This window comes from Loigolactobacillus coryniformis subsp. coryniformis KCTC 3167 = DSM 20001, from assembly GCF_002706425.1.
GTDB lineage: Bacteria > Bacillota > Bacilli > Lactobacillales > Lactobacillaceae > Loigolactobacillus > Loigolactobacillus coryniformis.
The window spans coordinates 2,709,503-2,767,173 of the sequence record NZ_CP017713.1; the positions used below are offsets into that span (position 1 = coordinate 2,709,503).

Genomic DNA, 57,671 nt, shown 5'->3' on the forward strand with positions numbered 1-57,671 from the left:
CATTTACCGGATCCAAGCCACTAAACGGTTCATCCAAAATCAATAACTTCGGTTGGTGGATCAACGTACAGATCAATTGAATCTTTTGTTGATTGCCTTTAGATAGGTCTTTGATCTTATCGCTGCGTTTACCTTTGACCGCAAATTTAGCTAACCAATCGTCAATTTGTGGCCGAATCTCTTTAGCGGATTTGTTTTTCAAGCGTGCTAAATAAATGATCTGTTGCTCAACGGTCAGCTTAGGCATCAAACTGCGTTCTTCCGGCAAATAACCGATCTCATCGAAGACATTTTCCGTGATTGGCTGATTGTTCCAAGTAATCGTGCCATCATATTCGCGCGTTTTATAATCAAGTTAGCCAATTAGATCCAGCTAATTGAAAAAATAAAAAACACCAAGACAAATCTCTGTTATCATTGATGTTCCAACACAAAAATGAAAGAGGTTATTGTCTTGATGCAAGAACAGAATACCACAGTCCGAGAAAAAGGTCACCACCTAACTTCATTTGAGCGCGGCAGAATCGCCACGCTACACAGCCAAGGATACTCTAACCGCGCAATTGCTAGAGTTATCGGCGTTTGTCATCAAACAATCAGTAATGAACTACGCCGTGGTGAGATCGACCAAGTTAAAAAAGTGAACGGTCAACGGCAATATCACCGCGAATACTCGCCAGAAGCGGCACAGGCCAAATACGAAGCTAACCGAATGTCCTGTCATCGACCTTTGAAACTCGCTGGTGTCGCTGACTTTATCCACTACTTTACGGCCCATTTGCACCAAGACGGTTGGTCGCCTGATGCCGCGGTGGGCCGTGCTAAACTTGAAGGCTTATATCAACCTGAGGAGATGGTTTCGACCAAGACGTTATACCACTATATCGATGCGCAACTACTTGAAGTCCGTAATCTTGATCTGCTCGAAAAAAACCGGCGCCGCACCAAACACCACCATTCACCCAAGCATAAGCGTCTGGCCGGACGAAGTATCGAAGAGCGACCTAAAAGTATTGATCAGCGCCAAGAGTTCGGTCACTTTGAGTTGGATACCGTAGTCGGTAAACGTAACGGCCAAGAAAGTGTTATTCTAACGCTGATCGAGCGCCAATCTCGCTGTCAGATCCTGCGTTTGATTGATGGCCGTGACACCGATTCAGTCAACTACGAACTGGCTAAGATCTGCCAAGAATACGGGCACATCATGAAGTCCGTTACCGCTGACAACGGGGCAGAGTTCGCAGCGGCGGGGACGGTGCTTGACGGCGTTGCCGACCTTTATTATGCCCACCCTTACCGCTCTTCAGAACGAGGCACAAATGAGGCGCATAATCGAATGATCCGTCGTGATGTGCCTAAGGGCCTGTCCATGGATACTTTAGGCCCTAGTGATATCCAAGCAGTGGAAGCCAAGCTAAACAACTTACCACGCCGGCAGTCAGGTTACCAAACCCCAAAAGAGCTTTTCTCCGCTGCCGCTGGCTAAAGATTGAATCTTTAAAATATGAATATCAATGAAAATACTGTCTTGCCGGGATTTATTGCGTGGCTAATTTGTTCTTGCAATTTGGGGTGCCATCATATTTTAAAAAACCTAAAATACTGTGAAATGTAGTTGATTTACCGGCACCATTTTGGCCGATCAAACCCATGATCTCACCTGCTTTGACGTCAAAACTAACGTCCGTCAAGGCTTGTAATGAGCCGAATCGTTTCGATAAATGTTGAATCGCTAACATAAAATACCTCCCTCATCATAACGTATACCCATTCCCGATTATACCGGATTCCATGTAAAAAGTGCTATCAATTCCAGTACTTACTTGAGTAAACTAAATTTCTTAGTCAAGGCCCGTACCGCCTCAGCTTCACCAGAAATGGCGATGCCAACTGGCTGTAGATCAGCCATTTTTTAGTGGTGATCAACGCAGCATATTCCGCAAATCGATCGTTTAACGCTTGTCCAGTTGCCGTGAAAACCACACTGTACATTTCCGGATGCACCACCAATGCCGTGGCTAAATTGGTGATCTGGCCTGCGCCACCTTTTAAAATTACTGTGCTGTATTTGATTCCTGCATGACGGACTTGATCCTGATCGATTACCGGTTTGGTGGCAAATAGTTTTGGCGTGATCTGTGCCAATTGCCCCATTAAAATTGCCGCTACATTGCCAACTTAGCCAATCGAGAGCTTTTTGTCTAAGACCAAAACATTTCGTTGCATTCTGTCATCACCTTTCACTTTGGCTTTAAGCATAGCATATGTAGCTTCCAACTTGAATGCGTTTTCTTGTGTTGCTCATTTGGATGCGTTATATTTTAGTTGCAAAAGTACTGACTTACGAATCGAGGTCGAACGCGATGCAAGACACAAAATATTCCTTACTCGATATGTTTAAATTTGTTTTTAGTGAAGTGCTGAAAAAGCGCTGGCTATTAGTACTGAACGTGGCCGCACTGACTGTGATCACGTTGCTACAATTTGTGATTCCGCAGATCGAGCAATTTATTATCGATAAAGTGATCCCGCAACACAACTATAGTTGGCTATTTGCTGTGATCGGCTTATTGCTTGGTGTCACGTTGTTTCTCGGTATCGCCAATTATTTATCTACCTATTATATGACCATCATGAGTCAAAACGCGATCACCGAGTTACGCAATAATCTATATCAGTACATTGTGCGCTTGGATACGGCCTTTTTTGAATCCAGCAAAACCGGTGACTTAATGACCCGCCTGACCAGCGATATCAACAACCTACAAAATTTGATCTCCGCCAACATGCTATCGATGATCGGCAATCTCTTCACTTTAATTGGCGTGCTCGGTTTGATTTTTTACATTAACTGGCAAATGGCCTTGGCGGTCAGCCTAACCTTTCCCTTAATGTTCCTCATTTATCGCGTTTTTCGTAACCGTATCCAAGAAGCATTCCGCAAAGCACGGCTCTCCCAAGCGCAAATGTCGAACCAGATGCAGCAAATGTTGACCCAGATCGACTTGATCAAAGGCTACACTAGCGAAGAGCTTGAATCGCAACGCTTCGATCGCTTAGCCCAAAATTATCGTCAAGATATGATCAACGCCGGTAAAAATCAAGCAATTTTTTCACCACTGATCGATAGCATTAATTACTTGGGCATCGGAATTATCATGAGTTTAGGCGCTTACTTCGTGATCCACCGCCAGATCACTGTCGGGGCACTAGTGGCGTACTTAAGCTATGTGGCAATGATTCAAAGTCCGATTCGCTCGTTCACTCGGCTCCTGAATCAGCTGCAACAATCGCTGGTTTCCTATGGCCGCATCCAATCGATTTTAGCGATCAAACCACAAGTCAGTGACGGTCCGGACCCGCAACCATTTCCACAATTGCAGCACGGCATCACATTACGCGACGTCAGTTTTAATTATCACCGAGATACGGCTGAAGAAAATCGTGCCGCCACGATCAAACAGGTTAGTTTTCAGATTCCCTTTGGTAAAACCACAGCACTAGTCGGCCATTCTGGTTCTGGTAAAACCACGCTGACGCGGCTGATCACCCGCTTGTACGATCTCGACGGTGGCGATATTTTATTTGATGATCACTCGATCAAAAGTATCGGCCTACAATCACTACGCCAAAACATCGCTATTGTGACCCAAGACGTTTTCATCATTGACGGCACGATCCGCGATAATATTGTCTACGGCCGGCCCGATGCCAGTGATGCTGATATTTGGCGTGTCGTCGCTTTAGCCGACTTGACTGATTTTATCCACCAGTTGCCCGAACAATTAGCTACCCAGGTCGGTGAACGTGGCGTCAAACTTTCCGGCGGTCAAAAGCAGCGCCTGGCCATCGCTCGAGGGCTACTCAAGGATGCGCCGGTGATCATTCTAGATGAAGCAACGGCTAGTTTAGATAACGAATCGGAAAAAGCGATCCAGCACGCGTTAGATAATTTACTGAAGTCGCGCACAGCTTTGGTCATCGCCCACCGCTTATCGACGATCCATAATGCCGATCAAATCGTTGTCCTCGATCACGGTACCGTGGTCGAACAAGGGACTCACGACCAGTTGATGCAACAAGCCGGCGCCTACGCCCACCTCTACAACGCTCAATTCGAATAAAAATGAGCACTAACTGGTGACTGACTGCCATCGTTAGTGCTCATTTTTTAATTTAAATTACCGAATGACCAACACCGAGATCGGCGCGTATTTGGCCATATAGGCGGCTTGACTACCGAAATGCTGGGCCAAACCCTTCTTCGCCTCAGAACCAACGATCAACAGATCAGGTTCAACGTGAGGAATAATATCTTTGACGATCACTTCACCAGGCTCACCTTCAGAAACGATCGTACGTACAGTTTCAACACCAGCTTCACGCGCCTGGCGCTGATAACTTAACACATGCTGCTCTAATTCAGCACGTTCACCATGCACATAATCCTTACTTAGTGCCTCGTAGACATTCATTTCTTCATTTTCTAAGATCGATACAATGATCAGTTCAGCCTGATCTTGCTTGGCCTGATCAACTGCATATTTAAACGCCAACAAAGCATCCTGCGAATCATCGACGCCGACTAAAATCTTAGTAAATTTCATTTACGCTCACTCCTCGTCTTAGCCAGCATTGTTGGCTAGCTTAGTGACATATTTCTTATTGCTGCGGTACAGGTCAACAATCGTCCATGCTAATAAAGCTAAAACCGCAACGATCAAGATGTAGGCAATATTGTCAGCCAGCAATAATTCACCTTTGGTCGCACCATCACCGAAGAAACCTTCGATCTGGCCGGGCAAGCCGATCAAATTTAAATACGTTAAACCGATCACAGATAGCCAGCCTAGCACTTTGACCCATAAAGAATTTTTAAACCGTTGCCCCATCTCGACCGCACTATTGGTCATCATCAATAAGGGTAGCATGGAAAACGGCAAGGCAAAGGCCAAGAAGACTTGCGAATTATTCATTAGCGTGTTTAACGCCGTATGCTCAGCAAGCGCACTTTTACCGCTGGTCATCATGACACAGATCAAAACAGGGATCACGGAGATCAACCGGGTAACCAAGCGCCGTAACCACAACGGCATCCGCATATGGACAAAGCCCTCCATGATCACTTGCCCCGTCAAGGTTCCCGTGATCGTTGAATTTTGGCCAGAAGCTAACAACGCCACAGCAAACAAAACAGATAAGATTCCCGAACGAGCAACCGTGATCAGTACACCATTACTTAACGTCGACGTATCGGACAAAGCTTGGAATAAGCCGAAGAATGAAGGGTCTTTAACGGCCCCCGTTTTGAAAACAGCAACACCCATGATCAATAGCAACGCATTAACAAAAAAGGCCATCGTTAACTGGATATTCGAATCCCAAGCTGAGAAACGAACTGTCCGCGCCACGTCTTCTTCATCATTGTGATCAATTTTCCGCGTTTGTGAGATTGCGGAATGGAGGTACAAGTTATGCGGCATAACCGTAGCACCAATAATGCCTAAAGCGCCAGTCAACGGCGTCTGCCCACCGATTTTATGAGCACTAGAGAAAGTCGCTGTAGTCGGCAACAACCCTTTAACAACACCAGCCCAATCTGGATCAGATAAGGCAACTTGATAAACAAAGACTAAAAAGATCACTAAAATCAAACAAACAACAATGGCCTCGATCTTACGGAAACCAACTTTAGTCAATAATAGCAGTAACAAAACATCAAATACCGTGATGAAAACAGCGATCACTAATGGTATATGGAATAACAAATATAAGGCAATGGCCGCACCGATAACTTCAGCGATATCCGTCGCCATGATCGCTAATTCTGTCAAGATCCATAAAACGATACCCAAAGCCTTACTCGTCCGCGCCCGAATCGCTTGAGCAAGATCCATCTGACTCACGATGCCAAGTTTAGCCGCCATGTATTGCAGTAACATCGCGATCAAACTTGACATCAAGATAACAGACATCAATAAGTACTGAAAATTTTGCCCACCAGTGATCGACGTCGACCAATTCCCGGGATCCATATAACCAACTGCCACCAACGCCCCCGGCCCAGAATACATAAACAAAGTTCGCAGAAACCCTTTGCCTTTAGGCACCTCGACCGAGCCATTGATCTCCTCTAATGAAGGCCCATTCGCGTATTGAATCAGTTTATGCTTACGCGGTGTTGTTTCGTTTTTTCCCATACTACTACACACCTTTCTGGCCATCGATTCATTCGGCCAACACCATTATACAACACAAATTAGATAATTTGAATACTTTTTTAGGTATGCCAAACAAATTATATTAAAAATCGTATTTATTGATACGGTATACCGATAAAAATAAAACAGTATTAGTAGCTATACTAAAAAAGTCGACAATCAAGAAGTAATTGTCGGCTTGCACAATATTTATACTCAAATTAATTTATACCATAGTGTCAAAATGCTTTACCGTTATTCGGCTTACACTAAAAAAACCGACAATAACAATGTTATTGTCGGTTTTTGAAAATTTTATGCCGTCTGCAGGAGTCGAACCTGTGACCCTCGGTTTACGATACCGATGCTCTACCAACTGAGCTAAGACGGCATTGAACCATGACCGGTACGGGATTTGAACCCATGTTACCGCCGTGAAAGGGCGGTGTCTTAACCACTTGACCAACGGGCCATAACAACATTAATAATTATACAGGATTCTATAGTTTTGTAAAGTCATTTAGGATTAAAAATATCTAATTTAACGTGCACTACATATAAAAAAATGGCCCTAAAAAGACAAACATATCTGTCTTTTTAGGGCCATTTAATTAGTCAAAAACGCCAATTTTCTGTTTGCTCATTAGCCCGTAGATCGCGATTCCAAAGAAAAGTAATCCAAAAGCAGCTAGTACTGCTAAATTGAGTAGAATTGCGGTAAAATCAGCCCGCGCTTGTAATTGGCGAATGGCATCCAATACCCAAAATTGTGGCGTCAGGCGAGCAATTTTAGTCATAAATTCTGGCATTATTTCACTGGGGATCAAGGCGCCAGATAGTAACGATGTGATCGTAAATAAAATATTTTGTATCCCACTGGCAACTAATGTGCTAGGCGAATTTACACCGATCGCAATTGACCAGGCTACACCGACCAACCCAAAACTGGCTAACAAGCCACTAAGCTGAAGTGCTGCTAAACCAATGTCGATGTGAAACACTACTGTCATCAGAACCACTGTAAAGATTACTTCAAATAGCATCGCTAAAAAAGCAAATATCGCGGTACCAGCAAAATAAGCACCCCGCGGTACCGGTGTCGTCAGCATACGCTGATAAATTTTGTTACGGCGCTCATTTTGAATTGAATTAGCGCCAAAATTACCGGACTGATATAGTAACATCATCAGCATAAAGCCTAAAATTTGAATACTCATCGCTTTGCTCGCATCATCCGTCGCAAACCGTTTAAATTCTAGTGGTGTCGTAGTTTTAACATAGTCGAACGCTACTTTTTCATTACTATTGCGCGCAAATTTTGCTACCGCTAAAACTTCATTATACGTATTTTTTGCCGTATCCTTAATGCCATCGATTGCTTCACCTTGTTGAAAACTGCGTAAGGTCAAAGGTGCCAATTCGCCGGCCCGAATTTTTGTGGCAAAATCTTCCGGAATTACAATATTAGCGGTAATCTCCTGATCAGCTAGTGCTTCATCAGCTGCCTTAACACTGGTCATTTTTTTTACAGTCATACGTTTATCGAAATTAGCAACAAATTGCTGACTATACGCCGACTGATCACGATCAACGATTCCCACCGTTAACGTGTTGGCCGCACCACTATTATTGTAAATAAATAAGTACATCACAATACTTAGCACCGGCACGCCAAGCAGAAAAAGCACCTGCAATGGATGATGCCGCCAAATGACGAAGCGCTCACGGATGATCCATAGAATAGCTTTCATTTAGAATTCCTCCCTGCGGTTCAGCACTAGCGACATGCCACAATACAAAATAACCGTGATCAACAAGCACAAGAATACGCCACGCCACTGTAAAGGATTATTAGTCCACAATGCCTCCCGCAGCGGGCCCATGATCCAGCCCAGCGGTGAAAAGTTCATCATTGTTTCACTAACCGGAAAATAACCACCACCTAAAAATGCCGCTACTTGGATGATAATCTGCATAATGCCCATGCCCACCCCTTTACCGATCGTCTCTAAGAAAACCCCCAGTGTCAGGAATAACAACATCAAAGCTGATAAACTTATAAAGGCAAAACCGAACTGCTGCTGCCACGGAACTTTAAACAACACTTGTGTGATCAGCATCTGGACCAACACCACGCAAAAACCTAATAGCGCATGACCAGCAAAAGTGGAATTGATCAATTTTTGCCGGCCAAGCGGACTGATCAATTCGCGCTGCAACGTTTTCCGGCGCCGACCTTTACTAAACATTTCCAGACCATTTTCTGCCATATATAAAATAAACAGCGCAATCATCGCGACCGCATAATATTGATACGAAGTCGCTGGCTTCTTTAGATTCGTTTGATCTACTTTCAACGCATCATTTAACTCTGCTGGTAATGTAAATAATTCCGCCGGTGGCACATTAAAACGTTGCGCGCCAGCCATTAATCGAATCGATTGGAACATTTCCACTAAATAACTTTTCAACAGCGTCAATTGTACATCGGATAGTTGGTTGGTGCGCACAACAATCTTATCACCAATATTAAAATAGGCATCCGCTTTCCCAGCACGCAGCGCTCGCACCGCACTAGCACGATCCGCGCTTTGATTAAACTTGATTTTAGTTGATGAAAGCTCGCGGACAGCCATTTTGAACTGTCCTCCTAACGCTTGATCTTCAACCACATACTGGACCGTAATTGGTTCAACCTTTTCTTCAACTGCTGAACCAGCAAAAACCCCTTGCAAAATCGACCCTAAAACCAGCATCAAGGTCAGTGGGAAAAGTAAAAAATAAATGTATGTGCCTTTATCACGTAATTGCTGTACAAACGTACGAATGATGATGGGTAGATTCATATTTTCACCTACTTATCGCGCAAATTGCGGCCAGTCAGATTTAAAAAGACCGTTTCTAGGTCGATCTGTTGCTGATCGACACTGTTGACGACCACACTCTGCTGGATCAAGGTCAGCAATAATTGATTCAGATCATTACTTTCCACTGTGACTGTGATCAACAGCTGCGTCGCAGTCAAGCTCGCTTTGATCACCCCAGGCTGCTGCTTAATATCAGCCAGTATCACGGCTTGCGGGTTTGCAACGGTGATCAGAATATTTTTTTGTGCCGTCACTAAATTAACTAATTCCGGCTCAGTACCAGTCGCAATGACTTTACCCTGATCAATGATCACGATTGTATCGGCTAATCGTTCCACTTCTTCCATATAGTGACTGGTGTAGATCAAAGTTTTACCGTCCCGACGCATTTGCTCAATTGTTTCCATAATATAATTACGTGACTGTGGATCAATGCCTACCGTTGGTTCATCCATGATCACAAACTCCGGTTGGTGCACAATTCCCATTGCAATATTCAAGCGGCGCTGCATACCGCCAGAAAAGGTTGCCGGCTTATCCTTTTTACGTTCCCACAAACCAACTAACTTAAGCGCATCTTCAGTAGCACTTTTCAAAGCTTTACCGCGCAAGCCATATAAGCCACCGAAATAGCGAACATTTTCTTCCGCACTTAAATCATAATACAATGCCAATTCTTGCGGGACCATACCAATCCTTTTTCGCAATTCCTGGTTGCCTTCCGCTACTTGACCGAACAACCTGACTTCACCGGCGGTTTTCCGTAACAAACCCACAATCATATTGATAACCGTAGACTTACCAGCCCCATTTGGTCCCAATAATCCTAAAATTGTCCCTGGTTGTACTACAAAGGAAACATCATCTACCACTACACGCGATCCGAATTTTTTGGTCAGGTGTTCGATCTCAACAATTGGCGCCATCCGACTTCCTCCAAACATGCTTTTATTTAAGCATACGGTAAAAAGCCAACAGACACCAGTTTAAGCCGTTATTTAATGAGTATTGTAGAAAAAAAGGCAGCAGGCAGCTACTAGTACAGAATAATGAATTAAAAGGACGTAGGTCTATTTTATTTATGCGCCTTGAATTGTCAAATTAAGTGCAATTTTTGATTATGATAGATCTCATATGGTGTTTTCCAATTTAAACATTTCCGTGGCCTTTTATTCAGCCGATCAACGAATTCTAAAATGACGGTATCCGAAATTGGATCCATATCTTGATTTTTAGGCAGGTACTCGCGGATTAAGCCATTTGTATTTTCATTTGACCCACGTTGCCATGGGGCATGAGGATTTGGAAAGTAAAACTCAATACCAAATTCTTCAGTTAGTTGATGATGTTTAGCGAATTCCTTGCCACGGTCGGGCGTAATCGTACCCAAGTGTTCTGGTGGCAGATCTTTTAGTAGTCTTCGAATAGTAGTGGTCACACTGGCTGAGTTTTTCTTAGCTGCTTTATGCATTATTAAGTATCTTGAACAACGGTCAACCATTGTGACCACACAAGATCTGCCAGTTTTGCCAGCTACAGTATCGAGCTCCCAGTGGCCAATCTGAGTCCGCTTATTGGCAGACTCAGGTCGTTCTTGGAGTGTATGCGATATAGGAATCTTCCCGCGACGTTCCTCATAACCTTTTTTATGGCGCGATTTACCATGATGTCTAAGCTTTCTGATCACCCCTCTGGCACCTCGTGATGAAAGCTTCTGATCAAATAAACCGGAGTAGATGCCACGATAAATCGTGGTATAGCTGATCTGAAATGATGAGGTCTCTAATTTTAAGCGTGCGGCAATTTCTTCTGGTGACCATTGTAGATCCAAGAATAAATGCCGGATTAATTGAAGCAATTGGTGATCAGAAAGTAGCGACCGGCGTCCACAATGAGATTTTTGAGCTTCGTAGCGCTCTTGAGCAATAGAAGGTGAATATGCCGATCTATTTCGCGATAACTCACGGCTAACTGTCGACGTTGCTCGACCAATTGTTTGGGCAATTGAAGTCAGTGAAGCCTGATTATTATGCATCAGGAATATCGTTTCGCGTTCACTCATGGTAAGATGTTTGTATGGGCTCATGATTATGTGCTCCCTTCGATGGTTGTCTTCGCAAACACCATTTTACAGGGATTCATATCATGAGTCTCTTTTGTTGCACTTAAAGTATAAATTCAAGGCACAAAAAAACAGCCAAGCCATTACTGACTTGACTGCCTTTTTAAAAGTGCGTGGCAACGTCCTACCCTCGCAGGGGGTGCTCCCCCAACTACTCTCGGCGCTAAGAAGCTTAACTTCTGTGTTCGACATGGGAACAGGTGTATCCTTCTTGCTATCGCCACCACACCACTTTCTGAGAACGTTGCGCTCTCAAAACTGGATATTCATTTCTTTGCCCTTAAACTAACACTACGTACATGCTACTTGGTTAAGTCCTCGACCGATTAGTATTGGTCCGCTCCATGCCTCACGGCACGTCCACTTCCAACCTATCTACCTGATCATCTCTCAGGGGTCTTACTTCCATAAAGGAATGGGAAATCTCATCTTGTGGGGGGCTTCACACTTAGATGCTTTCAGCGTTTATCCCGGCCATACTTAGCTACCCAGCGATGCGCCTGGCGGCACAACTGGTACACCAGCGGTATGTCCATTCCGGTCCTCTCGTACTAGGAACAGCTCCACTCAAATTTCCTACGCCCGCGACGGATAGGGACCGAACTGTCTCACGACGTTCTGAACCCAGCTCGCGTACCACTTTAATGGGCGAACAGCCCAACCCTTGGGACCAACTACAGCCCCAGGATGTGATGAGCCGACATCGAGGTGCCAAACCTCCCCGTCGATGTGGACTCTTGGGGGAGATAAGCCTGTTATCCCCAGGGTAGCTTTTATCCGTTGAGCGATGGCCCTTCCATACGGAACCACCGGATCACTAAGCCCGACTTTCGTCCCTGCTCGACCTGTAAGTCTCGCAGTCAAGCTCCCTTATGCCTTTACACGCTATGAATGATTTCCAACCATTCTGAGGGAACCTTTGGGCGCCTCCGTTACTTTTTAGGAGGCGACCGCCCCAGTCAAACTGCCCACCTGACACTGTCTCCCGCCACGCTAAGTGGCGCGGGTTAGAGGGTTCATACAGCAAGGGTAGTATCCCACCAATGCCTCCACCGAAACTAGCGTTCCGGCTTCAACGGCTCCTACCTATCCTGTACAAGCGGTACAAACACTCAATATCAAGCTACAGTAAAGCTCCATGGGGTCTTTCCGTCCTGTCGCGGGTAACCCGCATCTTCACGGGTATTATAATTTCACCGAGTCTCTCGTCGAGACAGTGCCCAGATCGTTACGCCTTTCGTGCGGGTCGGAACTTACCCGACAAGGAATTTCGCTACCTTAGGACCGTTATAGTTACGGCCGCCGTTTACTGGGGCTTCATTTCTGGGCTTCGTACCGAAGTACTAACTCATCCACTTAACCTTCCAGCACCGGGCAGGCGTCAGCCCCTATACGTCATCTTACGATTTAGCAGAGACCTGTGTTTTTGATAAACAGTCGCCTGGGCCTATTCACTGCGGCTGATCGTTAGATCAGCACCCCTTCTTCCGAAGTTACGGGGTCATTTTGCCGAGTTCCTTAACGAGAGTTCTCTCGCACACCTGAGGATACTCTCCTCGACTACCTGTGTCGGTTTGCGGTACGGGTAGTTTATTTCTCACTAGAAGCTTTTCTCGGCAGTGTGACATCAAGGACTTCGCTACTTAAATTCGCTCCCCATCACAACTTGTCCGTACAGGTGCAAGCATTTGACTCACACCAAGACTGATTGCTTGGCCGCACATTTCCAATCGTGCGGATCCTTTAGCCTCCTGCGTCCCTCCATCGTTCAAACAAAATAAACTAGTACAGGAATCTCAACCTGTTGGCCATCGCTTACGCCTTGCGGCCTCAGCTTAGGTCCCGACTAACCCTGGGAGGACGAGCCTTCCCCAGGAAACCTTAGTCATACGGTGGACAGGATTCTCACCTGTCTTTCGCTACTCATACCGGCATTCTCACTTCTAAGCGCTCCAGTTGTCCTCACGATCAACCTTCAACGCCCTTAGAACGCTCTCCTACCATGACCACATAAGTGGTCATCCACAGTTTCGGTATTATGTTTAGCCCCGGTACATTTTCGGCGCAGGGTCACTCGACTAGTGAGCTATTACGCACTCTTTAAATGATGGCTGCTTCTGAGCCAACATCCTAGTTGTCTATGCAACCCCACATCCTTTTCCACTTAACATAAATTTGGGGACCTTAACTGGTGGTCTGGGCTGTTTCCCTTTCGACAATGGATCTTATCACTCACTGTCTGACTCCCGGATAATTCATCAATGGCATTCGGAGTTTATCTGAATTCAGTAACCCAAGACGGGCCCCTAGTCCAAACAGTGCTCTACCTCCATGATGGTCAATTCCGAGGCTAGCCCTAAAGCTATTTCGAAGAGAACCAGCTATCTCCAAGTTCGTTTGGAATTTCACCGCTACCCACACCTCATCCCAGCATTTTTCAACATACACGGGTTCGGTCCTCCAGTGTGTTTTACCACACCTTCAACCTGGACATGGGTAGGTCACTTGGTTTCGGGTCTACGTCTACATACTAAACGCCCTATTCAGACTCGCTTTCGCTATGGCTCCGCCTTATCAGCTTAACCTCGCATGCAAACGTAACTCGCCGGTTCATTCTACAAAAGGCACGCTATCACCCATTAACGGGCTCTAACTAATTGTAGGCACACGGTTTCAGGAACTGTTTCACTCCCCTTCCGGGGTTCTTTTCACCTTTCCCTCACGGTACTGGTCCACTATCGGTCACTAGGTAGTATTTAGCCTTGGGAGATGGTCCTCCCAGATTCCGACGGAATTTCACGTGTTCCGCCGTACTCAGGATCCTGAACGAAGAGCCGTTGATTTGACCTACGGGACTTTCACCCTGTTTTGTTCAGCATTCCAACTGACTCAGTTATCAACGACTTTGGTAACTCCAAAGTTCAGTCCTACAACCCCACAATGCAAGCATCATGGTTTGGGCTGTTCCCCGTTCGCTCGCCGCTACTTAGGGAATCGAATTTTCTTTCTGTTCCTGCAGGTACTGAGATGTTTCAGTTCCCCACGTTTACCTCTCATAAGCTATGTATTCACTTATGAGTAACCAACGACTAAGTTGGCTGGGTTCCCCCATTCGGAAATCTCCGGATCAAAGCTTACGTACAGCTCCCCGAAGCATATCGGTGTTAGTACCGTCCTTCATCGGCTCCTAGTGCCAAGGCATCCACCGTGCGCCCTTCTTAACTTAACCTATTTGATACCTAACGGTATCACGGTTAGAGTTTAGCGATTAAGAAATACTTTCTTAAAAAACTCTTTAAAACGCAGTGTTAATTCTCGGTTTATATATTACAAAGAAATTGAATATCCAGTTTTCAAAGTACAACGTTTGAGAGTAAGCCTCTCAAAACTAAACAAAGTTTCAAAACAAATCGTGTAGGTTTCCGTAATTATTCCTTAGAAAGGAGGTGATCCAGCCGCAGGTTCTCCTACGGCTACCTTGTTACGACTTCACCCCAATCATCTGTCCCACCTTAGGCGGCTAGTTCCCTAAAAGGGTTACCCCACCGACTTCGGGTGTTACAAACTCTCATGGTGTGACGGGCGGTGTGTACAAGGCCCGGGAACGTATTCACCGCGGCGTGCTGATCCGCGATTACTAGCGATTCCGGCTTCATGTAGGCGAGTTGCAGCCTACAATCCGAACTGAGATCGGCTTTAAGAGATTAGCTTACCCTCGCGGGTTCGCAACTCGTTGTACCGACCATTGTAGCACGTGTGTAGCCCAGGTCATAAGGGGCATGCTGATTTGACGTCATCCCCACCTTCCTCCGGTTTGTCACCGGCAGTCTTACTAGAGTGCCCAACTAAATGCTGGCAACTAGTCATAAGGGTTGCGCTCGTTGCGGGACTTAACCCAACATCTCACGACACGAGCTGACGACAACCATGCACCACCTGTCACTTTGTCCCCGAAGGGAAAGCTGTATCTCTACAGTGGTCAAAGGATGTCAAGACCTGGTAAGGTTCTTCGCGTTGCTTCGAATTAAACCACATGCTCCACCGCTTGTGCGGGCCCCCGTCAATTCCTTTGAGTTTCAACCTTGCGGTCGTACTCCCCAGGCGGAATGCTTAATGCGTTAGCTGCAGCACTGAAGGGCGGAAACCCTCCAACACTTAGCATTCATCGTTTACGGTATGGACTACCAGGGTATCTAATCCTGTTCGCTCCCCATACTTTCGAGCCTCAGCGTCAGTTACAGACCAGACAGCCGCCTTCGCCACTGGTGTTCTTCCATATATCTACGCATTTCACCGCTACACATGGAGTTCCACTGTCCTCTTCTGCACTCAAGTTTTCCAGTTTCTAATGCACTTCTTCGGTTAAGCCGAAGGCTTTCACATCAGACTTAAAAAACCGCCTGCGCTCGCTTTACGCCCAATAAATCCGGACAACGCTTGCCACCTACGTATTACCGCGGCTGCTGGCACGTAGTTAGCCGTGGCTTTCTGGTTGGATACCGTCAAAGGACTAACAGTTACTCTAGTCCCTGTTCTTCTCCAACAACAGAGTTTTACGATCCTAAAACCTTCTTCACTCACGCGGCGTTGCTCCATCAGACTTTCGTCCATTGTGGAAGATTCCCTACTGCTGCCTCCCGTAGGAGTTTGGGCCGTGTCTCAGTCCCAATGTGGCCGATTACCCTCTCAGGTCGGCTACGTATCATTGTCTTGGTAAGCCGTTACCTTACCAACTAACTAATACGCCGCGGGTCCGTCCAAAAGTGACAGCCAAAGGCCGTCTTTTACATTCAGACCATGTGGTCTGAATGGTTATGCGGTATTAGCATCTGTTTCCAAATGTTATCCCCCACTTAAGGGTAGGTTACCCACGTGTTACTCACCCGTCCGCCACTCACGTCAATCAACGTCCACTGCAAGCAGCTTCGGTCGACGTCAGTGCGTTCGACTTGCATGTATTAGGCACGCCGCCAGCGTTCGTCCTGAGCCAGGATCAAACTCTCATATAAAATGAAAATTGATTGCTCAATTGATTTTGTTGCTAGCGAGTTATAATTCAAATTGAATTGACTTCGCAAATGTTTGCTTTATCTCGAACCGGTCCGAAGGCCGGTAAAAAATAAAGACCCTACACATTTGATTTGTCGAAACTTTGTTCAGTTTTCAAAGGTCTACCTTGTCGCTCAACACGACTTAATTAGTTTAACATGTCTCATATAATCTGTCAAGAACTTTTTTGAATAAGTTTTGAATATTTATTCAAGTTTTTGAATCAGTAACGTGTGACACGCAACTTTTATACTATACCAAGTTTAAATGTTTCTGTCAACAACTTTTTTTAAATGATTTAAAATCATTTAAATGGATTGCTTTGAACACTTAAATTTGACAACTTAAATAATATACTACGGTTTTAAATCAGCGTCAAGCATTAATTCATAAAAATTTACAATTCGCATGAACATTCACTCTGTAGTTGCTTGGCGCAAGGTACGATCCAATGCACTACCATAAGTTTCGCCAAATAAGTTAAGGTGTGCCATTAAGTAATAAGTCTGATACCACGCCACCCGTTGCTCATAGTTTGGACGTAGTGGATACACTTCATTATAGGCTTGGTAGAAAGCAGCCGAAAAACCACCAAATAATTGAGTCATTGCTAAATCCATTTCCCGATCGCCGTAAAATACATCTGGATCTAGTAGCACTGGAGTACCGTCTTGTAAAAAGTTCACATTACCAGCCCATAAATCGCCATGCAATAAACTAGGCGTCACCGGCACCGTAGCAAAATATGCGCGTATCCGCTGACACAGTTGTTGGAGCTTTTGTTGGCGGGAATCATTCCAATAATGATTCCGACGCGCTAAATCGGCTAATACCATTAAACGCTGCTCAATATAAAAGTCTGCCCAACTATTTTGCCAGTGATTGTACTTAGGTAACTTCCCGGCTATAAAATCATGCGCTAGGCCAAATTGCGCTGCATGCTGTTGGTGTACTCGCGCAACTGCACGACCTAAATCGGCGTCATCCCCTTGGCCTAAATCTAACCACTCTAATAGTAAATAAGCATCACCGGCAATTTCTCCGCTAGCAATAATCTGCGGCACACGGACTGCTGGCGCTAAAAGTTTGAGGCCTTCCTGCTCATGTTCAAAGAAAGCTGATTGCTGCTGGGCCTGCACCTTTAAAAAATAATGCTGCTGTACTGTATCGATCCGATAGGCTTGGTTGATATCGCCGCCACTGACTGCTGCTACCCGTTTGATTTCAGATAGTGGCAACTGCGCTAACCATGACTTTGTTAACATTTTACTTCCTCGATTCTCCAATAAAACTGCTAAGTTACACGCATATCCTGTACTGGCTTCTTCTATAATAAAGCAAAAGCCACCCGTAAATTGGGTGGCTTCAAATACTATTTAGAACCAAGTACACTGGCATTCAATGAAATCTGGCTAGTCTCAATGACCTTTTCGTAATCACTTTGTTGTAATAAGAAGAGATTACGCACACCGGCCTTGCCAGTCAGGATATTATTCGCCAAAGTCGATTGCTTTTCTAAATCAGCGATCACTGGTAATAAATCAACTTGTTCTGGCTTATTTTCAACTAAGTAATCATAGAAATCGCTGGCCGTGTTGATCAGCAATTGACTGTGATTATTCGTGAAGACCATATTCTTCAACCACCAAATGATCAATTCATTTTCAGTTGAAAAGACTTCTAATAAGACGCCTGCTTCATTTAGCAGTTGAATCGTCTCTTTATCGTTCTCGTTATATTCCTTAACCAATACTAAGCTACCATTAGTCCGATAAAAGTTCTCACTGACAACCCGGTTAGCGTTATTTTGGTCAAGATATTGTGTGGCTGAAAGCTGGCCTTCTAGGTCAAAGACGTCCCGTTTGATGACTTTACCTTGACTATAGTAAAGCACATACCACAAGGTGTCGTCATCCCGCCGCTTCAACTGCATCACCGGTTGGTTATTTTGATCGCGCACTAATTCAGAATGTGTGGCTTCATCCTTGGTGTACTGCCAGTCATCATTTTGTGGAATAATGTTATCCGCTGCCGCTTGTGGTTGATCACTGTCTTGCAATGACTGATACAAATTCAATAATTGGGCATTTGGAGCCAGCAAGCCTTGTTGCTGATAATCGTGCCAAGTTGTCTGTAAGTAGTCGTTATAATCGACAGTAATATAGGTTGGCGCCACCTGTGCCTGCTTAAAGGTTGCTGCCGTCGCCTGCAAGGCTGCTTTTTGTTCAGCGCTAGGTGTCCGTTCCAAATTACGTTCAAAGACAAAATAACGGGCTTCCTGATCCAGTACAACCTCATTTACACTTTCAGTCACTTGGAAATAATGCTCCAACTTTTTCTTCGTATTTTCCAATTGTGTTGTGTACTGCTGATGCCGATTCTGAGCGTTATCCAAGGCACTTTGAGTCGAAGTTAAACGCCGTTCTGCTGCTTGCCGCGCTTTTTCTCGATCCGCTTGCTTAGCATCGATCTCTTTTTGTAGCTTATCTAACTGTTCATCCAAAACATTTTGCTTGGACTTAATGTTGTCGACTTCTTTAGGTAATTCAGCCTGCCGCGTCTGCGCATTGTTCAGCTTAACTTCAACAACTTCGATCTGACGCTTGATGTCGTCTTTTTTCGCGTTCAAAACTTGAACGTGACTCTTTTGTTGTTCAGCCAAAGAGATCATCGTTGCCAAGTCAGTCTCTTGCTTGATCTTCTCGACCATGTCAGCTTCTTCTTGCTCGTAGCCCGCTAATTCTTCCTTAGCACCGTCAGCTTGCTTTTCATATTCGGCAATTGACTTGGCCACGTCTGCCTGCTGCTGCTCTACATTGGTCAACTGTTCCTGTGCCCGCTGTTTTTGCCGCTTAGTGTTGGCAAACTGGACCGTTGTCTCGTCCTCAACATCACCTTGCAAATCAGCAACTGACTGCTGATCCTTCTGCTCGTCTTCCTTGAGCGCTTCGATCTGAGGCACAATCTTATTGATCTGGTTCAGCAACATTTTCCGCTCGGTAAAGAGTTGGTCGCGTAACTCATCTTTAACAGCTTTGAGTTGACTTTCCAAATCAGCTAACTGATTTTCAGTGGCTGAACGTGTGTTGACGATATCCGTAAGCGTGACATCGCTGGCCGTGCTTGCTGTATCTGTTGATTTACTCGTTGTCTCCATCTCCATCTCATGATTATTATTCAAGTCACCTTGAAAAACCCACTTTTGCGAGCGTTCGCCGTTCACATCAATCGCTTACAAAAATAAGCTGTTTAGCCTAATTCTAATGCATTCGGCCGGTGGCATCAACTCAAGACACCAAATTTTGCTAAATTGTTAAATAAATGACCCGAAAATGAGACAAAAGCGGAGGCCTGCCGCAATTATCTCTACTTTTTGACTTAAAAATTGGCCTAACCCGCAAAATCTAGTCATTTGCCGCTAAACAGCATTATATTATTAAAACTAATAAAATTAGTGTATTGGTAAATCAAGCAAACAGCTAGCTTGCGGTTACTAGGCAACTAACTGTTTGATCAATTGCGCCGCTTGCCACTTCGTGTATTGTTGTGCTTGCAATTGATTAGTCCGTCCAACTAATCTGACCATTAAGTGTCAATATTAGCCAATTTTTGCGCGCACCTGCAACGCTATTTTGAATTGTATACTTATACTTTACTCCATATATATTCACGCAAAGTGTTGCCAGTAACACTGTTGTATATAACTGAATGAAAAAAGCAGCGCTAGACTACGCCGCTTACAAAAACTATTCAAAATCACGATCTTGCCCAAAAATGCGCATCTTCATTTTGATGCCAGTTGGGGTTGCGGCCAAACCACCGCGGCCCGTTTCCCGCAGTGATTGTGGCATCTCTTCGCCAATCTTCTTCATCGCACCTACGACTTCGTCAGCCGGAATTTTATTAGTCAAACCTGCCAATGCCATATCTGCGGCTACCAACGCATTGGTCGCGCCGATCGCATTACGCTTGACGCAGGGCAATTCGACTAAGCCAGCGATTGGGTCGCAGACTAAGCCTAACAAATTACTCAACGCCATCGCTAGAGCTTCCGCTGATTGTTCCGGTGTGCCGCCAGCAATTTCTACTGCCGCCGCTGCCGCCATTCCTGACGCACTGCCAACTTCTGCTTGACAACCACCCGTCGCACCAGCAATCATCGCATTATTGGCAATAATCATACCAAAGGCCCCAGCTGTAAATAAGAAACGAACCATTTGCTCATGAGACATATTTAGACGTTCCTGCAGCATAAACAGTACACCCGGCAAAGTCCCCGAGGAGCCGGCAGTTGGTGTGGCGCAGACAACACCCATTGCTGCATTGACTTCGTTGGTGGCGATCGCATTTTGCACCGCAGCTAACATAACATCCCCAGATAAGCTTTGATGAGTTGCCCGATAATTTTTCAATTTGATTGCTTCGCCGCCCGTTAAACCAGTTTTGGAAAAAGCGCCGGCACCGGTACTGCCGCGTTTAACCGCCGCAGCCATCGCGGCTAAGTTATGTTCCATCGCCGCCCAGACTTCGGCGCGGCTATTACCGCTATTGCGCACTTCTTGGTCGATCATCAATTCTGAAAGTGGTACGCCAGCCGTTGTTGCGGCCGCCACCAGTTCAGCAATCGTTGTATAAAGCTGCATTTTACCTTCCCCTTTTTCCTATAGATAAACTAAATCAGCAGCACTTTGCTGCAAACTGGCGACTTCATGCTGTTGCAGATTGCGTTCTAAATCAAACTCGATCAGCTGTTTAGCTGCGTGTGTGTAGCGCTGCTGATGTAGGATTTTCGTCATTTTAGCTAATTTAGTCTGAATGAGCTGATCATTATCAGCCGCACCCCAAACTAGTAAGATCGGCAGCGGTCCCCGTGGTGTCAGCTCAAAACCATCTACGGTAATGCGCCGGATCTCAATCGTTCCGCCACCGATCGAACAGCCAGCAACTGTGATCGTTTTTTTAGCATTGCGCAAGGTCAAGATAGCTGTGTTAGGGTGACCGATTGGGCTTTCCCCAGTCATTTCAATGAATTTAACTGTTAGTCCTTGCTGGTGCGCTAACGCTAAAGCATTTGGCACCCGCGCGTCAGCTGGCGCTAAGCCTAAAATGCCTGCCACCAACGCATAATCAGTCCCGTGGCCGCGATGTGTTTCCGCAAAGGATTCATAGTAGCTCACCGTTAAACCAGTCGCTGGTGCCCGAAAAATTTTCCGTGCCGCATGGCCGATCGCCACTGCACCAGCTGTATGCGAGCTGGAAGGGCCGATCATCACCGGCCCAATAATATCAAAAACACTTTTATAATTTGCGGTCATAAGCAGCCACCTTCCAGTCAATAATCTCTTTAGAGTCATCATACCGAGTATCGATTAAGCGCGCATGAATTTTACTCGTAAAATTCTAAGAATTACAAAAAAATAACCAACGCATTGAGTGGCGTTGGCTAGTTTCATTGAGTTTAGTTATGGTGTGCAATACCTAACTTGATTGAAACGTGTTTAAAAAGCAGGTCACTGCACCTAACTACGTTTAGCTAATGAGCCACTCTGTGTCTCTTATAGCTAAACTAGGTTAGGCTCCGTGACCTAAGCGCTTTTTTAAACACTCTGCAGTTTTTCTATATCAATAACGCGGTCGATCCAGCCGTCGTAGAAGCCGGGTTCGTGGGTCACTAGTAAAACACTGCCTTCAAAATCGCGAACCGCGTTGGCCAGTGCTTTTTTAGTGCCGTCGTCCAAATGGTTGGTTGGTTCGTCCAGTACTAATAAATTAGCTGGGAACAACATTAATAGGCAAAGTTTGACCTTAGTCTGCTCGCCACCACTTAGCATTTTGATCGGTTTTTCCACGTTATCTTTTTCGATCCCGGCACGTGACAATGCTTGGCGCACTTTGCGTTGGGTCATGCTTGGTGCTGCCGCCTGCACGATTTGTAACGGTGTTTGCTTCGGATCATCCCAGATCAATTCTTGACGGAAATAACCCACTTTGGTCGTCGCTGAAAAAGCAAAATCGCCGCCTAAAGCTGGAATAATGCCCAACAACGTCTTGATCAGCGTTGATTTACCAATACCGTTAAACCCAGTCAGTGCCACCTTTTCCGGTTGCGTGATTGAGAAATTAAATGGTGCCAATAACGGTTTTTCGTAACCAACCTTTAGATCACTAACTTCCAGCAACATCCGCACGGCACTCGGTTGGTACGGAAAGGCAAAATGCGACTCCAATAAATTGCCTGGTGGCGTCAAAATATCCATGTGCGCCAACTGCTTTTCCCGACTTTTAGCCATAGTTGAGCGGCTGCCGGCTTTATATTTACGGATATACGCCTTAGTTTTCTCAATTTTCTTCTGCTGCGTCGCATAAGCCTTCAAATAAGCTTCCTTATTATCTTTTTTCTGACGCAGGGCTTGTTGCAGATTGCCACGGTATTTAGTGATCTTACCGAATTCGATATCACAAATACAGTTGGAGATCTGACCGAGAAAATCGTAATCATGGGAGATCACAATGTAAGCACTAGGAAAATCGATCAAATAGTCGATCAACCAAGTAATATGGTTAGTATCCAAATAGTTAGTCGGTTCATCCAGCAACAACACATCGGGCTGTTCTAATAGAAGCTTGGCCAAAATTACTCGCGAACGCTGCCCACCAGAAAGCTCGTTGGCATTGGTATCCAGGCCAAAAGCATCGATACCTAAACCAGTCGCTACCTGATTGATCGTCGTTTCAATTTCATAGAAGTTACGCGATTCAAGAATTTCTTGGTTTTTACCGGCTTTTTCCAGTAATGCATCGTCAGGGTTATTAGCATAATCCGCATAGATCTGGGCGTTTTCCGCATCCAATTCATACAGATCACTGAAAGCTGTTTTTAAAAATTCAAAAATCGATTGCTGCGCTGTTAAGCTCACATATTGGTCCAAATAACCAATTTTAGTGTGCTTCTTCCAGGTGATCTTGCCGTTGTCCGGTAAGATCTGCCCCGTAATAATTTTGATCAGTGTACTCTTACCGACCCCATTTTGGCCGATAATACCCATGTGATCTTCCTGATTCAGGGCGAAACCCGTGTCGTCATACAACGTTTTATCCAAAAACTGCTGACGGAGGTCTTCCACTGTCAGTACACTCATGGCGATCAACACTTCCTTAATTTAGAGAGTGCTTTAAAAGAATGGTCAGCTTTTGAGCATTAGCCTAGCTTGACAATAAGAGACACGCAAGTGGCTCGTTCGGTAAGCGTAACTAAGCCAGAAAGTTGTCTTTTTAAACACGTTTACGCTAGCTCGGCTGTCATACGCACAGCCGAAAGCTATTTCACAATTAAATAACCTTACCATAGATAAAAAGTACGGTCAAACTAAGGGTTTCTTGAAAATGGAGCTTACAAAAAATCCCCTGCACAGTTGCAGAGGATTCGCTGTTTACATGGTCTAGCCAATTTAGTTTGCTTGCTGATGGTCCTTCTTATCTGTTGTGTGCCGCGGCTGTGTCGGTATTCCTAACAAGCTGATCAGCAGCATGCTACCACCAAATATCAACAAAGTTTCTAAAAGCATACGGTCACCCTCTCTGTCACCATTCTTGCACCAAAACTCGGCCGCAAGAAATCGGAACTTTAAAATATGGAACAGAAAAGGAGTTTACACAATCCACAATAATAAGGCAAGCAAGTTGTTGTTTATTTTTCTGCGACGGTTAAATTAATTTTTTGCTGGTAAGCTTCAATTGCCTTTAGTTCATGAAAATTACGGTTCAAGCGGGCAAAGGCGCGAGCGTCGTTGAGATAATCGCAGATCTCCGGCAATTCTTTTCCTTGCGCACGTTGGTTACGAGCCAACCGAAAAGCAACCCGAGCTAAATAATAAGTAACGTGGTTTTCAGCACAGATTTCATAAGCGTAGTTCAGTAGTGCATCGCTAGTCTCATACTCTTTAACGTCCGAATAAAACTTGCCGCAATTGTAAACGATATTCAGTACACGCCAAACATCCGTTGTTGTGCGAATTTGGTAGTCATAAATCTCTTTGAGTACGCGATTAAAGTAAAAATCAGCCTTTTCATTTTCTTGCTTACCGGCGTAAATCATTCCGGAACCTGTCAGTGCCAATAAATTGTAGATCACCGCGTAATCTTTAGCGTCGGCAGCCAAGATCTGGCTAAACGCGAATAACGCATCCGTGGTCTCGCCTTCCAGTAAGGTGATCAAATAACCTTGCAAATACAGGTAACGCAACCGTTGATCATCGTTATCAATATTGGCAAAATCGATCTCCTGCAATAATTGCTGGGCCTTGGTGTAATCCATGGTGATCAGTTTAAATTCCGCGTCGGCCATTTTCTGATTAAGCGCACTACTAGCTTGTTCCACCTTTGGAAAAAGATCGGCTAAACTGAGGTTAAGTCGATTACACAGTTTGATCAAAATTTTGATTGCCGGAACTTGGCCATTTTTTTCAAAGCGACTTAGGGTGGCTTGAGTACAGACACCGTCGCACAATTCTTTTTGCGATAAACCCATTTTTTTACGGGTTTCAACAAAATACGCAATGTTCATTTTTTATCACGATCCTAATTTTTATAATTATCATAGTATATGCTATTTAGTGAGCATAATTCCACCGTCTGCGCCAAAAATAAACATTTTTGTTAACTAATGGCGGGTGCAGCCTTTTATATAATATAGTATAATTACGTTATATTAAATATACAAATATTATAACACAGTTAAATGTAAGCGTATTATTTTGGAGGCAAATTTAATGCAAATTGTTCATATTCATCATCCCTATATTCCTGAAAAACTCACGACCACCCCGTGTGTACTGACGCTAGGTTTTTTTGATGGCGTTCATCGTGGTCATCAAGCTGTGATCAAACGGGGTTACACTGCGGCCAAGCAACAACATTTACCGTTAGCAGTGATGACATTCAACCAACATCCCCGCCTGGTTTTTCGTAAATTAGCATATCCAGAAACAACTTATCTATCGACCCTTAGCCAAAAAGAACAGCTATTAGAACAATTAGGAGTCGCCATTCTGTACGTGATCGACTTTACCAGCGCATTTGCCAGCTTAACGCCAGCAACCTTTGTGGAACAATACATTGTCGGTCTGAACGCACAAACCGTGGTCGCTGGTTTTGACTACACTTTTGGCAATCAACCGGCGCACGTTATCGACTTAGCGACTTACGCACACAATCGGTTTCAGACATTGATTGTTTCACGGGAAACAGATGCCGCCTTAAAAATCAGTTCCAGTCGGATTCGCACTTTATTCGAACACGGTGATCTACAGCAAGCTAATCAGTTGCTTGGCTACGTTTATACCACAACGGCCACCGTTTTGCCGGGCAGCCATGTGGCCAGTGAGCTACAAGTCGACCCCGCCAGTCGACTACCCATTGCTGGCCAATATAACGCTCGACTTAAATTTGCCGGGCAGTGGTATCGGGCGACGATCACTGTTCCCAGGATACACACCGATCAGCGCATCCAGCTAACCAGTAGTGAGGTACCGCAACCTATTTTTGGCGAAACGGTTATTTTAGCTTGGTTGAACAATCTTGATCAAGCTGAGCAACTACCAGTGAGTAGTCTGGGAGCTTACCCGACGCGCTAACCTAGGCTTATATTTTTCAGAAATACAAAGAAGTCCTGCCGTCAAACTAATGACGGCAGGACTTCTATTTGCTTAGTTTAATCGTTGATCGAGGCACCAGACGTTTCATCAACTGATGGTTGTGCCGCCGGTTTTTCTTCAACCTTTGGTTCATCATCGATCGAGGCGCCAGAAGTTTCATCGACTTTGTCTTCTGGTTTTGCGTTAACGGATGCACTGGAGGCACCATCAACAGTTGGTTTGTCCCGTAAGGAAGCCCCCGACATGGCGTCCGGATCATCGACTAATTTTTGGCCCGTTTTTGCTAAGTACCATTTGATCGTTGGCATTAAATCAAGCACAAATTCATTGACCCCAGCATAATCGCCGTTTTCATCGTGCATGGCTTTATAGTAATGCATTAAAAAGACATCGGGGCCAGTAAATGGTACGCGCATTTTCACAATATCCGTTTTTCCAGTCCGCAACAAGTTGATCACTTCTTTAACATGTTCAACGGCCCGATCAGGATGGACGGCCGACAATGGATCACCAGCTTGCTTTGGATAGCGCGGTGCTAACATTTCATCATGCGGTGCCATATTGTTGTAATACAAGAACTGATTATTTTCATCAGCGTAGGTCAATTCCATTGGCATCGAATTCAAGAAATAGTTTAACTGATTGACCGTCAAAACACCACGATCCAATTTAACGTAATCATCGCCTTCGGCCGCATGCGTTTTAGCCGCCGCTTGTTCAACCCAATCGTCAGCGTTCATATCAACGCCTTCGATGGTCGCCCTACCTTTACCTGAGGCCGTTAGATCTTCAGCTGCCGCACCCGTTTGGTTATTTTTTTCCGTTTCACTCATTTTTAAATACTCCCTTCTAAATTTACAATTCGTGTGTCATTGAGGAATAAACTTCCCCCGTTTTAGTGATCACGATGCCTTCGATCTCTGGTAATTCAGCTAATTTAGCCATGATCTTTTGCCGTGGTTGGCCGAATAAGCGCGTCGTCCACAGCTCACCAGTCAATGATCTATCTGAAATGATCGTCAAACTAGCTAAATCAGTGGCCAACGGATAGCCGGTTTGCGGATCAAGGATATGGTGGTAGGTGTGCTGGCCAACGGTCAAGCTCCGCTCATAAATACCGGAAGTGACGACCGATTTATTTTGCACACGGACCACTGTCTTGTAGTAGCCCCGGGGCCGCTGCGGATCTTGGATACCGATCCGCCACTGGTGATCAGTATGCTGTAACATTGGCCCTAATGTGACCACATTGCCACCTAAATTGACCAGCGCTGAGGTGACGCCTTGCTGCTTCAAATAGGTGATCAGCAAATCAGCGATATAACCCTTAGCCAGCGCACCGAGATCGAGCGCCATCCCTTTTTCTTGTAAAAACACCGTATGGGCAGCATCATCTAGCAAAATTTTATGTGGATCAATTTTAGCTAACGCCTGTTTGATCTCCACCGGGCTAGGTAGTTTGGCGTCGGTAAAGCCGATCCGCCAAGTTTGCACCAAAGGCCCGATCGCAATATTCAGCTTGCTGTCAGTGGCTACACTATAGTGATAGCCGATTTTGATCAAGTCATATAACTCTGGCGCTACCGCCACTGGCTTGATTCCCGCTTGATGGGTCACTGCCATCAATTCTGAGGTATCCGCATTAGCGCTAAAACGATGTTCATATAATTTGAGGCGGCGCACCATTTCGTCTAACAACGGCTCCGGGGTGGCGGCGGTAATTTGTAATCTGATGATCGTGCCCATCAAATGAATTTCTCGTGATGCTTGTTCCATAATTGTGGCTCCCTTGCTTGACATCCACCCGAAAACAAAAGGGTTTGGAACCTGATTTGTCCAAACCCTTTTACCTTAAATACAGTTAGCTTAGAGCTTGCCTGCTTCAGCGTCTTTTAGATAAGCACTAAATGGTTTCAAGTCTTCTGCTTGGTATTTCGTGACAAATTCTTTGATCTTGTCCGCATCTTGCCAAGCTGGATCGATGAACATATGTTGCGTTGTCATTGGCATCTCGTGGGTCAATTTAACGTCGATCAACACTGGGCCATCCGCTGCAACAGCCGCCTTAAAGACTTTGTCGATATCATCAAATGTCCGGATCGTATATCCTTTAACGTTCATCCCTTCAGCGACTTTAGCCCAATCATTATCTGGTAAATCAACCCCAGATAATGGTTGATGTGTATCATCGCGCTGTTCAGCTTCAATGAAACCTAACGTTTCGTTACTGAACACAATGTTGATCGTCTTCAAATTGTACTTAGCCGCCGTCAATAATTCTTGTGACATCATGGCAAAGCCACCATCACCACTTAAACTGAAGACTTGGCGATCAGGGAAAGCCACCTTAGCCCCAACCGCAGCTGGTAAGCCATAACCCATGGTAGCGTACTGGCCTGAAGTCGTCCATTTTTGGGTGGTCTTTAAGTCGAGCAACCGCATGACGTTAATATTGACGTTCCCAACATCGATACCAAAGACCGCATCATCGTCAGCGTATTTATTGATCGCCGCAAAAACAGGTTCTGGCCGTAATGGTTCTGATTTATCATTTTCAAAGCTAGCTTGCCAAGCCCGTTCGTCCTTATGGTTAGCTAAAGCTGCCCGGTAGAACGGTGTTGGTTCCAATTCATCGCCTTTGGCTACTAAAGCGGCTAAAGCCGTTTTAGCATCGGCCAAAATTGGCAAGTCGATATTGTGCCGTTTACCCAATTTTTCATTGTCGGTATCAATTTGAATGACTTTTGCCCGTGGGTTGAATAGGAAGATACTAAATGGTGAATCGTTACCGACCCACAAAATCAAGTCAGTATTGAACCCTAATTCAGTACCGGATTTACCAGCAGGCCGCCCAGTTGAACCCATATAAGCTGGGTAGGTATCTTCAACGATCCCTTTAGCGATCACGGTTGAAACTAATGGTAATTTGAATTTCTCGGAAACCGCTTTTAATTCAGCACCGGCTTTTTTCGCCCCAACACCGAAGTAAACGATCGGCTTTTTAGCTGCCTTGATCAATTCAACGGCTTTATCGATCGCCACTGGATCTGGTTGTGGGTAAAGTGGGGCCAAATGATTCTTCGCTGTGGAGATGAAGTTGTCTTTGATCTCTGTCCAACCTAAATTTTTAGGGATGATCACAACGGAAACCCCATTATACTTGTACGCTTGGCGAATCGCTGTATCAATCAACCGTGGTAAGCCTTCAGCGGTAGTTGCAGTGCGATTGAAAACCGCTACATCATCAAAAATTGGGCCTTCATCGATTGCTTGGAAGAAGTCAATGTTCATCCGTGCCTGTGGGACTTGAGCAACCAACGCCAAAACTGGTGTATGGTCATGTTTAGCATCGTATAACCCGTTTAATAAATGCACGGCACCAGGACCAGCGGAACCCATTGTAACCGCCAATTTACCCGTTAATTTTGATTCAGCAGCGGCAGCCAAGGCCCCTGCTTCTTCATGCCGTACTTGAACAAATTTCATGGTATCCTTGCGATCATAAAGCGCATTCATTACATCGTCAAATGAACCACCTGGATAACCGAAAATATGGTCAACGCCCCAATCTTCGATTACTTTCAATGCTGCGTCTGCTGCTTTGATCGTCTTTACTGCTTCAGCCATCAATATTTCCTCCTAAAACAAATAAGTTATTTTTTAATTTATAAATTAAGTATAATAGTTTTTTTTGAATTGTAAACGTTTTATTACTAAAAAATTCAATTAACTTATTTATATCCCGATTTTAAGGGAAGCGGAACCAATTAAACTTGATCACGATCAAGTTAGCGTGATTTTATATAATCAGTTACTTTACATTTTATCAATATTGTTATAACGTTGTCTTGAATAAAGCGTTCACATTATGGAGGTGGCCAAATTTTGACCAATATTTTAATTTTAGGCGCGGGCTACGCTGGCTTACGAGCAGCTAAAGTACTGGCGCAGAAAAAGCTTGATGCCGCGATCACCTTAGTCGATCGCAATCGTTATCACTACGAAACAACATCCCTACCCGAAGTTGCTGCCGGAACCCGGCGTGCACAAAGTATTTTATTACCGCTACCGGAAAATTTACCAGCACAAGTCAATTTTATCCAAGCCACCGTTATCAAGATCGATCGGACCAACAAACAAGTCGAATTGGCTGACGGTCAACCGCTGACTTATGATTATTTAGTCGTTGCGCTCGGCCTAGAATCTGAAGACTACGATATTCCCGGCGCAGCAGAAAACGCACTGCCGATCGTTGATGTTAAAAGCGCCTTAGCTGTTAAAAAACAATTGGAAACTAATTTTCAAAATTATCAAACCAGCCAAGATCCAGACGATCTACGCGTGATCGTCTGTGGGGCTTGGTTCTCGTCATTTGAATTTATGGGTGCTTTGGTCAATCGGTTACCCCGCTTAGCGGAACACTACCGTGTACCATTGGACAAGATCGAGATCCAATGCATTGAAGCCAAAGATATGATCTTACCCATGTTTGATGACGATCTAACCAACTATGTTAAAAAATGGCTAGCCGATCACAACGTTATTTTGCGCACTGGCACGCCGATCAAAGAAGTCCAAGTCAACAAAGTCATTACCGCTGACCAAACTTATACTGCCAGCACTTTAGTTTGGACGACTGGTGTCCGCGGCAGCCACGTGATCGGTGATTCTGACTTCGAAGCACGGCGCAACCGGGTCATGGTCAGCGATCAGCTCAGCTTAGACGATGACCCTAATGTCTTCTTACTGGGTGATGTCGCCGCTGTTCGCCAACCCGGCAAACCCTATCCATTTCCGGCTACCGGCCAAATCGCCTTTCAAATGGCCGATGCAGCCGCAACTAACATCGCAGCTGACCTTAACGGCGAACCACGGCAAGATTTTGTTTTTAATGATCTGGGAACCGTGCTCGCGCTTGGCAGTAAAGACGGTGTGGCTAAAGTCTTTGGCGACCACAAATTACGCGGTTACGCTGCCGCAGCTATGAAACGGGTCATCGATGATCGTTCATTACTGAAACAAGCGGGGGTTAAAGCAATGGTCAAATATGGTCGCTTACCGTTATAAGCAATATACGCACAAAGAGCGTGTAATCACACGTTTTAACAATATTGTTCGGAAGTACAAAAAAGGAGTTAGACAAACTATTTATGTCTAACTCCTTTTGTATTTCATTAGTCTAACGTCAGCGGCCGATTTTCTTGTTTATTAGCGCCAACGGACGGAAAGATCTTGTGTGGATTCAAAATATGGTTCGGATCAAAGGCATCCTTGACCAATTGTAAAATACGTACCTTATCTTTACCATAATAAGCTTCAAAATAAGGCTCACGGGCAAAGCCGATCCCGTGTTCGCCGGACATTTCGCCACCCAGCGCTTTAGCTGTTGCGTATAACTGGCGAATGATCCGATCGACCTTAGCGGCAAATTCTTCATCAGAATAATCATCTTTACGCATGTAAATGTGCAGATTACCATCGCCAGCGTGGCCAAAGTTCGGCATGCTGACTTTTTCTTTTGCTTGTAATTCCGCAACTTTATCCAGCACCTTAGGAATCTGACTGATTGGCACCACAATATCAACTTCATCAATGGCAGTCGTCGTTTGTTGGATCGCCGTTAATAACTGATTACGTGTTTCCCAAACCGCGACTCGATGGGCTTCATCACCCATTAAAACCGGTGCCAACGCCCCGTTATCGCGAGCGATCTGCATTGCCCGATCTAGGTCACGTTGGACGACAGTACCATCATGACCGTCAAACGTGATCAGCAAATAGCCGCCACCGGTGTGATCCATAAATGGCTGATGAGCATAGCTTTCCCAATACTCCACCGTTTCGCGACTGAAAAATTCTAACCCTGTTGGTACCAAGCCAGCACGCAAAATCTTCGGCACTACGCTGATCGCTTTTTTGACATCAACAAATGGTACCAACACGTCTAAATTAATCGTCGGCCGCGGAATCAAACGTAAAATCAGTTCAGTAATCACCGCCAAAGTCCCCTCACTACCGATAATGACGTCCTTTAAATCGTAACCCGAGCTGTTCTTAACCGTTTTGCTACCAAAATGCTGAATCGTGCCATCGACCATTACTGCGGTAATACCGCGAATATGTTCCCGCGTTGTCCCGTATTTGACCGCGCGCATCCCGCCGGCGTTAGTACTGGCGTTCCCACCGATCGTCGCCCACTTCATTGCCGGTGCCGGAATATAAGTAAAAGGCTTGTCGGCCAGGAATTCATTGATATCACGAATTCGGAACCCATTTTGCACCGTTAATGTCAAATCATCCGGATCATAATCCAACACTTTATTCATTTTGATCATATCAATATCGATCCCATGCTCAATCGGTACGTTAGCTCCCATTAAGCCGGTGGCGTTGCCCCGAACCGTTACCGGAATCAAGTGCTCATTCGCATAACGTAAAATCGCTGCAACCTCTTCGTTAGTCTGCGGCTGCACCGCCACATCCGGCAAACTACGGACTTGCTTAAATTGGTCATGATCGTAGTGGACTGTAGCCGGGTAGATCACCCGTTCTGCGGTCACTATATCAGTCAGTGCAGCGACATCTTTTTCTGTTACTCGTGAATAGGTCATCGTAATCACACTTTCTAAAATATAAACGAACGCCAATACGTCCGGCGCAGTAAAAATTTGCGTCGTTAGTTTACATTTATATAGTCAAATTTAAATCGATTTATTGTAATCGTTTACATTAACTACTATATAAAATTTTTTATATTTTGTCCACTACTTTCCTATTATTCAGTTCTTTTTTTATTATAAAAAAAGTTATTTATAATTTTAATTTTTAACTAATATGCAGGTTAAATCGTTGCCTGTATTTGGTTAGTAATAAACGCTGTAATTCCTGCTAAATAACGATTTTTATCCTTTTAGTCCAAACGCTACCCGCACTAGTTCATTAACTTTAGTAGCAATTCTACTGATTATCCATTATTTCAGCGAAAATTAAACATATTTTAAATATATTATAGTCTAAATATATAAAATATGTTATATTTGCTTCATAAAGGAGCTGATCACTATGGTCAAAAACAACTATACATACAAGCGGCTAACTAAGGTTTTAGTGGGCACTTTAGTAACCGTTTTCTCAATTCTGATCGCTGGGGGCTTGTTAATCTTCAAAAACGAAGCCCCACGGCCGGCAAAAATCGTGACCACAGCAGGGGAAACATTGGTCACCCGCAACGAATTACTTAGCGGGCAAGCCGTTTATGAAAAATACGGCTTAGCCGATTACGGTACTTATCTCGGCAATGGATCGTATTTAGGCCCTGATTACACCGCACAAAGTTTACACATTTATTTACAAGGGATGGATAATTACTATGCACACAAGTTTTATCAGCATTCATTCAAATCGTTAAGTACCTACAAACGTGATGCGATCAAGGATAAGGTGCGTCATGAAATCAAGATCAATCGTTATTCAGCAGCTAAAAAAACACTGACGCTGACCGCGGCACAAACGGCGGGCTATCAACATCTGACCAAGTACTACCGGCATGAATTCATCAATAATCCGCGCCAAGCCGGCCTGCCTGAAAATATGATCAACACAAAAAAGACGGACGCCTTTATGTACAAAGGCAACAAGGTCAACCACTTAGCTAGTTTCTTTTTCTGGGGTGCTTGGATGTCTTCGACTAATCGCCCCGGGCAGAATTACTCCTATACCAACAATTGGCCCTACGATTTAGATGCGGGCAATACAATGTCATCCGAGTCCCTGATCTGGACGGCAATTAGCGTCGCTTTATTGGTGGCCGGCGTCGGTGTTATTATCTACTACCAGCGTCGTTACGCCTTTGATATGGAGGCGACCTACGCCAGCGCAGCGGAAATGCCGGCTTTAGACACTGATTTTGCGATCACGCAAAGTCAACGCAAAATTGCGAAGTTCTTCCTAGTCGTCGTTGGCCTCTTCTTGGTGCAGATCCTACTTGGTGAATTAATGGCCCATTATTACGTGGAAAATGAGTTCTTCGGCATTCCGCTACAAAATATTTGGCCATTTAATTTAGCCAAAGCATGGCATTTACAGTTAGTCATCTTCTGGGTGGCGACTACTTGGTTGGCGACCGGGATCTATATCGTTCCGCGGGTATTACGCCGCGAGCCCAAGCGTCAAGGCTTATTGGTCGATCTATTATTTTGGGCACTGATCATTGTCGTCGTCGGCAGTATGCTCGGTGAATGGGCCTCGACATTAGGACTACTGAACCATAATTGGTGGTTATTTGGTCAGTTTGGTTGGGAATATATTGAATTAGGAAAATTCTGGCAGATCCTCTTCATTATCGGTATGGCATTGTGGGTCATCATTTTGATGCGCGGCTTTATTCCAGCGATGAAACGACCGGATAATTACGATCGCAAACGGCTGATCACCCTACTTTTTTGTGGTGCGATCGCCATTCCTGCGTTCTACTTGGCCTCACTATTTATTCTGCCAAATTCCCATGTGACCTTCGCCGATTATTGGCGTTGGTGGATCGTTCATTTGTGGGTCGAAGGGATCTTTGAATCTTTTGCCGTGATCTTGATCGGTTATTTGATGGTCGATCTCAAATTGACCACTACCCGTTCAACGGTTCGCGCGCTATACTTCCAGCTGACCTTATTGCTTGGTTCCGGTGTCGTCGGCATGGGACACCATTATTTCTGGGAAGGCGATCATTCGATCTGGTTAGCTCTAGGCGCTTGTTTCTCCGCCTTGGAAGTCGTGCCATTATGTTTATTATTGTGGGAAGCGTACACCCATTACCGCGTCTTCAAAGACAGCGCGATTGCCTTTCCGTACAAAGGTACCTTCGTTTTCTTGATGTGGACTGGCGTTTGGAACGCGATCGGTGCTGGTGCACTCGGCTTTATTATCAATGCACCAGCGATCAATTACTTTGAACACGGTACGCAGTGGACTTCCGCCCACGCCCATGGTTCAATGGCCGGCGTTTATGGCATGTTCTCAATCGCGATCATGCTTTACGCTCTACGCAATATTTCACAACAAAAAATTTGGACCCCGAAAATGGACAAGTTGGTCAATTGGTCTGCCTGGTTAATGAATATTGGTCTAGCCGGTATGGTATTCATCACTTTGTTACCAGCTGGCTACTTACAGCTAAAGGATGCGCTAGAACATGGTTACTGGCACGCACGCTTATTATCGTTTTATCAAAGCAGCCCAGTCTTCGAAATTTTGTGGGCACGGATCGTACCTGACCTTGTCTTCACCGCCGGTGTGATCATTTTGATCGTGATCGTGGTCAAAGTCTTGCGCAACTTAAAACCGGCTGATAACGCAAAGGCCGCCGCGCATTTTGCTGCGGTGACGGCTGAAGAAGTTAAAGCCGACGCCAAACAAAATAATTAAAGCCTAAAAGGGGATGTCGCACAATAAAGTGTGGCATCCCTTTTAGGCTTTATGACCTTAAATAGACTGGTAATAAAATATCATCGATCAACTGCGTCAAACGTGCCGTATCAACATCTGCCTGTATCAAAATATTGTAACGAATCCAATCAAAAGGCAATAACTTGAGATCAGTCGTTAAGTCAGTACGTACTGACTCACCACGTGCATGTGCTCGCTGAATAACTCGCTCAAGCGCATGAATATCGATCTGTGCTCCATAATCGATCATTTTGCGCAAGGAAGCATTTTCATGGTGGCTGATCTCAGCCAATAAGCTTTGTAAATAATGGCGTCCAAATGTATTCACACTGATCAAAAAACGTTGCAACACCTGCAAGAGGTCTTCACGTAAATTAGTACCGGTCAAAACCAATTCATCCGTTCGCCCTTGGTTATCCTGCCGAATTTTATCTTGGATCGCAGCGATCGCCAATTCAAACGGTGTATCCCACCGACGATAAATCACCGGTTTACTGGTACCGGCAGCTGCCGCTACTTTTTGAAAAGTTACCGCTTCTATACCGTCTTGATCAATGATTTCCCGAACAGCTTGATAGATGGCTGCTTCTAACACAACACCACGTCGCCGAGTCTTACCCATAGCGATCCCTCCAGTTTAAAAAATTTTATCGACCTAAATATTGTGACAACAGTCGTTTCAGCATTTCGTATTTAAGATACAAAAAGTTTCTTATTGACTTTTATCGTTCACCGTGTATTATACAGATTATACCAATAAGATACAAAAAGTATCTTAATAGAAAGGAGAATGACAATGTCCACCAAAACACCCCAAATACCACGTTCGGTTATGACGATTGCCTGGATTCTTGTTTTCGGAGCAATGGCGCCGCTACTTGATTCCACTATGATCAATATTGCGATCCATAATTTAGTCCATGATCTAAACAGCTCCGTCACCACCGTACAGTGGACGATCACTGGTTACCTGCTGGCTACAGGGATCGCGGTGCCATTTTCTAGCTGGCTACTCAACAAATTTAATGGTAAACATGTTTTCTTAGCCGGTGAAGTCTTGTTTGCACTCGGCTCTATTTTATCTGCGCTTGCGCCGAATATCCAATGGTTGATCAGTGCGCGAGTGATCCAAGGGTTCGCTGGTGGCCTGATCATGCCATTATTAACAACCTTGTTGGTACAAACAGCCGGTGCCGCTGCTATGGGCCAGATGATGGCCACAGTAGGCTTACCTATGATCCTGGGGCCCTTATTTGGCCCTGTACTTGGCGGCATCATTATTAAATCCCTTTCGTGGCATTGGATTTTTTGGGTCAATGTTCCGGTCGGTATTATTTCAATTAGCCTAATTCTATGGAAAATGCCTGACTATCCAGCACAAAATAAGGCCGCTAAAATGGATTTCGGTGGCATCATTCTCTTAGCTGGCGCCACCACAAGTATCATTTATGGGATAGTCAAAGCTTCCAAATTAGCTAACTTTACTAATCAAACCACACTGACTTTCTTAGGTAGTGGATTATTACTTTTAATTGGTTACCTCATTTGGGCTGCCTTACGCAAGGAAAAGGCAGTACTACCACTAAATTTGTTTACACATGCGTCTTTTAATGGTGCTGGACTTGGCTTATTACTGGCAGGGACCGTCCTCAACGGCGCAATGTTGTTGCTACCGCTTTTCTTCCAAGACGTGCGCGGTATGACCGTTATGCAAGCCGGCTTAGCTTTAATTCCGCAAGGCGCAGGTATGTTAGTCGCACGCACTTTGACCGGCCGACTGACCGATAGTCTCGGCGCTAAATATGTAGTGTTAGTCAGCCTAGTGATCACCTTTATTGGCACATTACCTTTTTATTGGTTCGATGCCCACACCGCTTATTGGCTGATCGCTTGTGTTTTAATCGTCCGCGGTATCGGTGCTGGCGGTATTTTGATGCCCCTTATGGCCGATGCTTACACCGGCATGAAACCGCAACAAGTTCCAGCAGCTTCAATTGGCTCACGGATCATCCAAAATATCGGTAGCGCCCTAGGCTCTGCCTTGATTGCAACATTGGTTACCGCCTATACCAACACGTATGTTAAATCATTTCAGCAACAGCTGGCAAATGGTCGCTTTCATATTCCAGCAACACAACGAGCAACTTTTGCGCAGCAACATTTAGCGACGATCAAATTACACGCCTTTCAATACGGGTTCCTATTCACTGCAATTGCTGCCTTAGCCATTATTCTACCCGCATTATTATTAACCAATAAAATGAACGACCACCACGCTTGAACCCGTCAAACGAGCAGTAACTCAAGTTAATGCTCGTTTTTTTGTGCCAACGTCCGCGCTAACCAATCCGCATAGCCCTGCTCACGTTCGATCGCATGTTGTAAAATTAAAAAATGGCCATAATTGGCGATTTGACTGGCTTGATCACTAAATTTACGCGCCATTTGTTGCTTCAAGTGAGCCAACTTAGCTTGATGTAAATTTAATTGTTCCGTTAACATCGGTGGCAGTAATGGGTCATTGGCATTTTGCACAAAATACAATTTCAGAATAAATTCATCCTTACTAGCGGTTAATTCGCTGGTCGGTTCATGGAGCCAGTCTTGTAATTGCGCCTGACCCGCAGCGGTCAACGAATAAACTTTTTTCTCCAGCTTTTCGCCGCTGACTTGTAATTGATGCGTGATCAAGCCTGCAGTTTCTAAGCGTTTTAATAAGGGATAGATCTGACTGTGATTGGCACTCCAAAACTCGCCGATATCAGCGGTGAACGCCTTAGCGATATCGTAACCAGTTAAAGCACGTTCACCAAGCAAGCCGAGAATAATGTATTTTAATTTATTTTTTTGCGCCATGACGAACTCCTTGACATTTATTTAAAGCGAGTATATCATAATCACATACTTCAAAACATGTAAATATATACATGATTATAATTACTTAATTGGAGGCTATTTTAATGAACAAAGAATTTAAAACACTCGCTGATTTCTTAGGCACACACTTTATTTACACCTACGATAACGGTTGGGAATACGAATGGTACGCTAAAAACGACCATACCGTTGATTACCGCATTCACAGCGGTATGGTCGCTGGCCGCTGGGTCACTGATCAAGAAGCTGACATCAATATGCTAGTACCTGGCGTTTATAAGATTACGTGGACGGAACCAACTGGTACTGATGTGGCGCTAGACTTCATGCCCAATGATAAGAAGCTGCACGGCACGATTTTCTTCCCTAAATGGGTCGAAGAACATCCCGAGATCACCGTCACTTATCAAAACGAGCACATCGATGTAATGGAAGCAGCCCGTGAAAAGTACGCAACTTATCCGAAATTGGTCGTGCCTGAATTTGCCAACATTACTTACATGGGTGCCGCTGGGCAAAATAATAACGACGTGATCAGCGAAGCACCATACGCCGGTATGCCAACGGATATTCGCAACGGTCACTATTTCGACGAGAATTACCACCGAAAACATCAGTAAGCTGGCCTAAAAGCGTGTGACCTAAGGCACCCAGCTACTACGCCACAGTAGCAAAAATTTTCATCCTGAAAATCTTTGCTATTCTGGGCGTTGACCATTCTTGTGGTAAAAGCCTTGCCGCGCTAGGCTTTGAGCATCAACCTAGCGCGGCAAATAATACTTATTTACCGCGCGTCGCTAAGCGGAAAAAACTGCCTTAGGGCCCACGGTTTAACTATTAGAAGTGGCGAAGGAGTCGGACATAACTTACTATGTCACAACTCGTTTATCCACTAATGCTAGAAGTACTTTCAGTTTGCTTACTGATTTAAATGCAGTAGAATGAGGCTGAGGTGATGAAAATGACAAAAAAAGTAGCATTATCAACATTAGTTGCAGCCGGTGCAACTGCTGGATTAGTATCAGGATTAGTTAAGTTAGGTTGGGAAGCCTTACTCCCACCCCGCACACCTGAACGTGACGCTACCAATCCGCCGCAAACTTTTCTCCAGCAGCACGGTCTGAGTTACGCCCAGACACATAAAACTTATCGCTATAACGGGCATGACGTGCCATGGGTGAGCTTGATGTTGCATTTTGGCTTTTCGTCTGGTATTGGGGCATTGTACAGTGTTACCGGTCATTACTTACCGTTCACTAAATTAGGCAATGGTGCAGCTTATGGCTTAGCAACCTGGGCTGGTGCGCATCTATTAGCCATGCCCGCCTTAGGCATCGTGCCTACTGCCAAGGATCAACCTATGCCTGAACACGTATCAGAGGCTGCGGGGCACATGGTTTGGAACTGGGTCAATCAATTAACCATCGATCAATTACTTATTCGCTGGGGCCAGCATGAACAAAAATAATCCTAAATGGCAAACTAAATGGCCCGAACGGCTTAGCTATGGCTTAAGCGATGCGGCCGATAATTTAGTTTTTCAAGTGATGACAACTTATTTATTGTTTTTTTACACCGACATTTTTGGCTTGCGTCCTGGTGACGCCGCTATTTTATTCTTGATCGCGCGGATCGCGGATGTCATCGAAAGTCCAATTGTTGGTTTGATGATCGATCATACCCAGTCACGCTTTGGTAAAAGCCGGCCATTTTTCCTATGGTTTGCCTTGCCATACGCAATATTTGCAGTTTTAGTTTTTATTACCCCTGATTTTGGTTACACCGGTAAATTGATCTGGTCCTACGTCACTTATTTAGGTCTTGGTTTTTTATACTCAACAGTTAACTTGCCGATCACATCCGTACTGCCGACTATGACACAAAATCCCCAGGAACTTACTTTACTGGGGGTTATTCGGCAATTTTGCGGTAGCGCGGTTCAAATCATCGTGGCCGTATTTACGCTACCATTAGTCGCTTGGCTAGGCCAAGGCGATCAGCGGCGCGGCTTCCTTTACACCATGATTGGCTTTGCGGTTATTTCATTGGGCTTGATTTTGAATACTTTTTTTCATATTAGGGAACGGTTTTCGCTTAAGGCGATCGCTCATGCATCCTTACGTAAAACCCTCCAAGCAGCTGGCAAAAATCGACCATGGTTAATTTTATCAGCCATCATCTTTTTATTCTGGCTCGTAACGGCAATCAAAAATCAAACGACGATCTATTTCTTTAAATATAGTTGGCATAATGAACAATTAGTTGCGCTAGCTAACGGGTTTACCTTTTCTTCTCTGATCGGTGTCCTCCTGATTCCACGTTTATCTAGTCGTTACGGACATCGACTGACCATGCGTAGTGGGATCATCGTCGCCTTAAGTGGCCAGTTATTACTCGCGCTAGGCGTCTATTCCCATGCTCTGTCGGTGATTTTTGCCGCAACATTACTCAATAGTATCGGTCAAGGCTTGATCGTTGGTTTAGTCTCAATTATGTTGGCGGACACGATCCGTTACGGTGTCACGTTAGGTGTGCAAGCAGAAGGTTTTCTCGCTTCTAGTAGCGACTTTGGTGTCAATTTAGGGTTGGGCCTAGGTGGTCTGATCACCGCTGGCCTATTCAGCCTTTCCGGCTACCAAGCCAACGCCTCACAAAATAGCGCCACCCTGCAAATGATCACCTTAAATTACGTGTGGCTACCGCTAGTGCTCTATATTCTATTACTGATCCTAATCCACTTTTATCCGGAAAAACAACTAACGCAGGCTATTTCATCGCAACCAAATTCTGTAGGGTGATTTAGCCTGCAAAAGTAGTTACGGCGCGTAACAATTTAAAAAGAGCGTGCGACCTGAGGCGCCCACAGCTACTACGCCACAGTAGCAGCTGATTTTCTGGACGTTGGCCATTCTTTTGTGGCAAAAAAAAACTTGCCGTAAACAACATCGCTTTGAGCATTCGTCTAGCGCGGCCAATAATTCACATAGTGGCTTATTTACCGCGCGTCGCTAAGCAGAAAAAACTGCCTTAGAGCACACGTTTTTAACTATCGGAAGTGCAAAAATTTGCAATTGAATTAGTTCCAAATGATAGCCAGTAATTTGCGATACCTACTAATAACGCTGCTGCAGGTAAAACTGCCACTGGCAGTTGCAACGAACGCCCTAACCTCTGCATATAAGATTTCATCCTAATGCCCTCCTTGTATAAGCATTATCACAAGGTTAGCATCTTGATAAAGCGGTTGCATCAAGATGGAAATTGGTCTAAAAATCGCTTTTTATTATTGGTATATACCAATAATGGGTCATAATAAGCGCTCCACCTAACTAATTCATTAATCCGTCTACCAGCTATTAATAACTAATAAAAATATTGGTTTTTTTACGCTTCTAGTTTGCTTAAGTTTTCATAAACGCACCATTTTGCTTTTACCCAAGGTCATTAATGAAACTTTTATCCCAGTCTGATGCTACCCTAGCATTTCAATTTAGCTACGGTCACTGACTTGGACCAGCGATGACTTTAAATGCTCGCTCAGCTCTTGAATACCCGTAATCGTTTCACAATGCTTTATTGGTCGTCACCACGGCCGCAAAAAAAGGTCTGGCATGCCAGACCTTTTTAGATGGTTAAAAGCGGTTTGATCGCCATGACCCGCAGTTCATTTGCAAAACCAAAATCGATCGTCCACTCGTCCTTAAAATAAGTAGCACGATGCCACCTAGTGCGTGCATGCGCATATGCGGTCGTATCCACCACCACGTCGACCATTGTACCACTAATTCGATACGTACGAACACGTGCGTTCTGCTGATCACGCTGCACCACCACGCGACGGACCCGAATGTTTTTAATGATCTCACGCTTGCCGCGCGCAGTCAATTTAGCCAAGCGCGCTTCGTTTTTAGTGTACACTAACGCCGCCATTTCCGGACGTAACGCACCGATATCGCCACTGGCCCAAGCCGCCTGGTACCGCTGAAACAATTGCGTGATAGCTTGGCGTTCCGCGACCGTTACCCGCTGATAACGGTGAGGCAAGTGCCACGGCGCCTTAAGAATAACTCCAATCAAAATCAAAAGACCAAGCCAAGCCAACCAATTGGGAGCACCACGGCTATAGCCACTTACCCCACTGGCACCTCCACCATGACCGCCGCCAAAACGTGCCCACACCGGCGTAGTATTACTCAATAATAATAGCACCACACTGACACCATACCACTTCACCTTGTGCATGCCGCTCCACCTCATTTTTTGTTATTTTGTTTATACCATATTTTGAAGTGTACGCCAATTATTGGAACCGACTAAGGGTTATCCCTAACAATGTAATCGCTTTATTGATTTTTTACCGCAGCGTGCTATGATGAACTTGTGATATTTTTTCTCCTTTAGCACCATAGTTTGTAGCAGCATTCAGCCTACTACTCAAGTCAGTCACCCATTGTGGCTGACTTTTTTGATTAAATTCGGAGGCGGATCGAATGGCAAAAATAATTTACTTCACTTCAAAAGCACGGGGAACCGGCAAAACATTGCTGACCGTGATGACGGCGATCGCAGCATATAAATTTGCACAACAAAAAACCTTAGTCGTTGACACAATGGCCGACCAAACGGCGACCAGACTTTTACAAAAGAAAATCCCCGCGCTGGATACAGCAACGGGGATCGACTTATTGACAACGACCATCACTACTTTTCAACAACAGGTCACCCAATTACAGGCTAGTTACGATTATATTTTTCTTGACGCAACCACCGCTGATGGCTTGGCCTTAGCTGATCAGGTGATTCTGTTAACTGCAGCAGATGCCTTCGCGCTTCGTTCGGCTCAACGATTGCAAGCAAGTATCACCCCGATCAAGTTTAGCGGGATTATTCAAACGGCGATTTTTGATCGTATCGATGTGATTCAACCAAGTAAAGACATTGCGCCACAGGACTTATTTAGTTTGCCGTTAGCTAATTTAGGCGGCTTTACTGATGAACACCGGCGTAGTGGTATCGATATCGACGACGAGGATGATGAATTTGCCTGGGCCTACTTCGCCGAGGTTTTCAACGAATTAACCGAGCGGAGCGCCTTTATTACTGCTAACGGTTCGCTGACTGGCTTCACTTATACGCCAAAATACGTTGATGACACGGGGATCACTGCAGCTGGCTATGCGTTAACACTTTGATTTGCCGCCAAACCGTCCAAAGCCTTGATCACAATCTGTAATTGTGCTGCATCGAATTACTGCAGCTTTTTTGCAATCTAATCATGTTCCAGCGCGCTTAATCAGCCAGGGTCAATTCAATACTGCCAGCCCAAGTGACGGCTAGCGGGTCGAATGCTGATAGCAAACGGTTATTTACCATTATAATGAAGCCAAATCAAAACGCGCGTTTTATAATTAAGTTAGCCACCCAGCCAAAATGGTAAAAAAAAGACACCAAGACGAAAAATTCAGGTATCATTGAAGTTCCTACAACAAACAATGAAAGAAGTTTTCGTCTTGATGCAAGAACAGTCTATCACACCACGCCCAAAAGGTCACCATTTATCGGAAATCGAACGCGGTCAAATCGCCGCTTGGCACATTGAAGGATGCTCAGCACGGCAAATAGCGATTCGATTAGGCGTCTGCCACCAGACCGTCAATAATGAGCTCAAGCGTGGTCGAGTCACGCAAGTTAAACGCGTTAATAATCAGAAACACTACTTTGAAATTTACAGCCCTGAAGCCGCTCAGAATCGCTATGAAATAAAGCGGCAAAACTGTGGACGTCCATTAAAATTTAGCCAAGTGACGGCCTTCTTAGCCTACTTTGATGATAAGTTCTGCCATGAGGGCTGGTCGCCGGACGCTGCTGTTGGTTATGCCCGTAAGCACCGGTTATTTAAGCCGGCCAAAATGGTCTGTACGAAGACTTTGTACAACTATATCGATGCGCAACTATTGGAGATCCATAACCTTGATCTGCTGGAAAAAACAAAACGCCGGACGACCCAGCACCACTCGCACCAACATCAGCGCCTACTCGGTCGTAGTATTGAAGAACGGCCAAAGCGAGTAGAAACGCGCCACGAGTTTGGTCATTTTAAGATCGATACTGTCATTGGCAAACGTGCTGGTAGCGAGAGTGTCCTATTAACGTTTACCGAACGTAAAACGCGCTATGAGATTGTCCGCTTGATCGAGGGTAAAGACGCTGAATCTGTGGCTTATGCCATGCAAAATATTACGGCTGAATTCGGTGACGTTATGCGGACAGTTACGGCGGATAACGGAACAGAGTTCACCACGCTAACGGCTGCGCTTGAGGGTATTGCCGAGACTTATTATGCCCACCCTTATAGCTCGGCCGAACGCGCCACTAATGAGGTCCACAATCGTATACTCAGACGTTACTTTCCTAAGGGGCAATCACTCGATCTAGCTACACCCAGTCTGGTCCGTCAAGCTGAATCTCGGCTCAACCATCTCCCGCGCCGCTTACTTAAGTTCTGTACACCAGCTGAAGTATTTCGAAAGGAATTAGCACGTGCGCGCAAAGGCCGCGCCGCCTGATCCTGATCCACCTGGAACTTCCATGAGCCCTTTCGTCTGTGTGCTTTATCGGTACTGGCTAACTTACTATTGCAATTTGCGTAACAAAAATTAGAAATGATTATGATTATATTTTAATAGACGTTCCGCCAACGCTATCAGCATATACAAATAATGCCGTTTTAGCCTCAGATTACGTAATTATGGTTATGCAGACTCAAGAGCAATCTTACTCAAGTTCTTTAAAATTTGTAAGCTATCTTCAAGGGCTTAGAAAAGACTATGACAAATCATTTGATTTGCTTGGCATTATTGCCTATCTGGTTAAAAAAGACGGACCTGTCGATCATGAAGTGTTGAAAGCCGCTAATCAAGCCTTTGGAAAAGCCCTATTTCATGGGAACGTATTTCAAAGAGAACGTGTTAAACGTTTCGGAAAAAGTGGAATTAAAGATGAGGATATGTGGGACAAAAGGGCTTTATATATGTATCAAGTAGTATTAGATGAAGCTCTATCACGAATTAATCTGTTGGAGGAGTAGAATATGCCGGAAAAGAAAAGTCTTTTAGATCAGATTGATGCAGAGAGTCAATTAAAAGATGGCGACTCTCCTTTTAAACGAAAAGAAAAAACAAAACCATTACGAGTTAGAGAATCATTTTACAATGATATTCGAAAAATTGCCTTCGAAGAAAATACAAAAATGGTTGAGATTTTAGATGACATAATAAAGCGTGGGCTTCGAAGCTATAAAAAGAGTCACCCAGTTACAGATTACAAGTAACTTGTAATCTGTAACTTGTATCTTGTAATAAGTAACTTGCAATTTTAATTTAACCTGAACAAAATACGCTTACGACTCAAATGCAGGCTTTGGAATCCAGCGATGCTAACAAAGAAAAAAGTAAATAATTACGCGCTCTCAGACAACACGTTCACCTTTTAGATGTATACTTTCGTTTAAATTAAGCAGAATGCGTTTATATCACGTTATAAAATCAAAATTTTATTAGACAATAAAAAAACACCACCCAAATTAATGAGTAGTGCTTTTTGATATGCAATTGGCATAAAGATCTGAATAAATAGAAAGTTAACTATATTTTAGAGAGCGTAAAATAACTTGTGTAAACGCATAAAAAGATTTCTAAATTGTATATAACTAGGGAATGAACTTACCACAGAAATTATCGCTACGCTAGTCCAAAAACAAGATTTAGACGAAGTTTTTCGGCACCACCTCGAAATTGCGATTAACCAGCTGCTTCAAACCGAACTGGCAGCTTTTTTAGGCTATGAGCGCCACTCGTATGCTGGAATTAACACTAGAAATAACCGCAATGGCAGTTATGAACGCTCGTTTGATACGAAGTATGGTCAACTCAACTTAACCATTCCGCGGGATCGCAATGGTATTTTCCACAACCACATCTTGCCAGCCTACGGTCGGCACAGTGACAGCTTGGAAACAACGGTTATTCAGCTATACACCAAGGGAATTACCACCACCGAAATCGCCTAACTCATTGAGAAAATGTACGGTGCTCATTACTCCAAAGCCACGGTTTCCAACATGACCAAAGTCGTTGATGAACAAGTTCAAGCTTTCCAGCAACGGCGACTGCCTTCGCAATATGCGGCCATCTTCTTAGATGCCAATTACCTGCCTTTAAAGCGGGACACCGTCCAAAAAGAAGCGGTTCATTGTATTCAACCAACTTGATTGCGAACTTTAACAAGCATCTCAAACGCAACCCCAACCACAAAGAACAATTTCCAACGGAAGATTCACTGAATCGATTCCTGGTTTCTCAGTTTAACGTCTACAACGAGAAGTCCATGAAGCGAATCCATCGCAGATTCAACGGACTTCAGGACACCCTGGAATCATCCTTTATTTAAATTAACTACATATTATATGTACGGAGGTATTTCATTTACACAAGATTCTTGACGATATCCATATTTACTCAATAGATTAATATCAAATGGTGAAAATCAACGAAAAAAGGAGATCTATCAAGCGATCTCCTGCCCAATAAATCTCCTCTTACATAAAGTTATTTATGAACACTGATTTAAGCTAAGCTGCCGATATCACAATCTCACCATCCACTAAATCAGCCTTCAAGTTTTTGACATCTAAGTGGTCAAGGTAGAAATCCGTTACCTTATCACGAATTTGTTGTTCAATTACTCGCCGTAATGGCCGCGCACCCATTGCTTCATCATAGCCTTGTTCCATCAGCCAATCTTTGGCCGCTTTAGTTACCTCAAGTTTGATGGATTTTTTGGCTAACGTTTTTTGTACATCCGCCAACATCAAATCGACAATTTGACTTAAGTCTTGCTTAGTCAGATGTGAAAATTCCACGATTCCATTAAAACGGTTCAGAAATTCTGGGCGGAAAAATGGTGCTAACTTATCCATTAATGACTGATCTCGTTGCTTGTCACCACTTAATGCTTCATTACCAAAGCCAGCATTAGAAGTAGCAATAATAATCGTATTTTTGAAACTAATGACATTGCCTTGTCCATCCGTTAAGCGCCCATCATCCATCACTTGTAATAGTAACGTTAATACTTGTGGATCAGCCTTTTCAATTTCATCTAATAATACAATGGAATATGGATTACGCCGAACCCGTTCAGTTAGAGTATTAGCATTATCTTCATAGCCTACGTATCCAGCCGAGGTACCAATTAATTTCGACACAGCTGTACGATCAGCATATTCACTCATATCTAGCCGAATAATCGCATTTTTATTTCCAAACATATCTAAGGCTAATTGCTTAGCTAATTCAGTCTTTCCTACGCCAGTTGGGCCCACAAACAGAAAACTTCCAATCGGCTGATCACCCTCTGAAAAGCCCGCACGGTTACGCCGAATTGCCTTCGCTACCATTTCAACCGCTTCATCTTGACCGATTACCTTACTTTTCAGACGCTTATCAAGATTTTTCAAATGCTCAATATCATTAGCGCCCATATCAGAAACTGGTATACCAGTTAAACGTTCAACCGATTGTGCCACATCATCAATCGTGGCAGTGATTTTTTCTTTTTGATCCGTTTCTTTAATTTTTTGCTTGGTTTCCTCGATCGACTTCTTGATATCAGCGGCTTTTTTAAAGTCCTCCGATTTAACGGCGGCCTCCTTAGCTGCCTCTAATTTTTTAACGCGTTGATCCAATGTCTCAACATCAGTTTGCGAATTTTTAGCCGCTAAATGAGCCGCAGTCATGTCGATCAAATCGATAGCTTTATCTGGCAAAGTGCGTTGTGGTATATATTGGATTGAATAATCCACAGCCGCCTTCAAAACATCATCTGGTAATACAACATGATGATGCTTTTCGTACAGCTTTTTAACACCTTGTAATATACGTAAAGTGTCAGCGGCCGTCGGTTCATTAATCACAACATCATTGAATCGCCGTGCCAAAGCCGCATTTTTCAAAATAGTATTGCGATATTCATCTTGAGTCGTAGCCCCGATTACAGTCAGCTCGCCACGTGACAAAGCAGGTTTAATGATATCAGCCAATCCTTTGCCACCATCTTCACCACCAGTGGCGCCCGTGCCGATAATCTGATGAATTTCATCGAAGAATAGAATAATATTACCAGCTGCTTTAACTTCCTTTACTAGCTGTTTAATATTTTCTTCAAAAGAACCGCGATATTGAGTTCCTGCTTCCAAAGACGATAAATCAATCGAATAGATTTCTTTATCTTGAATCGTTTCTGGAACTTTACCAGCCACAATTGCTTGTGCCAGACCTTCGACGACTGCAGTTTTACCTACACCGGCATCACCAACTAAGATTGGATTATTTTTCGTCCTACGACTCAAAATTTCTGCAGTTTCTTGAATCTCATTCTCACGTCCAATCACTGGATCTAGTAATCCATCACGAGCCTGTTCCGTCAAATTAGTCCCTAACTTTTCTAAAATCCCCCCTTTTTTAACAGCCTGTTTACCATCTTTAGATACTTCTATTGTTTTATTATTTTGGGGTAGCTTACCAGTTGCTCGGTATTGAGCAAACTCATCCGGTGTCAGCGATTGTCCATTAACTAAATACCGTGCACGCTCCGAATTTTGATTATCCATGCGCCGAAATAATTGATTGAAAACATCATCCATATCATTGTTGAAAAAAGGATCATTTCCGTAGAAATTTGCCATATTACAACACCTCCATAAAAATTTATATGTGTAACTTAGTGACCATAATATCCTTTAAAACTACAACTGAATCGTATCACGATTTTTATGTATCGTTAAGTAAAGTGCTTATCGGTCGCGCGTTTTATAATCAAGTTAGCCAATTAGATCCGGCTAATTGAAAAAATAAAAAACACCAAGACAAATCTCTGTTATCATTGATGTTCCAACACAAAAATGAAAGAGGTTATTGTCTTGATGCAAGAACAGAATACCACAGTCCGAGAAAAAGGTCACCACCTAACTTCATTTGAGCGCGGCAGAATCGCCACGCTACACAGCCAAGGATACTCTAACCGCGCAATTGCTAGAGTTATCGGCGTTTGTCATCAAACAATCAGTAATGAGCTACGCCGTGGTGAGATCGACCAAGTTAAAAAAGTGAACGGTCAACGGCAATATCACCGCGAGTACTCGCCAGAAGCGGCACAGGCCAAATACGAAGCTAACCGAATGTCCTGTCATCGACCTTTGAAACTCGCTGGTGTCGCTGACTTTATCCACTACTTTACGGCCCATTTGCACCAAGACGGTTGGTCGCCTGATGCCGCGGTGGGCCGTGCTAAACTTGAAGGCTTATATCAACCTGAGGAGATGGTTTCGACCAAGACGTTATACCACTATATCGATGCGCAACTACTTGAAGTCCGTAATCTTGATCTGCTCGAAAAAAACCGGCGCCGCACCAAACACCACCATTCACCCAAGCATAAGCGTCTGGCCGGACGAAGTATCGAAGAGCGACCTAAAAGTATTGATCAGCGCCAAGAGTTCGGTCACTTTGAGTTGGATACCGTAGTCGGTAAACGTAATGGCCAAGAAAGTGTCATTCTAACGCTGATCGAGCGCCAATCTCGCTGTCAGATCCTGCGTTTGATTGATGGCCGTGACGCCGATTCAGTCAACTACGAACTGGCTAAGATCTGCCAAGAATATGGACACATCATGAAGTCCGTTACCGCTGACAACGGGGCAGAATTCGCAGCGGCGGGGACGGTGCTTGACGGGGTTGCCGACCTTTATTATGCCCACCCTTACCGCTCTTCAGAACGAGGCACAAATGAGGCGCATAATCGAATGATCCGTCGTGATGTGCCTAAGGGCCTGTCCATGGATACTTTGGGCCCTAGTGATATCCAAGCAGTGGAAGCCAAGCTAAACAACTTACCACGCCGGCAGTCAGGTTACCAAACCCCAAAAGAGCTTTTCTCCGCTGCCGCTGGCTAAAGATTGAATCTTTAAAATATGAATATCAATGAAAATACTGTCTTACCGGGATTTATTGCGTGGCTAATTTGTTCTTGCAATTTGGGTAAAAGAAATTACTGGAAATGGGGCTTATTATCAAGTGGCTTGGCAAAAATTAGCCGATGGCTATGTCGCCCTCTATGGCACGACCCCGATTCAAATAAGATCTGTACTAACTCTGAACGACATTTTTGAAGATGAGGAGGGGTAAACAATGCCAAGTAAAGCAGACGTTAAAGTCTGGAAAGCACAATTAGTTGCCCAGGCTGAACAACAAATCCTAAAATTAACCGATAGTGACCAATTTAAAAAGTACCTCAATACTCTGGCTAAATTTCATCATTATAGCACCAAAAACATCGATTTGATTTATGCGCAAAATCCTCAAGCCACTCAAGTCGCCGGTTTTAAGCAATGGCAGAAGGCTTTTAACCGCACCGTCAACCGGGGCGCAAAAGCGATTCGGATTGCGGCTCCGATCATTAAGAAGCTAACACCAGCCGAGCAGAAGCATCTTGATACCACCGATGAGCGCGCCATTGTCGGTTATCGCTATCTACCCGTCTTTGATGTGGCACAAACTAGCGGTGAACCAGTGTTAAGTGCTAAAGACTTTGTCAAAGAAAATTTGGCCGATCATCAGAATGTGACAAGCTTATATAACGCGTTCAAAGATTATTTAAACCAGCAAACCGACCTTAAAGTCAGTGAAGTGCCTTTAGCGACGCTAAATGGGGCTAAGGGGTATTTTCAACCCAGCACTAATGAAATCGTCATTGGTGGCGATGAGCCCGACAATGCTTTGAAACTAAAGACGTTATACCACGAATATGCGCATAGCCAGCTACACGGCTTAAAATCAGCCTTTAAAGATCGGCCACGAGCCTATCAGGAAACCCAGGCCGAAGCGGTTGCGTATGTTGCCATGCAAAATATTGGCGTTGATACCAGTAACTATTCACTCGGTTATGTGGCTACCTGGGCTAAAGATACAGCTGTGATCCATAGTGCTTTAAGTGAAATCCAGCAAGTTAGCAACAAAGTGATTGAGCTTAGTGACGGGTTAACCAAACAATTAGGCTTACAAGAAGTACAACAAGAGCCCGACCATGACCAAAAAAAGCTATCAGCCCAGGATCTTAATAAGTCCTATCAAGGCTTGCAACAACAAATTCAACAGGCAACTAGTCCACAACAGAAAGCGCAATTTAAAAACCAGTTAAACGATGTGCACCAAGAAATTAGTGATCGAACTCAAAAACAACTGAAAGCATTTGCTGAACAGAATCCGGAAATCAAACAACCCAAATCCAAACTTGATCAAAGTTTAAAACGTTAGCCAGTTTTTAAAGGCCATGCTATAATGTAATAGAAAAAGGAAGCCCTGCTGAAGACAGGACTTCCCATGCAAGCCGCTTCAAAGGCGGTGGCGAAGTTAATAAGACAGCATTAAGCTACCCTGTAACTGGCCAAAGTTACGCAGGGCGGCTTTTTTATTTGTTCCTTTTGTCGATGTACGTTAGCAACGCTAAAATAAGGGTCTAGAATTTTTGGTGTTGGAAAGTATTTCCATTCCAAAAGTACTAGGGCCTTTTTGATAACAAAAAAGGCATCTAAGCCTCCCTAGTGCTATGCTTTAAGCGACGAAACTCAAGATAAGCGGGGTAGGAATAGATGTCTCAACTAGATAATACACTTAAATTACTGGGAATTACAGACACAAACATTCAGGTGTTCGGTACTCGTGAGGAATTTCATGGTCGGGGCTCGGGTCGCAAAAAGTATTTGGTCATCCAGGCAGAGCTTACATTTTTCCCGCCATTAAAAAATGAAACGGTAAGACATGTTGATAAGCAGGCAAATACCCACATGCCCTTGCTTTTATACATCTTGTAGTGCTGCTTTTCATTAATTTTCAACCTAATTACCCTCCTGTTTTTTAACAGCTCATTCACATGACTGTTAGTCACCACTATTTGTTCTTCCACCACATTGAGCTACACCAAAAAAATTTGTGAGAACTGAATCTCACCGACTTCTCAGTCCTGCCATAGTTGTACTTATCACTGATAAATGAAGCACCTGCAATTAAAGTCACCCGTAACAGGAGCTATTTGACTTTGGGCGTAATGCCAGTCTGCTGACGAACCTTCTTTTGAAAATATTTGATTTTCTTGTCATAGTCGTCAACAACTGCGCGAACATTCTGCTGCCCTTTCCAACCTGAATACCCGAACATCAACATGCCCAGTGCACCCAGGACTAGGAGCACAATGCCAACGATGTTTAACCACAAGGTCTTGCCATGGAAGAAGTAGATCAGAACAATGCCAACGCCACTGAGAATGGTGCAAAGTTGAAACCAGTAGCCTAGGTTTTTCAACATATGCTTCTGATACGCAACTTCTTTTTCGTATCCCTTAGTCATTTCGTCAATTGTCATTTTGATTTTCCTTCTTCCATACACGTTCGTAGTTTAGTAAGACAGGCCAGGGTTGAAGAAACCAACTAGAACACCGACGAGCGAAACAACAACGAGTAGCAGCATGGTCCAGATAGCTGAAACATGCTTCTTCGTCATCAACCACCAGCAGAATAATGTTACAAGTACTGTCAGCAAGCCCGGATAGATGCTGTTCAGCTTGTCTTGCAGATTCAGGAAGACTTTGCCATCAGCACCGCGTAATTTGAGTGATGTTGTGACGTTAACCCATGATGCCAGAACACCACCAACAACCATACTGCCGACAATCCCGATAGCGTGACGAACAGCCGCGCCTTGTTTACCAACTAAGAAACTAACCGCTTGATCACCGAAGCGATAACCACGGAAATAAAGGAAACGTTGGCCAAAGTATGCCATCAATACCCAGGCAACAATGTAGAAAATCGCCCCGACTGGTGAGCCGCCAGTCGACATACCAAGGGAAATCCCTAAGAGAATGGGAATCAATGTCCCATCAATCAATGAATCACCAATACCAGCGATTGGGCCCATCAGGCCAGCACGCATATCGTTAATGGTCTCGCCGTCAATTTCTTTACCGTTCGCACGCGCCTGTTCCATGCTGGCCGTAATTCCGACAATCACCGTCCCAAGCATTGGATTGGTGTTGAAGAACGCGGTGTATGCGTGAATGGCTTTGACCTGGTCATCATGTTTCGGATACAGTTTTCTGAGAATTGGCAGCATTGATGCCATATACCCAAAAGTCTGCATATGTTCTTGTGAGAAGCAGGTCAACGCACCCCAGAACCAACGATGAAAAGATTTTGTCAGTGTTTTGTGATCAAGCTTTTTCATGTCATTTGTCGTTTCCATAATCAAATATCCTCCTCATCATCATCGTCACTTGGTCCATCTGCTGGTGCTGCACTACCCTTTGAAGGTGTGTTGTTAGAACTAGACATCTCAATTTCATAAATAATAACCGCAAACAGTAACGATACAACTGTGACTGAGACTAAGTTCAAATGTAGTGAAGCAGCAAGTGTGAACCCAACTAAGAACGGAATGAAATCAGCTGCTTTACCAACAATTTGCCGAAGCAGAATCGCAATCCCGACACATGGCAGCATGCCGCCGACCGTGAACAGTGTCTTCATGGCAATGCCGTCCATTGGTAAGGCACTACGCAAAGCTGTAACCGCCGTAGCACCGTAGTATGTGAGTAACATTGTTGGTAAAAATGAGAACAATGCATGTGAGATCCAAGGCCAGCCAAAGTTAACAGCTGTTAATTTATCAAGCTTGCCATTATGAACGTCTTTCCAACCAAAGGACTGCCAAACTAGGTTCATTGTTGCAACAGCGTAGTACAAAACCGTCCCGACAGTTCCGACTAATGTCCCAACTGACTTAGCCAAGTTAGCAGCACCGCCACCCAGCGGATTCAATCCTTGCGAAGAAATCGCAACCATTGCTAGAGGGATCCCAATATAAGAAATAGCACGAACATCGGCAGAAACAGTACCACCTGGGGTAACCAATGCGATATAAACCAACTGCATCGCAACCCCGCAGGCAATCCCTAACTGAAGATTACCTAGAATAATGCCACAGACAAGACCCCCAACCAATGGACGGCCAATGGTATAATTACCAACCGCTTGACCAGCCATACATGAGTTGGAACATAAGCAAGCGAAAACACCTAAAATAGCTGCTTGAAACCAACTAATTGTCATTTTTATTACCTTCCTTTTTTGTGGGTACTGTCAAACGTACCCGATTTTGTCTAGTTTTAATTATTGTTTCTAATGGTTTTGTATTATCTAAGTGAAATTAAAAAACACCCGGACCAATTCTTCTGTTATCCTTGGTGTGCAACCAACAAGAATTCCAAGAAAGAAGGAGATCCGAGTGCTTACACCATTATTAACTTATTTAGTCCAAATAATCAAGTTCCAACGTGCATTGATCATCTTTTTGTTGGCCCAGCTGATTGATATTTTTGACCATTCGCGCTTGCCCAGCACCGATAAACCAACCTATAAACGCTTTAATCAATTTCAAGTTGACGATAAATTACCAATTTTAGCAGCCGATATTGGTCCAGAATCACTTAATTATGAGCAACTGATCATTGACTACATGACCAAAACCGGCAAAGATCTAAAACCAATTCGGCGCCGACAAGGCACCGTGATCACGTTCCAGAACCAACGTTGCCCACGCTGTAATGCCCCAAGCGACTATCTATACGCTAATAACGGTAAAGGTAATCAGCTTAAGTGTAAGATCTGCGCTTTTAGCTTCCAAAATGGTGATGCGCAGAAGAAGAAAGCGGTGGTACTTCGTTGCCCATACTGCCAACATCGATTGGAAGCTCATCACCACCGTAGTAACTTCGATGTGTTACGTTGTCCTAATGACCAATGTTCATTTCGTTTAAAACAAATCAAGCAGTTATCCGTAGCTGAAGCCAAACAATTCAAGGAACAGCCATCTAGCTTCAAAGTACGCTACACTTTCCGTAACTTTAAATTCGATCTCAAAGGCTTAGCGGCTAGTTCGCCAGTTCAAGCCAAGGTCGATTTGAGTAAGATCCAAGCCAGCCCTGAGGTTTTAGGGCTTGTCCTGACCTATCACATTAACTATGGCCTGTCGGCCCGTCGTACCGCAGCCATCATGTACGACGTTCACGGCGTTAAGATCTCCCACCAAACCATTCACAACTACGAAGAGGCGGTAGCGACCGTTATTCGACCATTCTGGGCTAACTATCCTTACGAACTTTCCAACCAATTAGTTGGTGATGAGACTTACGTCAAGGTCAAAGGTAAGTGGAACTATATCTTTTACTTTTACGACGCGGTTAAAAAGCTAATTCTAGCCGACTATATAACGCCCAACCGCACAACTGAATCAGCGGTCGTTGCCATCAATCAAGTCCTACAGAAGATGTCCGAACGTCCAGCCGACCTACAGTTCGTAGTCGACGCCAATCCCATTTATCAAGTAGCACAACTTTATTTTGCTCAACAAGGGATCAATTTTAAAATCAAGCAAGTAGTAGGGTTGACCAACAAAGATCCAATCAGTAAAGAGTATCGTTTCTTGAAACAAACAATTGAGCGTTTAAACCGTAGTTTTAAGGGCAATTATCGGTCGGCCACTGGTTTTAACTCACCAACCGGTTCAGCCAGTTATACCGCCTTATATTCAGCGGCTTATAACTTTTTACGCCCGCACGAAGCGCTAGATTATAAGGTGCCGGTACACCTACCAGAGCTGGACAATAAACCGCGCATGTACGATAAATGGTTGGCCTTGATTGATCTAGCACAAAGCCAATTACCAACTGCATAAGCAAGCATTAGTTTAGGACTAGAATCAAACTTGTCTAAGCTGACTTTGTGTTGCCTCGAAACGGGCGATTGGCCGGATTAATACTGTGCGCGTACAGAACTAACCAACTAGACCACTCAATCCTTAAGTCGATTTCTACAGTTGCATCTACACCACCTTCTGAACCACGGTTTTCATAGAACTTTTGACGTTACCTTTTTGTGAGCGCGTTATTGTTCAACCATTAATACCCAAAGCGTGACTTGAATTTGTCCCAACTACCAATCCGCTGATCTGGCAACAGCGCAAACTCAACTTTATAACCAGCCTTCTCAATCGCTTCAAAGGCATCGCCTTCCTCTTGGGTAAAGGACTGATTGTCTCCGAGTTTGACCGCGTTGTCGCGATCATTACCTGGACCGACAACAACTGTTTTAATGTCGCCCGGCTTGAAGTTCATATCGACCAAGATCTTTTTCATATCTTGAGGACTCTTGGTGATGAGAAAATACTTGGTTGCTGAGTTCAACACCTTATCCTTAACCTTGTCAAAATGATCTAACGTCCAAACGAAGGTCTTCTTGTCAGACGCTGCCATATAGGCTTCCTTCAAAATCGGATTGTTTGCCGCTTTGTCGTTTACCGCAATAATCCCATCCATCGGGTATTCCTTGCCCCAACGAACCGTGATCAAGCCATGAATCATGCGATCATCAATACGTACAAATGAAATTGCCATTTTGCTCACTCCTTAAATATCGTCATCGTCAGAAGCTTCTGATGAGGTCGTCTGAAATTCTTTGATGGCCGCGGTTGCTTCTGAAAATGCTTTTTCTTTTAACGCTGAGTTATCTAAACTGTCTTTCGACATCAATGTGTTTAACGCCATTGGGAAGTTCATCCCGCCAAGAACAAGCGTATCTTGCAGCTTGCCATGGTCGTTCAAAATGTTGCAAACCGTTGTGAGTGGACTACCGCCGACAATATCTGCCAGAACAACAAAGCTTGCATCCTCTGGCAGGGTCTTTAGCAATGCCTCAAACCGTGTTCCAAATGTTGAAGCTGCTTCATCGGGTTTTAAACCAACCGCAATGACAGAACCAATCGCATCATCGCCCGCAAACATACCCAAGGTTTGCTTTAAGCCACTGGAGAAATCACCGTGACTGACAAGAAGCAAATATTTCATCTAAATCATCCCTTTATCAAGACTATGAAAATATGGATTTACCGCAAAAGGCGACAATCAACCGAAGTACAACTGAAAGTGATCCATTATTGTTCGGACAGTATTGCGGTTGTCCCCGCGAGGAACGCCCTCCCTTCTGCAATCGTTATGTAAGTCGTTTTCTCTCTATATCTGGACGTCAACAAGATTAACGCTTACAATGATTATGTTAAGCACATTACTAATAAAAGTCACGAAGATGTTGTGCTTAATTTGCGGGAATAGTGCTTAAGGGGTGGTTTCTTTGAACGCAGTAGAAAAACTTTATGCGACAATTGTGCAACACTTTCCAACTGAACGAATCACAACTAATCAGGCTGCCGATGCAGTGGGGCTAACACGCGGCGTGACCAGTAGTTATTTATCTAAGCTCGAAAAGCAAGGCAAACTGCTCAAGACCGGCAGTAGACCAGTT

The 57,671-nt window shown here is 44.3% G+C and carries 43 protein-coding genes, 2 tRNA genes, 3 rRNA genes and 6 pseudogenes (2 of these 54 running past the window's edge); 19 read left to right on the forward strand and 35 right to left on the reverse strand.

Annotated elements, in window-relative coordinates; all coding sequences use genetic code 11:
- Window positions 1–337 (reverse strand): annotated as a pseudogene (locus LC20001_RS13105) (ABC transporter ATP-binding protein) (its annotated part extends 407 nt beyond the left edge of the window); the annotation flags it as partial.
- A gap of 120 nt (window positions 338–457) precedes the next feature.
- Here LC20001_RS13105 and LC20001_RS13110 point away from each other — a divergent pair.
- Window positions 458–1,486, forward strand: a complete 1,029-nt coding sequence (locus LC20001_RS13110; protein ID WP_169925060.1) for an IS30 family transposase — start codon at window positions 458–460, stop codon at window positions 1,484–1,486.
- Between the two features lie 88 nt (window positions 1,487–1,574).
- Here the strand turns inward: LC20001_RS13110 and LC20001_RS13115 are convergent.
- Window positions 1,575–1,739 (reverse strand): annotated as a pseudogene (locus LC20001_RS13115) (ATP-binding cassette domain-containing protein); the annotation flags it as partial.
- Window positions 1,740–1,845: 106 nt separating this feature from the next.
- On the reverse strand, window positions 1,846–2,154 hold the full coding sequence (locus LC20001_RS13120; protein WP_010009274.1) for a hypothetical protein: 309 nt from the start codon (window positions 2,152–2,154) through the stop codon (window positions 1,846–1,848).
- A 209-nt stretch (window positions 2,155–2,363) separates the two neighbouring features.
- Here LC20001_RS13120 and LC20001_RS13125 point away from each other — a divergent pair, with 209 nt between their 5' ends.
- A complete protein-coding gene (locus tag LC20001_RS13125) occupies window positions 2,364–4,124 on the forward strand; it encodes an ABC transporter ATP-binding protein (RefSeq protein ID WP_010009275.1) in 1,761 nt (586 codons plus the stop codon).
- A 57-nt stretch (window positions 4,125–4,181) separates the two neighbouring features.
- Here LC20001_RS13125 and LC20001_RS13130 read toward each other — a convergent pair whose 3' ends face one another.
- The 17 genes from LC20001_RS13130 to LC20001_RS13210 form a co-directional block, all read right to left on the reverse strand.
- The gene (locus tag LC20001_RS13130; RefSeq protein WP_004562648.1) at window positions 4,182–4,607 is read right to left on the reverse strand and encodes a universal stress protein; all 426 of its coding nucleotides are present in this window, start codon (window positions 4,605–4,607) and stop codon (window positions 4,182–4,184) included.
- An 18-nt stretch (window positions 4,608–4,625) separates the two neighbouring features.
- Window positions 4,626–6,200 carry an Nramp family divalent metal transporter gene (locus tag LC20001_RS13135; RefSeq protein ID WP_010009276.1) on the reverse strand — a complete coding sequence of 525 codons (1,575 nt, stop codon included), beginning with the start codon at window positions 6,198–6,200 and terminating at the stop codon, window positions 4,626–4,628.
- Window positions 6,201–6,518: 318 nt separating this feature from the next.
- Window positions 6,519–6,591 (reverse strand) — tRNA-Thr (locus tag LC20001_RS13140).
- A 9-nt stretch (window positions 6,592–6,600) separates the two neighbouring features.
- Window positions 6,601–6,672: transfer RNA gene (locus LC20001_RS13145), tRNA-Glu, on the reverse strand.
- A 139-nt stretch (window positions 6,673–6,811) separates the two neighbouring features.
- A complete protein-coding gene (locus LC20001_RS13150; protein WP_010009277.1) occupies window positions 6,812–7,951 on the reverse strand; it encodes an ABC transporter permease in 1,140 nt (379 codons plus the stop codon).
- Entirely contained in the window at window positions 7,952–9,046 is a 1,095-nt protein-coding gene (locus LC20001_RS13155) for an ABC transporter permease (RefSeq protein ID WP_010009278.1), read from the reverse strand.
- Between the two features lie 8 nt (window positions 9,047–9,054).
- On the reverse strand, window positions 9,055–9,993 hold the full coding sequence (locus LC20001_RS13160; protein ID WP_010009279.1) for an ABC transporter ATP-binding protein: 939 nt from the start codon (window positions 9,991–9,993) through the stop codon (window positions 9,055–9,057).
- A gap of 170 nt (window positions 9,994–10,163) precedes the next feature.
- The gene (locus tag LC20001_RS13165; protein WP_069700561.1) at window positions 10,164–11,153 is read right to left on the reverse strand and encodes an IS30 family transposase; all 990 of its coding nucleotides are present in this window, start codon (window positions 11,151–11,153) and stop codon (window positions 10,164–10,166) included.
- Between the two features lie 147 nt (window positions 11,154–11,300).
- A 5S ribosomal RNA gene (rrf, locus tag LC20001_RS13170) occupies window positions 11,301–11,417 on the reverse strand.
- Between the two features lie 78 nt (window positions 11,418–11,495).
- Window positions 11,496–14,418, reverse strand: a 23S ribosomal RNA gene (locus tag LC20001_RS13175).
- 210 nt (window positions 14,419–14,628) lie between these two features.
- Window positions 14,629–16,198, reverse strand: a 16S ribosomal RNA gene (locus LC20001_RS13180).
- The 16S, 23S and 5S rRNA genes sit together here, the layout of an rRNA operon.
- 456 nt (window positions 16,199–16,654) lie before the next feature.
- The gene (locus LC20001_RS13185) at window positions 16,655–17,503 is read right to left on the reverse strand and encodes a fructosamine kinase family protein (protein ID WP_010011790.1); all 849 of its coding nucleotides are present in this window, start codon (window positions 17,501–17,503) and stop codon (window positions 16,655–16,657) included.
- Between the two features lie 107 nt (window positions 17,504–17,610).
- On the reverse strand, window positions 17,611–19,395 hold the full coding sequence (locus LC20001_RS13190) for a coiled-coil domain-containing protein (protein WP_235804453.1): 1,785 nt from the start codon (window positions 19,393–19,395) through the stop codon (window positions 17,611–17,613).
- Between the two features lie 589 nt (window positions 19,396–19,984).
- Window positions 19,985–20,881 carry an L-serine ammonia-lyase, iron-sulfur-dependent, subunit alpha gene (sdaAA, locus tag LC20001_RS13195; RefSeq protein WP_010011793.1) on the reverse strand — a complete coding sequence of 299 codons (897 nt, stop codon included), beginning with the start codon at window positions 20,879–20,881 and terminating at the stop codon, window positions 19,985–19,987.
- A gap of 18 nt (window positions 20,882–20,899) precedes the next feature.
- Window positions 20,900–21,553 carry a serine dehydratase beta chain gene (locus tag LC20001_RS13200; RefSeq protein WP_010011795.1) on the reverse strand — a complete coding sequence of 218 codons (654 nt, stop codon included), beginning with the start codon at window positions 21,551–21,553 and terminating at the stop codon, window positions 20,900–20,902.
- A 282-nt stretch (window positions 21,554–21,835) separates the two neighbouring features.
- The gene (locus tag LC20001_RS13205) at window positions 21,836–23,377 is read right to left on the reverse strand and encodes an ABC-F family ATP-binding cassette domain-containing protein (protein WP_003679813.1); all 1,542 of its coding nucleotides are present in this window, start codon (window positions 23,375–23,377) and stop codon (window positions 21,836–21,838) included.
- Window positions 23,378–23,925: 548 nt separating this feature from the next.
- On the reverse strand, window positions 23,926–24,801 hold the full coding sequence (locus tag LC20001_RS13210) for a helix-turn-helix domain-containing protein (RefSeq protein ID WP_010011797.1): 876 nt from the start codon (window positions 24,799–24,801) through the stop codon (window positions 23,926–23,928).
- Between the two features lie 205 nt (window positions 24,802–25,006).
- On the opposite strand from LC20001_RS13210, the gene LC20001_RS13215 reads away from it, so the two are divergent.
- Window positions 25,007–25,870: an FAD synthetase family protein gene (locus tag LC20001_RS13215; protein ID WP_003679815.1), complete on the forward strand. Its 864-nt coding sequence runs from the start codon at window positions 25,007–25,009 to the stop codon at window positions 25,868–25,870.
- A 77-nt stretch (window positions 25,871–25,947) separates the two neighbouring features.
- Here LC20001_RS13215 and LC20001_RS13220 read toward each other — a convergent pair.
- The 3 genes and pseudogenes from LC20001_RS13220 to spxB all read right to left on the reverse strand — a co-directional run.
- Window positions 25,948–26,682, reverse strand: a pseudogene (locus tag LC20001_RS13220) (PAS domain-containing protein); the annotation flags it as partial.
- A gap of 64 nt (window positions 26,683–26,746) precedes the next feature.
- Window positions 26,747–27,667, reverse strand: a complete 921-nt coding sequence (locus tag LC20001_RS13225; protein ID WP_010011799.1) for an FAD:protein FMN transferase — start codon at window positions 27,665–27,667, stop codon at window positions 26,747–26,749.
- A 90-nt stretch (window positions 27,668–27,757) separates the two neighbouring features.
- Window positions 27,758–29,518, reverse strand: coding sequence for a pyruvate oxidase (gene spxB / locus LC20001_RS13230; protein ID WP_003679818.1), 1,761 nt, complete (start codon window positions 29,516–29,518; stop codon window positions 27,758–27,760).
- A 258-nt stretch (window positions 29,519–29,776) separates the two neighbouring features.
- Here spxB and LC20001_RS13235 point away from each other — a divergent pair, with 258 nt between their 5' ends.
- On the forward strand, window positions 29,777–30,958 hold the full coding sequence (locus LC20001_RS13235) for an NAD(P)/FAD-dependent oxidoreductase (protein WP_010011801.1): 1,182 nt from the start codon (window positions 29,777–29,779) through the stop codon (window positions 30,956–30,958).
- A 107-nt stretch (window positions 30,959–31,065) separates the two neighbouring features.
- Here the strand turns inward: LC20001_RS13235 and LC20001_RS13240 are convergent, their stop codons facing one another.
- Entirely contained in the window at window positions 31,066–32,502 is a 1,437-nt protein-coding gene (locus LC20001_RS13240) for an FAD-binding oxidoreductase (protein WP_010011802.1), read from the reverse strand.
- Between the two features lie 451 nt (window positions 32,503–32,953).
- Here LC20001_RS13240 and LC20001_RS13245 point away from each other — a divergent pair, with 451 nt between their 5' ends.
- Window positions 32,954–35,308: a nitric-oxide reductase large subunit gene (locus LC20001_RS13245; RefSeq protein ID WP_010011804.1), complete on the forward strand. Its 2,355-nt coding sequence runs from the start codon at window positions 32,954–32,956 to the stop codon at window positions 35,306–35,308.
- Between the two features lie 49 nt (window positions 35,309–35,357).
- Here LC20001_RS13245 and LC20001_RS13250 read toward each other — a convergent pair whose 3' ends face one another.
- Window positions 35,358–35,951, reverse strand: coding sequence for a TetR/AcrR family transcriptional regulator (locus tag LC20001_RS13250; RefSeq protein ID WP_003679984.1), 594 nt, complete (start codon window positions 35,949–35,951; stop codon window positions 35,358–35,360).
- Window positions 35,952–36,125: 174 nt separating this feature from the next.
- Here LC20001_RS13250 and LC20001_RS13255 point away from each other — a divergent pair, with 174 nt between their 5' ends.
- Window positions 36,126–37,610 (forward strand): MDR family MFS transporter, encoded by a 1,485-nt coding sequence (locus LC20001_RS13255; protein WP_010011805.1) that lies wholly within the window; start codon window positions 36,126–36,128, stop codon window positions 37,608–37,610.
- 26 nt (window positions 37,611–37,636) lie between these two features.
- On the opposite strand, the gene LC20001_RS13260 is transcribed toward LC20001_RS13255, so the two are convergent.
- Entirely contained in the window at window positions 37,637–38,185 is a 549-nt protein-coding gene (locus LC20001_RS13260; protein ID WP_010011806.1) for a PadR family transcriptional regulator, read from the reverse strand.
- A 104-nt stretch (window positions 38,186–38,289) separates the two neighbouring features.
- On the opposite strand from LC20001_RS13260, the gene LC20001_RS13265 reads away from it, so the two are divergent.
- From LC20001_RS13265 to LC20001_RS13275, 3 genes are all read left to right on the forward strand, one after another.
- Window positions 38,290–38,826 carry a phenolic acid decarboxylase gene (locus LC20001_RS13265; protein ID WP_010011807.1) on the forward strand — a complete coding sequence of 179 codons (537 nt, stop codon included), beginning with the start codon at window positions 38,290–38,292 and terminating at the stop codon, window positions 38,824–38,826.
- Between the two features lie 335 nt (window positions 38,827–39,161).
- On the forward strand, window positions 39,162–39,674 hold the full coding sequence (locus LC20001_RS13270; protein ID WP_010011808.1) for a DUF1440 domain-containing protein: 513 nt from the start codon (window positions 39,162–39,164) through the stop codon (window positions 39,672–39,674).
- Window positions 39,661–41,004 carry an MFS transporter gene (locus LC20001_RS13275; RefSeq protein ID WP_010011809.1) on the forward strand — a complete coding sequence of 448 codons (1,344 nt, stop codon included), beginning with the start codon at window positions 39,661–39,663 and terminating at the stop codon, window positions 41,002–41,004. The genes LC20001_RS13270 and LC20001_RS13275 overlap by 14 nt, the downstream gene beginning before the upstream one ends.
- A gap of 244 nt (window positions 41,005–41,248) precedes the next feature.
- On the opposite strand, the gene LC20001_RS14455 is transcribed toward LC20001_RS13275, so the two are convergent.
- Complete coding sequence (locus tag LC20001_RS14455; protein WP_010011810.1) at window positions 41,249–41,395, reverse strand: hypothetical protein; 147 nt, start codon at window positions 41,393–41,395, stop codon at window positions 41,249–41,251.
- Between the two features lie 435 nt (window positions 41,396–41,830).
- Window positions 41,831–42,448, reverse strand: coding sequence for a hypothetical protein (locus LC20001_RS13280; protein WP_010011812.1), 618 nt, complete (start codon window positions 42,446–42,448; stop codon window positions 41,831–41,833).
- A 248-nt stretch (window positions 42,449–42,696) separates the two neighbouring features.
- Between LC20001_RS13280 and LC20001_RS13285 the strand changes: the two genes are divergently transcribed.
- From LC20001_RS13285 to LC20001_RS13305, 5 genes and pseudogenes are all read left to right on the forward strand, one after another.
- Entirely contained in the window at window positions 42,697–43,398 is a 702-nt protein-coding gene (locus tag LC20001_RS13285) for a P-loop NTPase family protein (RefSeq protein WP_010011814.1), read from the forward strand.
- Between the two features lie 300 nt (window positions 43,399–43,698).
- Window positions 43,699–44,772 (forward strand): IS30 family transposase, encoded by a 1,074-nt coding sequence (locus LC20001_RS13290; protein ID WP_099267173.1) that lies wholly within the window; start codon window positions 43,699–43,701, stop codon window positions 44,770–44,772.
- A gap of 89 nt (window positions 44,773–44,861) precedes the next feature.
- Window positions 44,862–45,293, forward strand: coding sequence for a ParA family protein (locus tag LC20001_RS13295; protein WP_081470874.1), 432 nt, complete (start codon window positions 44,862–44,864; stop codon window positions 45,291–45,293).
- Window positions 45,294–45,296: 3 nt separating this feature from the next.
- Window positions 45,297–45,536 (forward strand): hypothetical protein, encoded by a 240-nt coding sequence (locus tag LC20001_RS13300; protein ID WP_010012694.1) that lies wholly within the window; start codon window positions 45,297–45,299, stop codon window positions 45,534–45,536.
- A 402-nt stretch (window positions 45,537–45,938) separates the two neighbouring features.
- Window positions 45,939–46,654: pseudogene (locus tag LC20001_RS13305) on the forward strand (transposase).
- Between the two features lie 181 nt (window positions 46,655–46,835).
- Here LC20001_RS13305 and clpL read toward each other — a convergent pair.
- Window positions 46,836–48,950: an ATP-dependent protease ClpL gene (clpL, locus tag LC20001_RS13310; RefSeq protein ID WP_099267174.1), complete on the reverse strand. Its 2,115-nt coding sequence runs from the start codon at window positions 48,948–48,950 to the stop codon at window positions 46,836–46,838.
- Window positions 48,951–49,187: 237 nt separating this feature from the next.
- On the opposite strand from clpL, the gene LC20001_RS13315 reads away from it, so the two are divergent.
- From LC20001_RS13315 to LC20001_RS13330, 3 genes and pseudogenes are all read left to right on the forward strand, one after another.
- Window positions 49,188–50,216, forward strand: a complete 1,029-nt coding sequence (locus tag LC20001_RS13315) for an IS30 family transposase (protein ID WP_164512712.1) — start codon at window positions 49,188–49,190, stop codon at window positions 50,214–50,216.
- Window positions 50,217–50,451: 235 nt separating this feature from the next.
- Window positions 50,452–51,576: an ArdC-like ssDNA-binding domain-containing protein gene (locus tag LC20001_RS13325; protein WP_056943345.1), complete on the forward strand. Its 1,125-nt coding sequence runs from the start codon at window positions 50,452–50,454 to the stop codon at window positions 51,574–51,576.
- Between the two features lie 335 nt (window positions 51,577–51,911).
- Window positions 51,912–52,049 (forward strand): annotated as a pseudogene (locus tag LC20001_RS13330) (ISL3 family transposase); the annotation flags it as partial.
- Here LC20001_RS13330 and LC20001_RS14805 read toward each other — a convergent pair.
- The 4 genes and pseudogenes from LC20001_RS14805 to LC20001_RS13350 all read right to left on the reverse strand — a co-directional run.
- Window positions 52,034–52,126, reverse strand: a pseudogene (locus tag LC20001_RS14805) (KxYKxGKxW signal peptide domain-containing protein); the annotation flags it as partial. The pseudogenes LC20001_RS13330 and LC20001_RS14805 sit on opposite strands and share 16 nt — an antisense overlap.
- Window positions 52,127–52,347: 221 nt before the next feature.
- Window positions 52,348–52,680, reverse strand: coding sequence for a PTS sugar transporter (locus tag LC20001_RS13340; RefSeq protein ID WP_010009884.1), 333 nt, complete (start codon window positions 52,678–52,680; stop codon window positions 52,348–52,350).
- Window positions 52,681–52,713: 33 nt separating this feature from the next.
- Complete coding sequence (locus LC20001_RS13345) at window positions 52,714–53,559, reverse strand: PTS system mannose/fructose/sorbose family transporter subunit IID (protein WP_010009885.1); 846 nt, start codon at window positions 53,557–53,559, stop codon at window positions 52,714–52,716.
- Window positions 53,560–53,561: 2 nt separating this feature from the next.
- Entirely contained in the window at window positions 53,562–54,425 is an 864-nt protein-coding gene (locus tag LC20001_RS13350) for a PTS mannose/fructose/sorbose/N-acetylgalactosamine transporter subunit IIC (protein ID WP_010009886.1), read from the reverse strand.
- A gap of 175 nt (window positions 54,426–54,600) precedes the next feature.
- Here LC20001_RS13350 and LC20001_RS13355 point away from each other — a divergent pair, with 175 nt between their 5' ends.
- Entirely contained in the window at window positions 54,601–56,049 is a 1,449-nt protein-coding gene (locus LC20001_RS13355) for a DDE-type integrase/transposase/recombinase (RefSeq protein WP_056943358.1), read from the forward strand.
- Between the two features lie 223 nt (window positions 56,050–56,272).
- Here the strand turns inward: LC20001_RS13355 and LC20001_RS13360 are convergent, their stop codons facing one another.
- Window positions 56,273–56,767, reverse strand: a complete 495-nt coding sequence (locus tag LC20001_RS13360) for a PTS sugar transporter subunit IIB (protein ID WP_003563323.1) — start codon at window positions 56,765–56,767, stop codon at window positions 56,273–56,275.
- Between the two features lie 12 nt (window positions 56,768–56,779).
- Window positions 56,780–57,217, reverse strand: a complete 438-nt coding sequence (locus tag LC20001_RS13365) for a PTS sugar transporter subunit IIA (protein WP_010009904.1) — start codon at window positions 57,215–57,217, stop codon at window positions 56,780–56,782.
- Window positions 57,218–57,500: 283 nt separating this feature from the next.
- Between LC20001_RS13365 and LC20001_RS13370 the strand changes: the two genes are divergently transcribed.
- A protein-coding gene (locus LC20001_RS13370) for a PRD domain-containing protein (protein ID WP_099267175.1) crosses the window boundary here: on the forward strand, window positions 57,501–57,671 show its 5' portion. The gene runs 2,361 nt beyond the window's last position; the window shows 171 of its 2,532 coding nt (coding positions 1–171); the start codon lies at window positions 57,501–57,503; its stop codon lies off the right edge, out of view.

Coding starts and splice junctions, on each gene's coding strand:
- LC20001_RS13150 (WP_010009277.1), bottom strand. CDS start 7,951: ATGAAAGCTATTCTATGGATCATCCGTGAGCGCTTCGTCATTTGGCGG.
- LC20001_RS13155 (WP_010009278.1), bottom strand. CDS start 9,046: ATGAATCTACCCATCATCATTCGTACGTTTGTACAGCAATTACGTGAT.
- LC20001_RS13365 (WP_010009904.1), bottom strand. CDS start 57,217: ATGAAATATTTGCTTCTTGTCAGTCACGGTGATTTCTCCAGTGGCTTA.
- LC20001_RS13275 (WP_010011809.1), top strand. CDS start 39,661: ATGAACAAAAATAATCCTAAATGGCAAACTAAATGGCCCGAACGGCTT.
- LC20001_RS13325 (WP_056943345.1), top strand. CDS start 50,452: ATGCCAAGTAAAGCAGACGTTAAAGTCTGGAAAGCACAATTAGTTGCC.
- LC20001_RS13315 (WP_164512712.1), top strand. CDS start 49,188: ATGCAAGAACAGAATACCACAGTCCGAGAAAAAGGTCACCACCTAACT.
- LC20001_RS13205 (WP_003679813.1), bottom strand. CDS start 23,377: ATGAGTGTACTGACAGTGGAAGACCTCCGTCAGCAGTTTTTGGATAAA.
- LC20001_RS13125 (WP_010009275.1), top strand. CDS start 2,364: ATGCAAGACACAAAATATTCCTTACTCGATATGTTTAAATTTGTTTTT.
- LC20001_RS13240 (WP_010011802.1), bottom strand. CDS start 32,502: ATGACCTATTCACGAGTAACAGAAAAAGATGTCGCTGCACTGACTGAT.
- LC20001_RS13210 (WP_010011797.1), bottom strand. CDS start 24,801: ATGAACATTGCGTATTTTGTTGAAACCCGTAAAAAAATGGGTTTATCG.
- LC20001_RS13200 (WP_010011795.1), bottom strand. CDS start 21,553: ATGACCGCAAATTATAAAAGTGTTTTTGATATTATTGGGCCGGTGATG.
- LC20001_RS13265 (WP_010011807.1), top strand. CDS start 38,290: ATGAACAAAGAATTTAAAACACTCGCTGATTTCTTAGGCACACACTTT.
- LC20001_RS13135 (WP_010009276.1), bottom strand. CDS start 6,200: ATGGGAAAAAACGAAACAACACCGCGTAAGCATAAACTGATTCAATAC.
- LC20001_RS13250 (WP_003679984.1), bottom strand. CDS start 35,951: ATGGGTAAGACTCGGCGACGTGGTGTTGTGTTAGAAGCAGCCATCTAT.
- LC20001_RS13165 (WP_069700561.1), bottom strand. CDS start 11,153: ATGAGCCCATACAAACATCTTACCATGAGTGAACGCGAAACGATATTC.
- clpL (WP_099267174.1), bottom strand. CDS start 48,950: ATGGCAAATTTCTACGGAAATGATCCTTTTTTCAACAATGATATGGAT.
- LC20001_RS13270 (WP_010011808.1), top strand. CDS start 39,162: ATGAAAATGACAAAAAAAGTAGCATTATCAACATTAGTTGCAGCCGGT.
- LC20001_RS13130 (WP_004562648.1), bottom strand. CDS start 4,607: ATGAAATTTACTAAGATTTTAGTCGGCGTCGATGATTCGCAGGATGCT.
- LC20001_RS13340 (WP_010009884.1), bottom strand. CDS start 52,680: ATGACAATTGACGAAATGACTAAGGGATACGAAAAAGAAGTTGCGTAT.
- sdaAA (WP_010011793.1), bottom strand. CDS start 20,881: ATGCAGCTTTATACAACGATTGCTGAACTGGTGGCGGCCGCAACAACG.
- LC20001_RS13225 (WP_010011799.1), bottom strand. CDS start 27,667: ATGGAACAAGCATCACGAGAAATTCATTTGATGGGCACGATCATCAGA.
- LC20001_RS14455 (WP_010011810.1), bottom strand. CDS start 41,395: ATGAAATCTTATATGCAGAGGTTAGGGCGTTCGTTGCAACTGCCAGTG.
- LC20001_RS13120 (WP_010009274.1), bottom strand. CDS start 2,154: ATGGGGCAATTGGCACAGATCACGCCAAAACTATTTGCCACCAAACCG.
- spxB (WP_003679818.1), bottom strand. CDS start 29,518: ATGGCTGAAGCAGTAAAGACGATCAAAGCAGCAGACGCAGCATTGAAA.
- LC20001_RS13290 (WP_099267173.1), top strand. CDS start 43,699: ATGAAAGAAGTTTTCGTCTTGATGCAAGAACAGTCTATCACACCACGC.
- LC20001_RS13190 (WP_235804453.1), bottom strand. CDS start 19,395: ATGGAGACAACGAGTAAATCAACAGATACAGCAAGCACGGCCAGCGAT.
- LC20001_RS13245 (WP_010011804.1), top strand. CDS start 32,954: ATGGTCAAAAACAACTATACATACAAGCGGCTAACTAAGGTTTTAGTG.
- LC20001_RS13160 (WP_010009279.1), bottom strand. CDS start 9,993: ATGGCGCCAATTGTTGAGATCGAACACCTGACCAAAAAATTCGGATCG.
- LC20001_RS13300 (WP_010012694.1), top strand. CDS start 45,297: ATGCCGGAAAAGAAAAGTCTTTTAGATCAGATTGATGCAGAGAGTCAA.
- LC20001_RS13255 (WP_010011805.1), top strand. CDS start 36,126: ATGTCCACCAAAACACCCCAAATACCACGTTCGGTTATGACGATTGCC.
- LC20001_RS13280 (WP_010011812.1), bottom strand. CDS start 42,448: ATGCACAAGGTGAAGTGGTATGGTGTCAGTGTGGTGCTATTATTATTG.
- LC20001_RS13185 (WP_010011790.1), bottom strand. CDS start 17,503: ATGTTAACAAAGTCATGGTTAGCGCAGTTGCCACTATCTGAAATCAAA.
- LC20001_RS13110 (WP_169925060.1), top strand. CDS start 458: ATGCAAGAACAGAATACCACAGTCCGAGAAAAAGGTCACCACCTAACT.
- LC20001_RS13260 (WP_010011806.1), bottom strand. CDS start 38,185: ATGGCGCAAAAAAATAAATTAAAATACATTATTCTCGGCTTGCTTGGT.
- LC20001_RS13345 (WP_010009885.1), bottom strand. CDS start 53,559: ATGGAAACGACAAATGACATGAAAAAGCTTGATCACAAAACACTGACA.
- LC20001_RS13285 (WP_010011814.1), top strand. CDS start 42,697: ATGGCAAAAATAATTTACTTCACTTCAAAAGCACGGGGAACCGGCAAA.
- LC20001_RS13215 (WP_003679815.1), top strand. CDS start 25,007: ATGCAAATTGTTCATATTCATCATCCCTATATTCCTGAAAAACTCACG.
- LC20001_RS13350 (WP_010009886.1), bottom strand. CDS start 54,425: ATGACAATTAGTTGGTTTCAAGCAGCTATTTTAGGTGTTTTCGCTTGC.
- LC20001_RS13360 (WP_003563323.1), bottom strand. CDS start 56,767: ATGGCAATTTCATTTGTACGTATTGATGATCGCATGATTCATGGCTTG.